The following is a 40596-nucleotide window of genomic DNA, read 5'->3' as shown; positions in this document are numbered from 1 at the left end:
CGGCTACCGCCTCATCCACCTCGCCGGCCGCGTCGCCACCCCCGGCGAGGCCGAACGGCTCCTCGGCACCCCCGCGCGCCATGGTGGTCTTTCAGACCGGGCGGAGGTCGGGCAGGATGGCGCGGCGGGCGGGCTTCGGCCCGGCGGGGCGGCTTCGGAGGGGTTCGGGGGCAGGGGTGGGGGACCAGGAGCTTCGGGACGCGTTCTACCGGGATCCGTACCCGGTCTACGAGCGGGCCCGGCGGGCCGGCGGGCTGACGTACCTGCCCGAGGCCGACGCGTGGCTGGTGGCGCGGGACGAGGACGTGCGGGAGGTGCTGCGGCGGGACGGGGACTTCTCCTCCGCCAACGCCCTGCTGCCCGACGTCGCCGTGTCCGAGGCGGCGCTCGGGGTGCTGGCGGGCGGGTTCGGGCCCCGGCGGACCGTCGTCTCCTCGGACGGGGCCGACCACCGCCGCCACCGCGCCCCGCTGAACCGGGCGCTGTCGACCGCGCGGTCGGCGGCGCTGCTGCCGTACGCGCGGGAGTGCGCGCACGGGCTGGTCGACGGGATCGCCGGCGCCGGTCGTGCCGAGCTGGTGGCGGCGTACGCGCGCAGGCTGCCCGGGCTGGTGGTGGGGCGGCTGGTCGGGCTGGACCCCGCGGACGTGCCGGCCGCGGTGCACGGCGGGTACCGGGCGGAGGAACTGCTGTTCCGCCCGCTGTCCGTGCCGGAGCAGGTGGCCGCCGCCGAGGACGTGGTCGCCCTGCAACGGCTGCTGGACGGCTACGTCCGCGAACGCCGGGCCCGCCCCCGCGAGGACCTCTGCTCCGACCTGGCCTCCGCCGCCGCCCCACCGGGCGGCGCGCTGGGCGAGGAGCAGCGGCACGAGCTGGTGGCGCACCTGCAGAACCTGCTGATCGCCGGTTTCCTGACCAGCAGCGCGCTCATCGCCACCACCCTGCTGCACCTGCTCTCCGACCGGCGCCAGTGGGAGCTGCTGTGCTCCGACCCGGCGCTCGTGCCGGCGGCCGTGGAGGAGGGCCTGCGGTTCGACACGGCCATCCAGGCCTTCCGCCGGGTGACGACCCGGCCGCTGGAACTCGCCGGGACGCGGCTGCCCGCCGGCGCCGCCCTGCTGGTGGCGTACGCGTCCGCCAACCGCGACGGCCGGCGCCACGAGGAGCCCGGCGTCTTCGACATCGGCCGGGGAGGGGACCGCTCGCACGTGGCCTTCGGGTACGGCCCCCACGCCTGCCCGGGCTCCCATCTGGCCCGGGGCCAGCTGCGGATCACCCTGGAACTGTTCACCGGGGCCCTGCCGGGCCTGCGGCTCGACGGCGCCCGGCCCGCGCCCCGGATGTGCCCCACGCTGATCCACCGCTCGCCGGAGGCCCTGCACGTGACCTGGTGAGCCCCGCCGGGTGGGAGGATGCTGCTGACGCATCGGACGAGGCGGGCGGGGACGGGCAGTGGAGGGCGGGCGAGCGGTGGCGGACGGCCGGACGGAGCGGGGGCGGCGGACCCGGGAGAGGATCGCGGACGCCGTCCTCGAACTCCTCGACGAGGGGGTCGTGGAGTTCCCCGCGGAGCGCGTGGCCGAACGTGCCGGGGTCTCGCGCCGGCTGGTGTTCCACCACTTCGCCGACATGTCCGAGCTCGTCGACCTCGCCATCACCCGCCGGCTGGAGCAGCTGGCCGAGCAGATCCGGCCGCTGCCCGTGACGGGGCCGCGCCGGGTCCGGGCGGCGGCCCTGGCCGAGCAGCGGGCCCGCATCCTGGAGTGGATCACCCCGGCCCGGCTGACGCTGATGCGGATCGACCACCCCTCGCCGCGCATCCGGCAGGTCACGGACGAGGCCTTCGCGGACGCCCGCCGGCGGGTCGCGGAGATCTTCGCCGAGGAGCTCGGCCGGCTCGACGGGGAGCGGGCGGCCGCGCTGCTGGACGGGCTGGACGCGGTCACCACCTGGGGGGCCTGGCACCACTGGCGCTCCGGCGGGAAGAGCCCGGAGCAGGCCCGCGCGGCGATGGAGGCCACCGTGCTCAGCCTGCTGGTCTCGGCCGACCACCCGCAGGACCGACACCGCCCGCAGGACTGACGCCGGTTCAGCCGAGGGCCACCTCCCCGGCCCGTGCGGTCACGGTCACCCCGTCCGGGCCGGCCGAGACGCCGGTGGGCCGCAGGCCCAGGGGCAGTTCGGGCAGGGTCCGGGTCTGCCGGGCGAGCGCCTGGCCGATCAGCGGGCTGTCCGGGTCCAGGGGCCGTCCGCCGAGCGAGGCGGACTCCGCGCGCAGCGACAGGACCGAGCCCTCCAGCCGGACCTCGGCGGTCAGGTCGAGCGGGACGCCGAGGACACTGCGCCGGACGAGCAGCCTGCCCCCGCCCGCGTCGGAGAGCCGGGTGGCGGTGTCCGTCCCGTCGCCGAGGGAGGCGTACGGGGCGGTGAACCGCGCCGAGGCCGCGGACGCCCGGTAGCCGCCGCCGCGCGGGGAGACCCCGTCGAGGGTGAGGTCCGCCGTGACCGGCCGGCCGGCGCCGGTCGTCCCGTCGGCGCGCACCCGGACCTCGGGGTAGCGGTCGCGGGCGGCCTGGAGGAGGAAGGGCAGGCCCTCGATGGAGACCTCCGGGCGTGCGGTCAGGCCCGGCTGCCGCCGGGCGATCCGGTCCGCGAGCCGGCCCTCCGTCAGGCCGCGCGCGGCGCAGTCCGCGACGGGCAGGGCGAGCAGCAGGACGGCGGCGGCCGCGGCGAGCGCCGTACGGGGGCGCCGGAGCGAGCGGGCGGAGGGCATGCGGAACCTCGTCGGGGTGTGCGTCGGGGCCGGCTTCGTCATCGGGGGCCTCACCGGGCGGGGAGGGTGCCGGCGGCGGGGTGCGGGGCGGCGGGGCCGTCCGGACGGGCCGCCCCGGTGTACGGGCCCTCACCCGTACCGGCGGGCTGCGGCAGGGCGTGGGCGGTGCCCTCGATGTCCAGCTCGGGCAGGACGCGGTCGAGCCACCCGGGCAGCCACCAGCCCCGGTCCCCGAGCAGGGCCATCGTGGCGGGGACGAGCAGCCCGCGCACCACGGTGACGTCGAGTGCCACGGCGGCGGCCAGCCCGGTCCCGAACATCTTCACCACGGGGTCGTCCGAGAGCAGGTAGGCGAGGAAGACGCTGACCATGATCAGGGCGGCGGAGGTGATGATCCGGCCGGTCGAGGCGAGTCCGAGGACCACGGCCCGGCGGGCGTCGCGGCCGTCGAGGTAGCGCTCGCGGACGGCGGTGAGCAGGAAGACCTCGTAGTCCATGGAGAGGCCGAACAGGACGGCGAACATCAGCAGCGGGACGTATCCGGGCACCGGCACCGGCCCCTCCAGCCCGATGGCCCGCGCGCCCCAGCCCCACTGGAACACGGCGGTGAGGACCCCGTAGGCGGCGGCCACCGACAGGAGGTTGAGCACGGCGGCCTTGAGGGCGAGCAGGGGCGATCGGAAGGCGGCCAGGAGCAGCAGCGCGGCCACGGCCACCACCACGCCGATGACGGCGGGCAGCCGGTCCGCGAGGCGGTCGTTGAGGTCGGCGACGGCCGCGGGCGCCCCGCCGACGTGCGCGGTGCCCGCGCCGTCGGCGGTGGCGGCGGGCAGCACGTCCGTGCGCAGGGTCCGGACGAGCCGCGCGGTGGCCGGGTCCCCGGGGGCGGTGGCGGGCGTGACCTGCCAGCGCACGGTACGGGCGCCGGGGGCGGTCTGCGCGGGGCTCACCGAGGCGACGCCGGGGGTGCGGGCCAGGGCCGTCGAGACCTTGGCGACGCGGGGGTCCTGCGGTCCGGCGGGGGCGGTGGGGAGGGTGTCCGTCACCTGGAGGGGGCCGTTGGCCCCCGGGCCGAACGCTGCCGACAGCCGCTCGTACGCGGTGCGGCTGGCCGAGCCGGCCGGTTTGTCCCCGGCGTCGAGCTGGCCGAAGGCCAGCCCGGTGGCGGGGGCGGCGAGCAGGAGGAGCAGGGCGAGGCCGGCGAGGAGGTGGCGCCAGGGCCGGGCGACGACCCGCTCGGCCACCCGCTCCCAGCCCCGCACGGGCCGTCCCGCGCCGGCGGCGGGGCCGGTGGCGGCCGGGGCGGCGGGGTGGGCGGCCGGGTCGGCACCCACGCCGGAGGCCGGGGCGGTGAGGTGCGCGGCCGGGGCGCCGGCGGCCGGGGCGGTGGCGCCGAGGAAGCGGGTCAGGAGGCTCAGCAGGGCGGGGAGCAGGGTGAGGGTGGCGGCGACGGCGACGAGGACCGCCACCGCCGGGGCCAGTGCGAGGGCGTGCAGCAGGGGCAGTCCGCCGAGGGCGAGCCCGGCCAGCGCGGCGATCACCGCGCCGCCGGCGAAGGCGGCGGCCTTGCCCGCGGTGGCCGTGGCGAAGGCGGCCGCCTCCGGGCCGTCCAGCCCCCGGCCGCGCAGCTCCCGGAAGCGGGTGAGGCTGAACAGGGTGTAGTCGATGCCGACGCCGAGGCCGATCATGGCGGCGATGGTGGTGCCGGACGACGGCATGTCCATGAGGTGTCCGGCCAGGCCTATCGCGGCCAGGGAGACGGCCAGCCCGGCGATGCCTGTGACGAGGGGCAGGCCCGCGGCCGCCGCCTTGCGGAAGCCGAGGAGCAGCACCACCGCCGCGGCGGCCAGGCCGATCAGTTCGCTGTGGCCGGTGTCCGGCCGGTCCACGGCCGCGCCGAGGTCCCCGCCCGGGGTGACCTCGATGCCGGCGGCCCGGGCGGGGGCGGCGGCGTCGGTGATCTCGCCGGTGAGGGCGGGGGTGATGTCCCGGCCGGTGACGTCCAGGCCGAGGGTGAGGTAGGCCGTGTGCCCGTCCCGGCTGACCGCCGGACCGCCCGCGTGCCCGTACGGCGAGGTGACGGCGACGACGTGCGGTACGGCGGCGATGGCCCGGGCGCTGTGCTCCACGGCGGCCCGGGCCGCCCCGTCCGTCAGGACCGGCCCGTCCGGCGCGGTGTGCAGGACGAGCGGCTGGCTGCCCGAGGCGGGTCCCGGGAAGGCCCCGGCGCCGGTGTCGAGGGCGGCCTGGCTGTCGCTGCCGGGGATCCGTACGGCCTCGCTGGTCACCCGGCCGTAGCCGAGGACGGCGCCGCCGAGCGCCAGGAGCAGCAGGAGCCACGCCGCGACCACCCGTTTCGGCCGCCGGGCGCACCAGCGCCCCAGTGCGAGGAACATCCGCCACTTCCCTTCCGCCCGGCGGCGGCGGGCCGCGCCGGAGTCGATCGCCATTCATTGCACTCCGCGTGCAGCTTTACGCTTGCACTGCTGGTGCAATAATGTCAATCGGGGCCGGCGCGGTACGGGCTCCTCAGCGCAGGGTCCAGTGGAACTTGCCGCCGCCGACCCAGCGGACCTCGTCCAGGTCGTCGAGATCGTGGATGGTGATCCCCAGCTCGGCGGCGATCAGCAGGACGTCCGTCATCGACGTCGCCCGGCCGACGACCTCTCCGTCGAGCTCGACGATCCGGAAGGGCGGGTCACCCGGCTGGACGCCGAGGACGGTGATGCGCGCCGGGGAGATGTGGGGTGCCGATCCTTCAGTCATGGGAAAACGGTTCCACGAGGTGGGCGGTGACGGACGCGGCGACACGTTTTCCGGAGGCCGATCCGCCGCTCCCGGCGCCCCGGGCGCCCCTCATCCCGTGCGGACGAGCCCTTCGACGGCGCGCAGGACCCGTCCCGCCCCGTCCTCGGTCCGCATGTGACGGGCGGCCGCCCGCGCGGCCCGAGCGTACGGCTCGTGGCGCACCGCCCGGTCCAGGGCGCCGGCGAGGCCCCCGGCGGTGAGGGAGCCGAAGGGGAGCGGCGCGGGGGCGGCGCCGGCCGCGGCGAGGCGGCGCGCCCAGAACGGCTGGTCCGCCGTCACGGGGACGGTCACCGCCGGGACTCCGGCGCGCAGCGCGGCCGCCGAGGTGCCGGCCCCGGCGTGGTGGACGACCGCGGCGAGCCGGGGGAACAGGAGGGCGTGCGGGACGTCCCCGACGGTGAGGACGTCCGGGCCGGCGTCCGCCGCGAGCCCGGCGGCCCCGCTCTGCAGGATGCCGCGCAGCCCGGCGCGGCGCAGGGCGCGTACGGCGAGTTCGCCGAGCCGCTCCCCCTCGCCGGAGGCCATGCTGCCGAAGCCGATGAGGACGGGCGGGGGGCCGGCGGCGAGGAACTCCTCCAGCCGCGCGGGGAGCCCTTCGGCGGGGTCGACGTACGGCCACCAGTTGCCGACGACCTCCAGGCCGGGCCGCCAGTCGGAGGGGGCCGGCGCCAGGGCCGTGCTGTAGCCGTGCAGGACGGGCCAGTGCGCCCGTTCCGTCCTCCGGCGCATGGCGGAGGCGGCGAGCGGCGGCAGCCCGAGCCGCTCGCGCAGCCCGGCGGCGCCCGGTTCGCTGATCCGGTCGGCCATGCGCAGGGCGAACCGTCCGGCCGCGCGGTTGCCGGCCCGGCCCAGGGAGCGGGCGCCGGTGACGACGGGCGGGAACTCGCCGGTGGGGGCGGTGGGCTGGAGGTAGACGCCGAGGGCGGGTGTTGCGGTGGCCTCGGCGAGGTGCCAGCCGAGGGGGGCGGTGGTGGCGGACAGCAGGAGCAGGTCCGTCCCCTCCTCGACGGCGTCGGCGAATCCCCGGCCCAGTTCGGTGAGGAACGCGGCGGCGGTGCGCATCAGTTCGCGCCGGCCGGTGACGTCGCCGCGCGGCCGGGTGTCGCCCGGGAGGGCGCGGAACTCCAGGCCGGCCGCCCGCACCAGGGGGCCGAAGCCCTCGGTGGCGGCCAGGGCGACCTCGTGGCCGGCGGCGCGCAGCGCGGCGCCCAGGCCCGTGTAGGGGGCGACGTCCCCGCGCGATCCGGCGGCGGCGATCAGAATCCTCACCGGCCCTCCCCCGCCGTCGTGGGGGCGTCGGTGCGGCGGCCGGCGTTGGCGTGGACGGCCTCGCGGAGGTAGCCGGCCAGGCCCGGGCGCTGCTGCGAGGGGGGTACGACGAGGGCGAAGGCGCGCGGGTCGGCGAGGAAGTCGTCGGCTATGCGCCGGTGCACGGCGGGCGTGCAGGTGGTGAACCACCGCGAGACGTGCAGGCGGTGTTCCTCGGCGAGGTCCAGGGCCCGTTCGCCGTCGCTCGGTTCCCCCTCGTCGAAGGCGGTGAGCAGTTCGGCGCGCCAGGCGGTGGCCTCGCGCATCAGCCGGCGCCAGTCCTCCTTGGTGTGGGCGGCGGCGCGCGCCATGGCCTCGCGGCCACCCTCCGAGGCGGTCCACCTGCCTTCCGCCTCCGTGGCGTAGCTGAGGTCGAAGGTGATCTCCCCGAAGACCTCGAAGCGTTCCTCAGGGGTCAGCGCGACCCCGGTCCGCTGGACCTCCACGGCCCGGGCGGCCACCTCGGCCAGCCGCTGGAGCCTGCTGATCTCCTCGGCGAGCCGCCGCTGCCGGGCTTCCAGGTGTTCCAGGGCGTTCGCCTGCGGATCGTCGAGGATGGCGGCCGTCTCCTCGACGGTGAAGCCGAGTTCGCGGTAGAAGAGGATCTGCTGGAGGCGCGCCAGGTCGGCTTCGCCGTAGAGCCGGTAGCCGGCGTGGCTGCGGCTGCCGGGTGAGAGCAGCCCGGTCCTGTCGTAGTGGTGCAGCGTACGCACCGTCACCCCGGCGAAAGCCGCCACCTGTCCCACCGAATAGCTCATGCCACCTGCCCTTTCGTCGGGGTCCAGCCTGGAGCCTGACGTGGGGGGAGGGTCAACTCCGGCCGCTGGTCAGCGCTTCAGCTCCGGGGCCAGGAGGTCCATCAGGAGGCCGTCGTGCCAGGTGCCGTCCGGGCCGCGCTCGTACTGGCGCATGATGCCGACCGGCCGGAAGCCGACCTTCTCGTAGCAGCGGATGGCCGGGGCGTTGTCGGCCGCCGGGTCGATGACGAGGCGGTGGTGGCCCCGGTCGTCGATGAGGTGGCGGGCGAGGGTGCGCACGGCGTCGGTGCCCAGGCCCCTGCCGTGGACGGCGGGGTCGAGGAAGAGGTCGATGCCGGCGTGCCGGTAGTCCGGCTCGTCCTCGGAGTACCACTGGATCATGCCGATGATCCGCTCCCCGTCACGGATGGTGAGGCAGACCGTGCCGGGGTCCTCGAGATCGCCGGCGATCTCCGCCTCGAGGTCGTCCCCGCCCCGCCACCGCGCGCGGACCTCCGGGGCGGCCCGGATGGCGGCCAGGGCGGGGACGTCCTCGGTGAGGGTGGGGCGCAGGACGACGGAGGAACCTCGCAGCACGGTCATGAGCAGGCAGGGTATGCGACCGGGAGCCGTCACCAGCCCAGGAGCGGGGCCACGTCGAAGACCGGGGGGAGGGTGCCCTGGGGATCCAGGTTGACGAACGTGCGGCCGTACAGGGCCGTCCGCCCGCCCATCGGGAGGTCCCGCAGGACCGCCGGTTCGCCCGCCTGGGCGCCGGTGCGGGGGTCCAGCTCCCACAGGTGGGCGTACGCGCCCTCGGAGACCGCGGCGAGGCGGCCCTCCCGGTCGATCCCCAGGGTGCGGACCGACGAGTCGTCGCCGAGGGGGCGGCTCCACAGGAGGCGGCCGTCGGTCAGTGAGAAGGCGGCCAGGACCTCCCGCTCCTCCCGCTCCGGGACCGCCACGACCAGGACGTCCCCGAGGCGGATCCGGCGGTCGTCCTTCGACGGGACGTACGGGGAGTCCCCGTCCCGGCGGGTGCGGCCCTCCGCGTCGAAGGTGAGGAGGCGGTCGCCGGCGATGACGGCGGCCGGGGCGGCCGAGACGAGGCGGGCCGGTTCGATCCCGGTGGGGAGCGGGGTCTGGCGGGTCCGGGCTCCGGTGGCGGCGTCCAGGGTGAGGAGTCCGGCGCCGGAGGCGGAGCGGGTGACGGCCAGGACGCGGTCCGGCCCGGCCAGCAGGTCCGTGGCGGTGGCGCCCTGCGGGAGCGGGGAGCGCCAGCGTTCGGCGCCCGTGCGCAGGTCGTGGGCCACGACGGCGCCGTTCGTGGCGGTGACGGCGAGGGAGCCGCCGGCGGCCACGGTGCCCGACGGGTCCGTAAGGGCCTTCGCCCACAGCTCCCGTCCGCTGTCCAGGTCCACCGCCCTGACCCGGGCGCCGCAGGCGCCGTCCCACGCGTAGAGCAGCAGGCCGGTGCGGGCGGGGGTTTCGGCGCTCATGGCGCAGATCTCCGACCCGTCCGGGGACGGGCCGAGGCGCCAGCCGCGCCGGCCCCCGCCGTCGTACAGGGTCGCCCCGTCGGTACGGACGCGGATCACGGAGGCGGAGACCGGCTCGCCCCAGGAGCCCAGCGGGCCGCCCGCCGACGGACCCTCGGGGGCCTGGTGCCCGAAGAGGGTCAGGTGCGGTCCGCGCAGCCAGGAGAACCCCTGCCAGGCCGGGACCAGTGCCGCGAGGGCGACGAGGACGGCCAGCGCCCAGCCGGCGGCCGACCGGTACGCGCGGACCCGCAGCACCGCCCACCACAGCAGGCCCGCCCCGGCCGCGGCCGCGGCCGCCCACAGGAGCAGCCACCCGAGCCCGCGCGGGCAGCCGCCGGCACCGCACACGGTCGCCGTCATGTCGACGAGGAGGGACTTCCCGCACAGGACGGCGTACAGCAGGGCCACCGCCGTGAACACGCAGGCCCCGGTGAGCCGTACGGCCGCGGACACCCGCCCCGTGCGCGACGAGCTGTCTTCCACACTTCCCCCACCTGCCCGGACGCCGCGTGCGAACGTCCGGCGAACGCTGTTAGTTTCGGACTTCATCCGTCTCCGAAAGTAGTCGACGTGCTCGTTGTCCGTTCGATCGCCCTCTTCGCCGCCGCCGCCCTGTTCGAGATCGGCGGCGCCTGGCTGGTCTGGCAGGGGGTGCGGGAGCACCGGGGGTGGGCGTGGATCGGCGCGGGGGTGATCGCGCTCGGCGTCTACGGGTTCGTCGCGACGCTCCAGGAGGACGCGAACTTCGGCAGGATCCTGGCCGCGTACGGCGGGGTGTTCGTCGCCGGGTCCCTCGCCTGGGGCATGGTCCTCGACGGGTACCGCCCCGACCGGGCGGACGTCATCGGCGCCGTCATCTGCCTGCTCGGGGTCGGGGTGATCATGTACGGGCCGCGCGGATAGCCGCGTACGCCGCGCCCGAGGGTCGCAAACCCTGGGCCGCCGGGCCTCCTTCGGCCGAGACTGGCCCGATGGACATCGGAATAGCCCTGCCCCAGTACGGCGGTCACGCCCGCCCCGAGTGGATCGCGCCGTTCGCCCGTCAGGCCGAGGAGGCCGGCTTCGGCTGGCTGTGGGTCGGCGACCGGGCCCTCGCGCCGGTCTCGCCGAGCGACCTGTACCCCGGTCACACGGCCGACGACCCCTACCCGCCCGGGTTCCGCACCTTCCTCGACCCGCTGACCGTGCTGACCGCCGCCGCCGGGGCGACCACCCGGGTCCGGCTGGCCACGAGCACCCTCAACGCCCCCTGGTACCCGCCGCCGCTGCTGGCCCGCACCCTCACCACCCTCGACGTGCTCAGCGCGGGACGGCTGGTCGCCGGGCTGGGCATCGGCTGGCTGCGCGACGAGTACACCGCCGTCGACGCCGACTTCACCCGGCGCGGCGCCCTGCTGGACGAGGTCCTCGACATCCTGCACGGCTACTGGACCCGGGAGGTGTTCGGCCACGAGGGCCCGCGGTGGACGATCCCCGAGTCGTACGTCGGCCTGCGCCCGGCCCGGCCGGGCGGGCCGCCCGTGCTGCTCGGCGGCGTCTCCGCCGCCGCGATGCGCCGGGTCGGCCGCCGCGCCGACGGCTGGGCCGGGGTGCTCCTGCCGCCGGACATGGCGGCGGGGCTGTGGGACACCGCGCGGCGGGCCGCCGAGGAGGCCGGCCGGGATCCGGGGGCGCTGACCCGGCACATCCGGCACAACGTCCGGCCCGGGACCGGGGCCGACGAGATCGCCGCCGTACTGGACGGGGTCCGCGCCTCGGGCGCGGACAGCGCGTTCATCGACCTCCAGCAGTGCGTGGCCGGCCCCGAGGAGGCCCTGGAACTGGGGGTCGCGGCGCTGCGACGCGTCCAGGCGGGCTGACCCGACGCCCCGCCTTTCAGCCCGGGCGGTGGCCGTGGGCGGCCCAGGCCCTCGCGTGGAGCGGGACCGTTCCGTCCGCCGCCCGGGGCAGCGCGTCCCGCAGCCGTTCGCGCAGCGCGGCGCGGCGGTCCTCGGGGAGGCCGGCCAGGTAGGCGGGGGCCGGTCCCTGCCCGCCGAGGAAGGGGTTCCAGTAGTCCTCGAAGTCCCGGAAGGGGGTCGGTACGCGGATCTCCCCGGTCGTCACGTCCCGCACTCCCGCGCCGGCCAGGAGTGCGCCGAGTGCCGCGCGGGTGCACAGGGGGAACCGGACGGCCTCGTCCAGGGCGCGGACCCCGGGGTCCAGGGCGGTCACGGCGTCCCAGAAGGCGCGGATGGCCTCCATGCCGCCCTCCCCGTAGTCCCAGAGGTAGACCCCCACCAGGCCGCCGGGGCGGACGACGCGCACCATCTCGGCGGCCGCCCGGGCCGGGTCGGGGACGAAGTTGAGGACGAGGCCGCTGACGACCGCCGAGGCGCTGGATCCGGCGAAGGGCAGGTGCTCGGCGTCGGCCCGCAGGAACCGGGCGCGCCGGTCGCCGACGTGCCGGCGGGCATAGGCCAGGTAGCCCTCCGACGGGTCGACGCCGATGACGTCGGCCGGTTCGGCCGCGTCCAGCACCGCCTGGGTGAAAGCCCCCGTTCCGCATCCGACGTCGCGCCAGCTGCCGCCCGGGGCCGCGTCCAGCCGGCGGACGAACCGCGCTGCCACCAGGCGGCTCCACCGTCCGACGTACGGCTCGTACGCCTCACCCGCCGCCCACATGAGCCCCTGCCCTTCCGGCCGCCCGCGCCCGTCCGGGCCATGATGCCGGGCGGGCGGCCCGGGGGGCGGCGGCGCACCGGGGCGGGTGCCTCAGTGGGTCCCGTCGGCGGCGGTGAGGGTGCGGAAGCGGTCCGGGAGGGTGCGGAGCCAGGCCGCGCGGTCGGCGGCGATCTCCCTCAGCCGGGCGTCGTCGTTGCGGGCGACGAGGTGGCCCATGTAGCGCTCGTCGAAGCGGGTGTACTCCCGGTGCAGGACCCGCAGGGCGCGTGCCACCCGCCGTTCGTCGGCCTGCGCGAGGAAGGCGAGGTGGGGGACGTGGGCCTTCCAGCGGCCCTCGACGGCCTGGCGCAGCAGGCCGACGAGTTCCCCGTCGCGGTCCAGGAGGTCCAGCAGGTCCTCCGAGGACAGGCCGAGGGCGTCCGCCAGGAGCAGGTTCTGGCGGTCGGTGCCGGCCCAGTGGTGCTCGGCCTCGGCCCGGGCGTACGCGTACGGGTCCATGCCGATGCGCAGGGCCAGGCGTTCGGCCGTGAACCCGCGGGCCAGGCGGTGTTCGCGCAGGGTGGCGGGCCGTACGGCCATGAGGACCGCGACCGGGCACCACAGGGCGTCGGCCAGGGCGAGGAGCTCGGGTTCGGAGGGGGTGTGCGTCCCCTCCTCCCAGGCGTGGACGGCCTCCGGCGGCCGGTGCAGGCCCAACTGGGCCATGGCGGCGGCGGCCTGGGCGGGTGTCATGCCCAGGCGCAGTCGCGCGGCCCGGGCCTCGGCGGGGGAGAACGGGGGTGCGGACACGGGCGGGTCACCTCGCCGGCCGGGTGTCGGCGAAGGCGTCCCAGTCGATCTCCTCCCGCACCGTGCGGGCGGCCGGGGTGTGGAAGAACAGGTTCAGCAGGACGGCCGTGAGGCTGCCGAGGGTGATGCCGCTGCCGAGGACGGCCCGCAGCTCCGTGGGCATGTGCTCGAAGAACGGGCCCACCGCGGCCGGGAGCATCGCGGCGCCCAGGCTGAGCGCGAGGATCAGGGCGTTGCGCTCCTCGCGCAGGTCGACCTTGGCGAGGATCTGGATGCCGACGGTGGCGACCATGCCGAACATGGCGACGGCCGCGCCGCCGAGGACCGGGTGCGGGACGGAGGCGACCACCGCGCTGGCCTTGGGGACCAGGCCCAGGAGGATCATGAGGAATCCGGCGGCGACCACGACGAACCGGCTGGTGACCCGGGAGATCCGCACCAGGCCGATGTTCTCGGCGAAGGCCACGTACGGGAAGGAGTTGAACACGCCGCCGAGGACGGTGGCGACGCCGTCGGCGCGCAGCGCGCGGCCGACCGTCTCGCCGTCGACCTCGCGGCCGGTGATCTCGCCCATGGCGTACACGTCTCCGGTGGTCTCGACCATGGTGATCACCATGACGACCACCATCGCGAGCATCGGGAAGAGGTGGAACTGCGGTACGCCGTAGTGGAACGGGGTGCTCACGCCGATCCAGTCGGCCTGCTCCACCGCGCCGAGGTCGGCGTCGCCGAGCAGCCAGGCCGCGGCCGTCCCGCCGACGAGGCCGAGCAGGATCGCGACGCTGCGCAGGAACGGTCCGCCGAAGCGGGACAGGAGCAGGATGAGCAGGAGCGTGCCGCCGGCGTACGCGAGGTGGGCCGGGGCGCCGTAGCCGGGCTTGCCGACCAGGTCGGAGCCCCCGCCCACGTCCTGGAGGGCGACGGGTATGAGCACGATGCCGATGACGGTGAGGAGGGTGCCGGTGACGATCGGGGGGAAGTACTTGGCGAGCCGTCCGACGAAGGGCGCCAGCAGGAACGTGGCGATCCCGCCCGTGATCACGGCTCCGTAGACCACCAGCAGTCCGGCGGTGCCGCCGCCCGCGCCCTGGCCGATGGCGATCATCGGGGAGACGGCGGTGAAGGTGGCGCCCTGGACGAGCGGGAGGCGGGCGCCGATCCGCCAGAAGCCCCAGGCCTGGATGATCGTGGCGATCCCGGCCGTGACCAGGTCGGCGTTGATCAGGTAGACGAGTTCGCGGGGGGAGAGTCCCAGGCTGTTGCCCAGGATGATCGGTACGAGGACCGCGCCCGCGTAGAACGCGAGGACGTGCTGGAAGCCGTACAACGACAGCTGGGAGAACGGGGGGACCACGTCCACGGGGTGCTGGGCGGCTGCCGGGGTGCGTCGGCGCGAGGCCAGTGGTGCCATCTCTGCCTTGCCTTCGAGGGTAGGTGAATGAGAGGGGCGCGACACGGGGTCGCGTGAAGGGGGGAGTTGCCTCGGAGGAGGGCGCGTACGGGCGACCGCTCGGATCGGGCGGCTCGCGGGGCGTGGGACGGCACGGGGTTGCCGGTGCTCGTCCGGGCGCGGTGAGGCGGAACGGGGCCGATACTGTCGGAGGCCTCGGGGTTACGCAAGTCGTCGGCCGTGTTTTTATTAGTGAAACCCGCAGGTAACTTGCGAATCCATGGCTACGAAGCTTCTTGGCTTCGGATTCCGTTGCGTCCAGCGCCTTCTCGCAACTGTCTTCCGGGGGGCACGACTTCGCGTCGGCTACGTAACCGGAAGGCGCCGCCGGGCGGCCAGGAGCGTGCTGAGACCGAGGAGGAGCACCGCGGTCAGGCCCGCCTTCCAGGGCGGGCCCTCACCGGCGGGCACCGGGGACAGCCGGCGCCGGGCGTCATAGGCGACCCGGATCTCCGCACCGCGCGACACGGAGGAGGGCGCGTCCCGGAGCTCGTCCGGGTAGCCTCCGGGGCAGTTCAGATCGAGGCGGTACACCGTCCTCTCCGCGCCGCCCTCGCCGAACGAGGCCTCCACCTTCGTGTGCACCTCCCGGACGAGGCAGGTGGCCGTCTCCCCCCGCGCGGCCGTCCCCTCCGCGACCGCAACCGTCGACAGCAGCCCCAGGGCGAGGAACAGCGCGCCGAAGAGGCCCCCGGCCCCGCGGACCGGGACGAAGTACGCCACCGCCGCACCGAGGACCAGCACCGCCCCGCCGGCCAGCGCGAAGGAGGACGGCGGCGGCGCGGAGCCGCCGAAGCACCAGCGGGCCCAGAGGTACACGAGCGCGGCGGCGGCCACGGGCAGCGCCGCCACGGCGGGCCGCCGAGTCCCCGGCTCCTCCTCCGGCATGCGCACCACCCCTCCCCCACCCCCGGACGCACGCCGACGCCCCGGCGGTTGCGCCGGGGCGTCGACGGGCCGGGGCGGCCGGGAGGCGCCGCCCTGCGGGATCAGGACTTCGAGGTCAGGACTTCGAAGTCAGCGCCAGGGAGTGCGGGTTCGCCGGCTGGGCGGCCGGCGGGGCCACCTGCTGGGACACCTGCGGGGTGGCGGGGCGCCGTGCGGCGGAGGGCCTGCGGGCCGCCGGCCGGGCGGCCGGCGCCTCGGGCTCGTTCCACAGGCTGAGGTAGCGCTCGCCGGTGTCGGGCAGCAGCGTGACGATGGACGCGCCGACGTAGTCGGGGTGGGCGGCCAGCCGGGCGGCGGCGTGGGCGACGGCGCCGGAGGAGACCCCGGCGAAGATGCCCTGGCGGCGGGCGAGCTGCCGGGCCGCCGTCAGCGCCTCCTCGTCGGTGACGGTCACCACGCTGTCGATCAGCGAGACGTCGGTGGTGGGGGCCACGAAGCCGCCGTTGAGGCCGGGGATGCGGTGCAGGCCGCCGACGCCCTGGGTGAGGACCGGGGAGTTCTCCGGCTCGACCGCGACGACGCGGATCCCCGGGTTCTGCTCCTTGAGGTACCCGGCCGTGCCGCTGAGGGTGCCACCGGTGCCCACGCCGCAGACCAGGACGTCGACCCGGCCCTCGGTGTCGGTCCAGATCTCCGGGCCGGTGGTCTCGTAGTGGGCCCGTACGTTGTCGGGGTTCTCGTGCTGGCAGGGGAACCAGGAGTTCGGGGTCGCCGCGTGCAGTTCCGCGGCCTTGGCGATCGCGCCGGAGTAGCCCTGCTCGCGCGGGGTCCGCACGATCTCCGCGCCGAGCGCCTTGAGCAGGGCGATCCGCTCGGGGGTGGCGCTGTCGGGGAGCACGATGACGCAGCGGTAGCCGCGGGAGGCGCAGAGCGCGGCCAGGGAGATGCCGGTGTTGCCGGACGTCGCCTCGATCACCGTGCCGCCGCCGGGGGTGAGTTCGCCCCGCTGCTCGGCGGCCCGCAGCATGTAGAGGGCGGCGCGGTCCTTGCTGGTGGACATCGGGTTGGCGGCCTCGAGCTTGGCCAGGACCTGCGTACCCGGGGCGGTGTCCTCGAAGTGGAGGCGGATCAGCGGGGTCGAGCCGATCAGGTCCTCGATGCTGTCGGCTATGGGGCGCGGCTTACGGCTTTCCACGTGTGGTTCCTCACAAGTCGGGTCGTGCGGCTGCCTGTCGGGGGTGGTCGTACGGTCCGCCCGTACGCCGACGCAGTCTTGGTGGGGGGAAGGTGCGAGGCGGGGAGGCGAGCGGCGGGGCGGTCGGCCTACCAGGAGCCGGCCGAGGCCGTCACCGCGTACAGGTCCTCCATGGGCTGCGGCTGCTCGCCCACGGCCTTGATCACGGCGGTGGCGGCGAGCACGCGGGCTCCCGGGGGGACGTCCTTGTTGACGAGGGCCTGGGCGCCGATGACGGCGTGCTCGCCGATGGTGACGGGGCCGAGGACCGTCGCGTTGGTGCCGAGCACGACGTGGTGGCCGACCACGGGGTGGCGGCGCTCGCCGACGGGCCGCTTGTTGTCGCTCCACCAGCCGACCGCGCCCAGGGTCACCTGGTGGTAGATCGTCACGTCGTCCCCGATCACCGCGGTCTCGCCGATCACGACGGCGGCGCCGTGGTCGATGAACACCCGCCGGCCGAGGACGGCGCCGGGGTGGATCTCCACCGAGGTCTTGCGGCGGGCCTGCCAGGCGATGATCCCGGCTGTCATGCGCATGCCACGTCGGTGCAGGCGGTGGGCGACGCGGTGCGCCCACAGCGCGGGCAGGGCCGCGTGCAGCAGGGCCTCGCGGCGGTTGCGCATGGAGGGGTCCTGGGCGACGACGACGTCCAGGTCCTCCTTCATGATCGCGAGCAGGCCGGGTTCCTTGTCACGCGCCATCAGACCAGCACCTCCGCACGCGCCCCGGCGGCGGCGAGCGCCGCGCGGGTCAGGCTCTCCAGCCGGGCCACGAGCTCCGGGTCCGTGAAGCGGCCGCCCTCGACGGATGCCTTGGCGGCACGGGCGACGCCGACGGGCTCGTGCTCGACGACCCGCGCGCCGCAGCGTTCGAGGACGGCGACCAGCCCGGCCTGCGCCTCGACCCCGCCGCGCCCCCCGGGGGAGGCGCTGGCCACGGCGGTCACCCGGCCGGTCAGCGGGCTCGGGGTCTCGCCCTCGGCCCGGGACAGCCAGTCGAGGGCGTTCTTCAGCGCACCGGGCATCTGGCCGTTGTAGGAGGGGGTGCTGATGAACAGCAGGCCGGCTCCGGCGACCAGCTCCTTGGCGGCGCGCACCGCCGCCGAGCCGTCGGCGAGCTCCAGGCCCGCCTCGTAGTACGGCAGTTCCGCGACGGCGAGGTCCACCGTCTCGTGCGCACCGGGAAGGCCCGCCAGGATGTGGCGCACCGTCTCCAGGACGGTGGTGTTCAGCGAGTCCCGTCGGGTACTGCCCGACAGCAGAACGATCTTCACCAGGGGAACTCCTCTGTTTCTCGGCCTCCCGGTCGGCAGGCTTCGTGCACGCACGGGACGGGTGGTCCCGGCAGGACCGCCGCGCCCGGGTCGGAGCGGCGATGGAGTGCGTACGCCGTCCGCCCCGCGTCTCCGTCGTTACGGTGCCAGCGGCGGCCGCAGCCGGGCTCGACCACGACTCGCGCCACCCCGGAGGACCGCTTGAGAACCGGGCCGGGTGCGCTCGGGCCGGCGCCGGGGCGTTGTCAGTGCCGCGTGCGAGGCTTTCGGGAAAGGCGATGACGAGAATGCGGGGGCAGTGCGATGAGCGGCAGCACGAGCGGCACCTTCGACCTGACGTCCTTCGAGCCCGAGGTGGCCGAGAAGGGCGGTCCGGGCGCCGGGCTGGGGCGGGTGCGGATCACCAAGGCGTTCCGGGGCGGGCTCAGCGGCACCAGCACGGTGCACATGCTGTCCGTGGCCGACACGGCGGGCGCTCCCGCCGCCTATGTCGCGGTCGAGCGCTTCGAGGGGGAACTGGACGGGCGCCCCGGCTCCTTCGTCCTCCAGCACAGCGCGCCCGGCAGCCACGGCGAGCGGCTCGCGATCCGGGTGGTCGAGGGGACGGGCTCCGGTGCACTGGAGGGGCTCTCGGGCACCTTCGCGATACACCAGTCCGAGGACGGCACGCACTCCTACGTCCTGGAGTACACCCTGTAGCGGAGAAGGTCGCGGAGGCCTCGATGCGGACCGGTTACGCCGTCGACCGGGAGCTCAGCCTCGAGTACCGCCCCTGCCCCGTGGAGTAGGCGGGCGTACGGGCCTGCGCTCGGCCGGCGTCGCGCGCCTGACCGGCCCGGGGCGGCGGGCGGGGTTACCGTCGCGGCATGGACGGTGATCGCCGAGGGTGGCGCCAGTGTTTGCTCAGCGGAGCGGTGTTCGCCGTGTGCATGACCGGCACTACGCTGCCCACCCCGCTCTACGGCCTGTACCAGGAGAAGTTCTCCTTCTCCGAGCTGACCGTGACCGTCGTCTACGCGGTGTACGCCTTCGCCGTGATCGGGGTCCTGCTGCTGGCCGGGAACGCCTCCGACACGGTCGGCCGCCGTCCGGTGCTGCTGGCCGGGCTGGCCTGCGCGGCGGGCAGCGCCGTCTGCTTCCTGTCGGCCACGGGACTGCCCTGGCTGTACGCGGGGCGGCTGCTGTCGGGGCTGTCCGCCGGGCTGTTCACCGGAGCCGCGACGGCCTACGTCCTCGAACTCGCCCCGGAGGGGGGCGGGCCCCGCGCCACGTTCGTCGCGACCGCCGCCAACATGGGCGGCCTCGGCTGCGGTCCGCTGCTCGCCGGGGTGCTGGCGCAGTACGCCCCCGGGCCGCTGTACCTGCCCTTCGCCGTGCACCTCGCCCTGGTGGCCGGGTCGGCCGCCGTACTGCTGAGGCTGCCGGAGACCGTACGGGAGCGGGGCCCGCTGGGCGCCGTACGGCCGCGCCGGCCGGGCCTGCCCGCCGGTGTCCGCCGGGTGTTCGGGCCGGCGGCGATCGCCTCCTTCGCCGGCTTCGCCCTGTTCGGGGTGTTCACCTCGGTCAGCCCCGCGTTCCTCTCCGAGTCGCTGGACGTGCACGACCGCGCGGTGAGCGGGCTGATCGTCGCCCTCGCCTTCTTCGCCTCCACCGCCGGACAGCTGGCCGTCGGCCGGTTCGGCGTGGGGCGTTCGCTGCCGCTGGGCTGCGCCGGGCTGCTGGTCGGGCTGGCGCTGCTCGCGGGCGCGCTGCGCTGGGAGCTGCTGGTGCTGGTGGTGCTGAGCGCGCTGGCCGGCGGCTGCGGTCAGGGGCTGGCGTTCCGCGGGTCGCTGGCAGCGGTGGCCGCGGCCTCCCCGGAGGACCGGCGCGCCGCGGTGATCTCGACGCTGTTCGTGGTGGCGTACTTCGGCATCTCGGTGCCGGTGATCGGTGTCGGGCTGCTGGTGGGGCCGGTCGGACTGGAGGGCGCGGGGCTGGTGTTCATCGCGTGCATGGCCGTCCTGGTGTCGGCCGCCGGCGCCTACCTGCTCCGGCGGCCGGTGCCGACGGACGGCTGACCGGCCCGGCCCGGCCCGGCCGACCGGCCGGGGGCCGGGGGCCGTCAGTCCCGCTCCCCCTGGCCGCCGCCGGCCTCGGGGCCCGGTGCCGGGGCGGCGGCCGGGTCCAGGACGCGGTTGAGGAAGTCCCGGGTCCGCTCCTGGGCCGGCCGCGTGACCACCTGCTCCGCCGGACCCTGTTCGACGATGACGCCGCCGTCCATGAACACGACCCGGTCGGCGACCTCGCGGGCGAAGCTCATCTCGTGGGTGACGACCATCATCGTCATCCCCTCCGCCGCCAGCACCCGCATGACCGACAGCACCTCGCCCACGAGTTCGGGGTCGAGCGCCGAGGTGGGCTCGTCGAAGAGCATCACCTCCGGCCCCATGGACAGGGCGCGGGCGATCGCCACGCGTTGCTGCTGCCCGCCGGAGAGCTGGGCCGGGTAGGCGTCCGCCTTCGCCGAAAGGCCCACCCGCTCCAGGTTCTCGCGGGCGACGGCGGCGGCCTCGGCCTTGTCGCGGCCCAGGACCCGCCGCTGCGGGAGGGTGAGGTTGGCGGTGACGCTCACGTGCGGGAAGAGGTTGAACTGCTGGAAGACCATGCCGATGCGGCGGCGCGCGGCGTCGATGTCCACGTCGGGGTCGGTGAGCTCGGTACCGCCGACGAAGACCCGGCCGCCGCTCGGCTCCTCCAGCAGGTTCACGCAGCGCAGCAGGGTGGACTTGCCGGAACCCGAGGGCCCGATGACGCACACCACCTCGCCGCGGGCGACGTCCAGGTCGATGCCGCGCAGGACGTGGTTGTCACCGAAGGACTTGTGCAGCCCCCGGATCTCGATCTCCGCGCGGTCCGCGCCCATGGTGTCCGCCGCCGTTCGCGTCGTCCGTGACATCGTCTCCCCTTCTCAGGTGGCCTTGTCCGCGCGGGCCTCCAGGCGGCGGACCACGAAGCTGAGCGGCACGGTCACCAGGAGGTAGCACAGGCCCGCGACCAGGATCGGGGTGGAGTTGGCGGTCTCGCTGGCGAGGTCCCGGCCGAACTTGGTCAGTTCCCGCTCCTCCAGGGTGACGCCCAGGAACAGCACCAGCGAGGAGTCCTTGAACAGCAGGACGAGCTCGTTGGTGAGCGGGGGGATGACGATGCGGAAGGCCTGCGGGATGATCACGGACACCATGGCCCGGGCGTGGGAGAACCCGAGCGAGCGGGCCGCCTCCATCTGCCCCCGGGGCACGGCCTGGATCCCGGCCCGGATCGTTTCCGCCATGTAGGCGGCCGCGACCAGGCCGAGGCCGAGCGCGACCTTGCCGTACGTGCCTCCGGGAATCGCCGTCCCGGGGAACGCCAGGGGCACGGCGACCCCGACGAAGATGAAGATCAGCAGGGCGGGCAGGCCGCGGAACAGCTCGATGTAGACGCTCGCGACCCAGCGGTAGGGGGCCACCGACGACAGTCTCATCATGGCGATGACCAGCCCGAGCACCAGGCCGAAGGCGAATCCGGAGAAGGTGTACACCACCGTGTTGCGCAGGGCGGTGGTGATGATCTGCGGGAAGAGCCGCAGGGCCAGGTCCTTCTGCGCGAACTGGTTCGCCAGCCTGTCCCAGTCGGCGAGGACGCCCACCAGGACCAGCGCCGCCACGAAGACCGCGTACTGGACGCCCTGCCAGACGCGGCGCCGCTGGCGCCGGGTCAGCCGAGAGGTCACGACGACGCCTGGGGCAGCGGGCCGATCCACTGCTCGTAGATCTTCTTGTAGGTGCCGTCGGCCTTGGCGGTGGTGATGGCCTTGTCGATGGCGGCGAGGAGGGCCGCGTTGCCCTTCTTCACGGAGAAGCCGTACTTCTCTCCGGTGTCGATGTTCTGCCCGAGGACGAACGCGGAGGCGTTGGCCTTGTCCTTCAGCCAGCCCTGGACGACCGGGTAGTCGATGACGACCGCGTCGACCTGGCCCGTGCGCAGGCCGTTGAGGACCGCGTCCGAGCTCTCGAAGGCGACCGGGTTGAAGCCCTGGCTCTTGGCGTAGCTCTCGCCGGTGGTCTCGGCCTGGGCGCCGAGCTTGCCCCCCTTGGCCTTGACGTCGGCGAGGGAGGTGAAGCCGCTCTTCTTGGTCGCCAGGAGCGCCTGGGTGGCGTCGAAGTAGGGGACGGAGAAGTCGACGTTCTTCTTGCGCTCGTCGGTGATGGTCATGCCCGCGGCGGCGAGGTCGCACTGGCCCGAGTTCAGGAACGCGCCCGTCTTAAAGTTCTCGAACGGGGTGTCGAGGATCTTCTGTTCGACCTTGAGGTTCTGGGCGACGAGGTCGATCAGCGCGACGTCGAAGCCGACGACCTTGCCGTTCTGCTCGAACTGGAAGGGCGGGTAGGGCAGGTGGGTGCAGGTGGTGAGCTTGCCCTTCTCGACGACGGGCACCCCGCCGGCCGCCTCGCCGGGTCCGCTCTCGCCGGAGGAGGAGCAGCCGGCGGCGAGGAACATGCCCGCCGCGGCGGCGGCGCAGGCCGCGCCCCGGAGGCCGGAGCGGCCGCGGCGGTCGCGGCTGCTGCTGTTGCGCTGACTGCGGTGTCCTTCGGCCGTGCGGAACACGGTTGACCTCCACGGGTGCAGGGCGGGCGGCGGTCGCGGGACGGGACCGTCCGATCGAGATCGTAATCCCCGGCGGTGCGCGGCGGCGGATGATTCGCGATGCGGCGGGTCCGGGGACGGGCGGAGCCCCGTCCCCGGCGGCCGTGTCAGCGTGAGGGCCGGTGGGGCTTCCCCGTGGGCGCCGGGGCGGGCGAGCCGCCGGGCTCCCTGAGGGGCTCGGCCTCGTCCAGGCCCTCCAGACCGGGGAACCGGTAGGGGTCGAGCGCCCAGCGGGGCATGCGGGATGACAGTGCGTACGTCGGTGTGGTGTCCATCGAACCTCCCGAGTGTAGTTACTGGCTGTGATGAGTTATTACTCTGTGCACTCGGTTGCGGGTGGCTGCGACTCCCACCCGAACGCCCCCAATGACATTTCTTCACATCACGTACACATAGGCCCTCAGGCCAGGAGGGCGGAGACCGGGGACACCGGGTCCCAGAGCGGGTCGCGGCCCGTCAGCCGGGCGACGGCCCGGGGCCACGCCCCGGGATCGGCGGCCAGCCGGGCCGCGATAAGGGAGCCGAGGCCGGCCAGGGCCTGCGCCGCCCCCGCCGGGGCGTCCGGGCGGCGGGTGGCCGTGCTCAGGTAGGCGAGGATCCGCGCGGCCGGGGCTGCGGTGTGCAGCAGGTCCTCCCCGGTCAGGTGGCCCGAGGCCAGCAGTCCGTCGAGCTGGACGACGGGCGGGCAGTGGTAGAGGCCGGTCAGGCCGTGGCGGGCCCGGGCCCGGGTGGCCTCGGGGCCGTCGGGCAGCCCCTCCGCGCCGGGCTCGTGCAGCAGGCCCGCGTAGCGGAGGCGCAGCGCGGCCGGGGCGCTGCGGAGGTTGACCAGGAACTTCCAGTTGGGGATCGGGTCCTCCTCGTGCGCCTCGGCGAGCGCCTCCCAGTCGACGGCTCCCGGGGTCGCCATGAGGGTGCCCGTCGTCTGCCAGTGCCCGGTGCTCTTGCGCAGCCTTTTGAGGAGCTTGGCCTGAGCCAGTTCGAGGGCGACCCGGGCCCGGAGCACGGCGGCCGGATCCGGCGAACCCAGCGCCTTGACGCAGAGTTTGGCGGCGGCCTGGCCGAGCCGACCCTCGCCGACGAGGGCGGCGAGCCGGGCGGCGCCGCCGTGTTCGAGCAGGTTGAGGCAGCCCACCGCCTGCTGGGCGAAGCCCAGTTCGTCTCCGTGACGGGCGAACACCGCCTCGATCAGGCCGGGTTCGCGCGCGTGCAGCCAACGGGCGCCCCCGGGCACCCGGGCGGAGGGGTCCTCCGCCAGCCACGCGAGGACGCGCGCGGCGGTGCGGTCGTGGGGGCGGCCGACGATACGGGCGGCCAGGTGGGCGCCGGCGCCGGACCGCAGCAGGGTGAGGTCGGTCTCGGGATCGTCGAGGTCGGCCAGCAGTTCCCCGGCCCCACCGGTGAGCCGTCGCGACTGGGCGGCCAGGAGGCGCAGGGCCTCGGGATCGCGCCCCGCGAGCAGCCGGCCGAGCAGGACGCGCGGGGTGCGGTCGTGGCGCATCAGGTACGCCGCGAGCAGCCAGGGGCCGTCGGGGCCGAGGCGGGGCAGGACCGCGTCGACGACTTCGGCGTCGGCCAGGCACAGCAGGGTGGCGACGGGCCAGGCCCACCGATTGTTGCCCTTCTCCAGCAGCCGCAGCGCCTCGTCCGGTGTGGCCGGCGCCCTTTCCGACGCGCCCCAGGCGGCCCGGCCGGACGGCAGGTGGCCGGCGGTCGGGGCGCCGGCGGCGCGGGAGGCCTCGATGAGCTCCGGCCAGGTGGGGCCGCCCTCGTCCGTGTGCCGGTCGATGCCGGATGCGAGAGCGGCCGTGCGCGCCAGCCGGAGCCAGCCGTCGGGGTCGGTCCCCAGTTCGCCGCGCAGCAGGTCGGCGACGGCCTCCCGCCAGGCGGGGACGAAGGCCAGGCGGCGCCAGTCGTGGGCCAGGAGCAGCATGCCCCGCGCCGGGAGCAGCCGGACGAGCTCCTCGGCGGGCAGGAGGCCCTCGGCGTAGGCGTGTTCGGTGAGCCAGGTGCTGTTGCCCCAGGTCCGGGGGCGCTCCGCGCGGATCTCCTCGGGGGTGGGGGCGGTGTACCAGCCGCCGCGGGGCGGTTCGACCCCGGCCTCCGCGCAGGCGCGGGCGAGCCATGCGGGGGTGGCGAGGCCGGGGGCGTCCGCCTGCCGGTGCTCCGCCAGGAAGCCGAGGACGGCGGGGTCGGCGGGCAGCGGGGTCCCGGCGGGCGCGAGGGAGTGCAGCAGGTCGAGGGCGGCGAGGGCGGCCCGGTGGTGGTGGTTCTCGGGGGCGGCCGGGGGCTGCCGTACGGGGGCGGCCGGCCCGGCCTGCTCCCGCCGGGGCTCCGCCGCCCCGGCCTCGTCCGGCCGCGGCGGGAGCGCCTCGCCCGCGCGGGCGATCAGTTCGGCCAGGGTGCCGCCGTGCCCGGGCAGCCCGGTGTCCAGTGCGGCCCACGCCTCGGGGCGCTCGCCGAGGTGAGCGGCGGTGAGCGCGCGGAGTTCGTCCAGGGCGGCGCCGGTCAGCAGGTTCCGCTCGGTGAGCCGGGCCAGGGCGCCGACCGCGTGGACGGCGGGGCGGGCGGTGCGGATCAGTTCGACGGGGTCCAGGAGGCCCGCCGCGGCCATGCCCTCCGCCCATTTCGCGGCCGAGTCGTCGAGCTCCTCCGCGGCCAGCCGCCGCTCGGGCGGCGCCGAGTTGCCGGCGCGCCGGCCGCCGGTGCGCCAGGGCTCATTGAGGACGCTGAGCCGGAACACCAGGCGCCGGGCGTCATCGGCCGCCTCGTGCCGGGCGAGTTCCTCGCAGGCCTTGGGCATGAACGGGGACTTCGCGTGCGCCTCGGCGAGGGCGTCCATGTCGTGGGCGTAGGGCTCGGACAGCAGGGCGGTGATGCTGCTGGTCCCACGGGTGGCGGCCAGCAGGGCGGGCAGCCGGGCGGGGTCCTCGTAGGGTTCGCCCCCTTCGCGCAGGCGGCGCAGCCCGTTGCCCGAGCCGTCCTCCTCGGCCAGGGCCTTGCGGACGGCCGAGCAGACGGGCACGGTCAGGTGCGGCAGTACGTCCGGGCCGTCGAGCAGCGCCTTGAGCGCGTCCGGTCCGGCGGTCTCCCAGACGCGAACCAGCGCGTACCGCTGGACGGTGCCCCGGGTCTGCTGCGTCCGCAGGGCGCGCAGCGTGAGCTCGGGGTCGCCGGAGGCGAGCAGGGGGGTGAGCCAGGTGCCCGGGGGGAGGCGGGCGGGGTCGGTCAGTTCGGCGCGCAGGCCCTCGTCCATCGGCTCCCGGGCGAGCCGCCCGACGACGGCGCGGCGCAGGGAGGTGGTGGCGCGCGGGTTGCGGTAGACGGCGGCGGCGACCGCGGCGTCCCCGACGGCGAGGAGCCGGGCGAGGATCCGCGCGTCGAGCCGGGGGTGCCCGGCGAGGGCCGCCCGGGCGGCGGCGTCGCCGTGGTCCACGACGGCGGTGACGAGCGCCGGGGCGTGGAGCGGGCCGCGCCCGAGCAGGGCGTCACAGGTGCGGGCGGGCAGGACGGCCAGCGCCGCGGCGGCCCACTCGGGCCGGGCGTGCTCCAGCAGCAGGGCCAGGGTGGTGTGGACGCTGCGGGGCGCGGGCGCGCGGACCTCGCCGGGGGCGGCCGGCGGTGCGGGCGGGGGTATCTCGGCGAGCAGTGCGGGCAGCGTGCCGCGGTGGCCGGCGAGCGCGTCGTGCACGCCGAGCCACCGGTCGGGGCGGTCGCCGATCCGCTCGGCCACCCATCCGCGCAGCCGCAGCGCGGCGTCCGCGTCGACGCCGCCGGCGGCCAGGGCGCCCGCCCCGGCGGTACGCGCGGGGCGGGCCTCCTCGATCGCCCGGAGGGCGGCGCCCGCCACGGCGGGCTCCGCGCCGGGGCGGGGCGAGTCGAGGGCGGCGCGCACCACCCGGGAGACCGGACTGCTCTGCGAGTTGCTCATGGACGCCATGCTAGGGAGCGGGTCTGACAACTCCCCCGGCCCGGCCCGCGCGGGGCCCGCCCCCGGTCCGCACGGGGTGCGGCGGTGTCAGCGCCGCTGGGGGCAGGTCTTCCAGGAGAAGTGGTACTTGGTGTTGATGCTGCCGTCGGTCGAGTCCATGGTGAGGAAGCTGGTCGTGGACGGGTCCGACGTGCCGGCCTGGGTGAGCAGTTCGGTGTTGATGTTGAGGTTCCGCTTCGCCCCGCAGGGGTGGAAGACGAGGGCCTCGACGGGCACCGTGTCGGATACCTGCCAGCCGTCCTGGAAGGGGCCGCGCAGGGTGTGGCTGCGGCTGGCGGTCTGGGACATGCCCTGGAAGTAGTAGCTGGCCTTCTGGGTGCCGGTGGCGCCGTTCTGGAGGCTGGCGAAGCCGCGGTAGTCGGCCTGGGTGATGGCGAAGGTGTAGCCCTGCGGGACGTTCAGGCTGAGGCCCAGCTGGCAGTTCTTGCGGAAGTCGGTGGGGTTGGAGCCGGGGCCGATCTGGGCGAGGTACTCGCTGTAGGTCACCGTGAAGGCCGTGTTGTCCGGCGCGACGGCCACGGCGGCGCTGCCGGGGCGGCAGCCCGAGCCGTTGACCTGGACCACGTCGATGGTGATCTGCTCCGGAGGCGCGTAGGACGGGCCCGCTCCGGTGGCGGCCCCCGCGGTGGGCGTGAGAGCGGCGGCGGCGAGCGCGGCGGCCGCGCCGGCGGTGAACACCGTTCTGAACATGGGGAGTCCTTCCGATCGCTGCTGGGCGTGATCGGCTCGAACCGTTCCACACCGGCCGGGCCGGGCGGCGCAGGCGCGGCAGCGGCGGCCCCGGGGGCCGTGCCGGGGCCACCCGCCCGGGGGAATCGTCCGAACATCGCCCCGATGCGCGTGTATGCGCCACCGGTTCCGGCGTTTTGGCGCACAAGTGGCGGCCCGCAAACCCCCTCGGCGGCAGACTGGGCAGGTCAGCCGCCCCCACCGGGAGGAACCGCCCCGTGCCCGTCCCGATCATCATCGACTGCGACCCCGGACACGACGACGCGCTCGCCATCATGCTGGCGGCGGCCGACCCCGCGGTCGACCTGCTCGCCATCACCACGGTCGCCGGGAACCAGACGGTGGAGAAGACCACCCTCAACGCCCGCCGGGTGTGCACCGTCGCCGGGATCACGGACGTCCCCATCGCCGCCGGCTGCGCGCGGCCGCTCCTCCAGCCCCTCTCCGTCGCCGACGACGTGCACGGCGAATCCGGTCTGGACGGACCGCGGTTCCCGGAGCCCACCGTCGGTGTGGTGCCGGAGCACGCGGTGGAGCTGATCCACCGGATCCTGACGGAGCACCCGGAGCCCGTCACGCTGGTGCCCACGGCTCCGCTGACGAACATCGCCCTGCTGCTGACCCGCTACCCCGAATCCGCCGCCCGGATCCGCGAGATCGTGCTGATGGGGGGTTCCACGGAGCGGGGGAACCGGACTCCGGCGGCCGAGTTCAACGTGTACGCGGACCCGGAGGCGGCCGACGTCGTCTTCCGCAGCGGCGTGCCGGTGACCATGTGCGGGCTCAACGTCACCCACCAGGCCCTGGCCACACCGGAGATCGTGGCCCGCTTCGAGGCGCTGGGTACGGAACTCGGCTCCGTCTGCGCCGGGTTGCTCACCTACTTCGCCTCCGCCTACAACCGGTTGTGGGGTATGCCGCACCCTCCGCTGCACGATCCCGTCGCGGTGGCCCGGGTGATCGATCCGGCGATCGTGGAGTGCGTGGACGCGCACGTCGCGGTGGAGCTGCACGGCACCCATACTCGCGGGGCCACCGTCGTGGACCCGCACGGCTACCTGGGCCTGCCCGCCAACGCCCGCGTCGCCGTCACCCTGGACCGCGAGGCGTTCTGGGACCGCATGGTCGGCGCCGTCGCCGCACTCGGCTCCCGCCCTGCGGACTAACCCGCGACGGGGTACATCAGCCCGCGGCGCCCCTCCGGCGAGGTCAGCCACTCCAGCTTCTCCGCCGTCTCCGTGCCCGGCAGCGGGGTGTGCAGCACGATCGCCAGATCGGGGCGCGCGGGGACGCGCAGCTGGGTCGACTCCACGTGCAGGGTGCCGACGACGGGGTGTTCCATCCGCTTGCGGAGCTGGCCGGCGGGGCGGACGTCCTGGCGCTCCCACAACCGCGTGAAGTGGGGGCTGAGTTCCCGCGCCTGTTCCACGACGGCCTGGAAGCCCTCGTCCTCGGGGTGTTCGGTGCAGGCCGCCCGGAACTGGGCGACGACGTCGACGGCGATCTCCTCCCAGTGCGGGGAACGGGCCATGTAGACGGGGTCGGTGAAGAAGGCGACCAGGCAGTTCTGCACGATCTCCGGGCGCATCCCGAGCACCAGCGAGGCCGCGTCGTTGTACATCACGGTGTTCCAGTAGACGTCCATGATGTGCGCGGGGAAGGGCATCCAGGCGTCGATCAGCCGCTGCAGGCCCTGGCACATGTCCCGGTCGCCGGGCGCCACTTCGAGGGCCGGAGGGTTGAGTCCGGCGAGCACGTACAGGTGGCGGCGCTCGGCGCTGGTCAGTTTGAGCACCCGGCTCACCGCGTCGAGGACGTGCCCGGACACCGTGATGTCGCGGCCCTGTTCCAGCCACTGGTACCAGGACACCCCGACCCCGGCGAGGACGGCGACCTCCTCGCGGCGCAGCCCCGGCGTGCGGCGGCGGGCCCCGCCGTCCGGGAGCCCGGCCTCGGCCGGGGAGATCCTGGCACGCCGGGTCATGAGGAACTCCCGCAGTTCCGTACGGCGGTTGCGGTCGATCGGCGTGGCCACGAATTCCCCCTGTCGGGCAGCCTGGTGGTGGTGCCAACAGGATAAGTTCCCACTCTTCACGATCATTCCCGGGCGGCGAGGGTGGTGGCCATGACGACAGACACCGAGATCCCCGCGGTCACCGGGCCGCGCACGGCGGCCCCCGAGGACACCCGGCTCTCCGGCCGGGCCAGGCTGGTCCTCTTCGTGCTCTGCGCCGCGCAGTTCATGGTGGCGCTCGACTTCTCCGTCCTGAACGTGGCCCTGCCGGTGCTGGGCAGGGACCTGGACCTGAGCCCGTCCGCCCTCCAGTGGGCGGTCACCGCGTTCACCCTGCCGTCCGGCGGGTTCCTGCTGCTCTTCGCCCGGATCGGCGACCTGTACGGCCGCAAGCGGCTGTTCCTGACCGGTCTCGCGGTGTTCGGCGCGGCCTCCGTGCTCGCCACCCTCGCCTGGAATCCGGCGGCCTTCCTGACCGGGCGCGCCCTGCAGGGCCTGGGCGCGGCCGCCATCGTCCCGGCCGGGATGTCGCTGCTGACCACGACCTTCCCCGAGGGGCCGCTGCGCGACCGGGCCCTGGGCATCTCCGGGATGCTGCTGTCGCTGGGATTCACGGTCGGCATGGTGCTCGGCGGGGTCATGACCGACACCCTCGGCTGGCGCTCGACGATGGGCCTGCTCGCGGTCGCCGCGCTGGCCGTACTGGTCCTGGCGCCCGGTCTGCTGGGCGAGTCCCGCACCCCGGAGCGGCCGCGCCTGGACGTGCCGGGCGCCGTCACCGTCACGGCCGGTCTGCTGGCGCTGATCTACTCCCTGTCGACGGCGGCCGAGCGCGGGTTCGGCGGGGCGGACGTCCGGGCCGCCCTGGTGGCCGGGCTGGTGCTGCTGGCCGCGTTCGCGGTGGTGGAGTCGAGGTCGGCGGCCCCGCTGGTCTCCCTGCCGATGCTGCGGCGGCGCACGGTGGCCTGGGGGAACTTCGGCGGCCTGGTGACCTTCTCGATGATGTCGACGGTCATCTTCGTGCTGACCCTGTACCTCCAGGAGACGCTGGGGCTGTCCTCCTTCCTGACGGGCCTGGTCTTCGGGGTCCAGGGGATCGCCTCGGTCCTCGCCGGCTCGCTGGTCCCCCGGTTCGTCGGCCGCTTCGGCGCCCGCCGCACCCTGGTCGGTTCCCTGGCCGGGCAGGGGCTGTTCACGGCGGCGCTGCTGGCGGTCGGCCCGGAGTCCGGCGCGCTGGTCGCGACGGTCGCCGTATCGCTGGGCAGCATGTGCCACCTGGGCGCGATCATCTCGTACGGGCTGACCGTGACGAGCGGGGTGCCCGACGAGGAGCAGGGTCTGGCCACCGGTCTGGTCACCACCACCCAGCAGGTCGGCCTCACCATCGGGATCCCGCTGCTGGGGGTCCTGGCCACGACGCGGGTCCCGCTCTTCGACGGGGTGCGCACCGTTCTGGCGGTGGACGCGGCGCTGGTGGTCGGCGCGGCCCTGCTGGTGGCGGCGGGCCTCCGGCGCCGCAAGGCCTGAGCCGTACGAGCGGGGCCCGGTCCGGGACGTCCGGACCGGGCCCGCTCGGCTTCCCGCCCGCCGTCCGGCGGCGCGGACGGCGGGACGGGGGTGCGGGTCAGACGGTGGTGGAGAGGATGGTGCCGCCGAGCCCGGAGGGCGCGGCCGGTTCGGTCCGCGGCCGGCGTGCGGCGCGGGGGTCGAACGCGGGACGGGCCGGTGCGGGACGGGCGCTGCCCGCGACGATCAGGGCGAGTAAGACCGCGGCGGCCTCGCTCTGCAGGATCCGGGCGGCCTGCCGGAGCCGGGCCGGGTCGGGGACCGGGATGGACAGGGCCACGCATTCGGCGTTGGGGCCCGCCGTGATCGGTACGGCCGCGCACACCGTGCCGACCGCGTACTCCTGGAAGTCGAGCAGCGGGGCGTTGGGCCGGCGGGTGTCGAGCTGGTGGAAGAGGGCCTCCTGGGTGGTGACGGTGTGGGAGGTGAAGCGGGACATCTCGTGCCGGGCGAGGTGGTCCTTGCGGTCGTCGTAGTCGAGCTGGGTCAGCAGGGCCTTGCCGACGGCCGAGGCGTGGGCGGCCGCGCGGAAGTCCACCCATTCGTCGACGGCGGGTGTGCCCGGGCCGTCGGCGTACTGGGTGATGGACACCTCGCCGTCGGCGTAGCGGGCGACGTACACGGCCGCTCCGACGGCGTCCCGCACCCAGGCCAGGGTCTCGCGCAGCTGTCCCCGGCCCTCGCCCCCGGCCGCGTCGGCCAGCAGCAGGGCGTGGCCCGCGACGTAGGCGTCCGGTCCGGAGGGGGTGGCGAGGTTGGCGCGGACGAGCTGTTCCGTGGCCCGGGCCAGGACCAGCTGCGGCAGCTTGGTCTCACGGGCGATCTGGGTGAGGCTGACGCCGCCCGAGTAGCGGTTGACCACCTCCAGGACGCGCAGCGCCTGGTGGACGGAGGCCAGCGCGGCGGGTGCCGTGCGGCCTTCGGGGGTCTTGCGGGCCGCCTGTGTCAGCTGTGGCTGTTTGAGGGCGTCCAGGGCCCACGCGTTCGCCTCCTCCGTCAGGTGCGCGGGGTTGAGGCGGGCGTGCCGGGCGACGGCCACGGCGACGGGCGGGCTGGGGGTGATGATGTCGCCGAGCTCCGGGTGCTCCTTGCGGGGGCGGGAGGCGACGGCCTGGCGCAGCCGCGCCGGCAGCCGGTACGGGGGCCGGACGGCCCGGCCGGGGCCGGTGAGCCCGGTGAGGTCCTGGGTGCTGATCGGCGGGGAGGTCCAGATGACCGAGGCGCCCAGGGTGTCCTCCAGGTTGTCGGGGATCTGGGGCAGCGGCGGCAGGTGTTCCTCGGCGGGCAGCACGCGGGCCTGCTGCTTCCAGTGGCGGGCCGTGCGGACCTCGGCGCGGGCCAGGTGGTGGAGGTAGAGGCACTGGGCGGCGGTGCGGGAGCCCGCGCCGGCGGCGTACTGGAACCAGAACTGCGCGGCCTCCAGCCGGTCCGTGAGGTGCAGCAGGCAGCCGAACAGCAGGGCCGAGTCCACGCCGTGGGGCCAGGACCGGGCCTGCAGGGCGAGTTCCGCGAAGTCCCGGCTCTCGGCCAGGGACCAGGTCAGGTCGTCCAGACAGCGCGCGGCCCGCACGTGGCAGGCGGCGTCCAGCACCAGGTCGTCCCAGGCCGTCGCCGCTGTCCGGGCGGTGTCCGTCCCGGCGGCGGTGCCGATCGCGGAGCGGGCCCGGTCGGCGGCGATGCGGCGGGCCACCCGGCGCCGGGCGGCCCCTTCGTCGTAGCCGGCGTACTCCTCGGCGAGCACCGCCGCGTTCTCCAGGGCCGCGTCCAGTTCGCGCAGCGGCATGTCACGGTCAGCGGGCATGTCGCTCACTGGTCCTTCTCCTCTCCGGGGATCCAGTCCACCCCGAGCTTGCGGGACAGGGTTCGGCGTGCGCCGCGGACGTGCGACCGGACGGTCGCGGGGGAGATCCCCATCATCCGGGCGACCGTGTCGGAGTCGTTGCCCAGCAGGAAGGCCAGCAGCACCACGTCGTACTGCCGCTCGGACAGTTCGGCGATCGCCGCGTAGAGGCCGAGCTTCGACTCCAGCAGTTCGAGCCGCTCCCTGGAGGAGCGGCGCAGTGCCGAGAACCATGCCGTTTCCACCATGGCGACCTGGCGGCCGAGGGCCGCGAGCCGCCGTTCCACGTGTTCGCGCAGGACCGCCCACGCGAAGCCGTGGAGGCTCGCCTCCTTCAGCGCCTGGCGCCACACCTTCAGCAGGAAGGTGAACACGTCGTCGACGACTTCCTCCGCGTCCTTCGCGTTGCCCAGCTGGAGGTGGGCGTAGCGCAGGTACGCGCGGTGCTGCTGGGAGTGGAACGCGGTGAAGTCCACCGGGAGCACGCCCGCCAGTTCACTGGAGACCGTCTGGTCCCCGGATGGGTCGAACTCGCCCTCGCTCATGCGTTCCCCCACCGTTGCTCGTCGCCGCCCGGGTGGGCGGTGGGTCGCCTCGGGTGCGCGGGCACCCTGGTCACGTCGGTCGAAAGGACCTCTCTTGGGCCGTGGCGGACCGGGGTGGCGTCTATCAGCACGAGGGTGACGGTGTCGGCAGCGTTCACGTCGGGTTGGAACCTTCCAAGTGGCTTGTGAGTAGCGGGCCGCCTCCCCCGTGTCCGGCGGCCGTGGAGCGACAAGCTCTCCCCACTTCCCACCCCATCGGAAAACGTGCCTGATCGTGCAGGCCGTCTTCGGAAATCTTCCGGAAGAGTCGCATCCGCCCTTGCGCACGCCCCCCGCACAGCAGCGCGCGCCCCACCTTCGGGTGAAGGCGGGGCGCGCGTTGACGAAAGGGCGGGCGGCGGGCGGCCGTTCAGTCCTGGGCTCGGGCGGTGAGCGGCGCGTCGGTCCGGTCGCCGAGGAACTCGTACCAGCGGCGCTGCAGGCACAGGTAGCGGGTGTCGGCCTCGGCGAGGTCGAGGAAGGAGCCGACGGTCGACGCCAGGCGCTCGCCGAGGTCCCGGTCGGCGAGGGCGCCGTCGTCGGTGAACTCCTGGTGGGCCGCCGCGAGGCTGAACATGTCGGGGTAGACCCGTGCCCCGAGGTGTTCCAGCGGGACGCGCAGCGCCCACAGGCCCCGGTTGCCGCCCACCATCGACGGGGAGGCCGACACCAGCAGCACCTGCTTGTCCTTGAAGGGCTGCGGCCGGATCCGGGAGACCCAGTCGACGGCGTTCTTCACCGGCCCGGGGACGGAGGCGTTGTACTCGGGCGAGGCGATGACCACGGCCTGCGCCGCCTCGATGCGTTCGCGCAGCGCCAGCGCGCCCTCGGGCACGCCCCCTTCGGCCTCCACGTCCCCGTCGTACAGCGGCATCGGGAAGTCCCCGAGCAGCGCGGGCTCGGCGGTGGCGCCGGTGCGCACGACCAGTCCGGCGACGAGCGCCGCCAGCCGCGCGTTGACCGAGCCGGTGCGGGAGGACCCGGAGAGCACGAACACGTGCATCGAGGCGCGGGCGGTGGGGTGTCCGTCGTGCGGGCGGGCCGGATCCGCCGGGAAGTGGTCCTGGTCGTTCGAGGTCACGGCTGTCTCCCTTGCCGGTGCGCGCCCCCGGCGCCGGAGGCGGAGGTTCCCAGCGGACTGTACGGGCGCCCCCGCCGCACCGGCCGGGGCCGCGCGCGGGGCGCGGCCGTACGTCACCCGGCTGCGCGGGGCGGGCGCGGGGCGCCGCCCGCTCCCGGGTGCCCGTGGGACCCGGGAGCGGGCGGTTCAGTCGGCTACCACCAGATGACGACGTAGCCGTTGCCGCCGCCGCTGCCCGGGCTGCCGGGGCCCTGGCCGGCGCTCCCGCCGCCTCCCGTGCCGCCCTCGCCGCCGGTCGCGGTCCGCGCGGGGAGGCCGACGATGCCGTCGGGGACGTCGGTGGCGCCCGTGGCGCCGGGGCCCCCGCTGCCGCCGGTCAGGTTCACCCCGCCCGTGGAGCAGTTGCCGGTGCCTCCGCTGCCCGGGCCGCCGGGGCTGCCGTGTGCGGAGGGGGTGGCTCCGCCACCGCCGCCGCCCCCTCCCCCGCCGCCGGCCGTGAGCAGGGTGGTGTTGGTCGCGGAGGCCGTGAGGGTGCTGGCGGAGCCGCCGGTACCCGAGGTTCCGGTGACGCCCGTGACGCCCGCCGCGCCGCCGGGGCCTCCTGTGCCCGCGCTGCCGACGTCGACGCCGTAGTCGGTCAGCGGGACGACCTTCAGGGCGCACCAGGTGAATCCGCCGGCGCCCCCGCCGCCTCCGGCGCCGCCGGGGCCGCCCTCGTTGTTGGAGCCGCCCCCGCCGCCACCGCCGCCGCCACCGCCCCAGGCCTGGACGAAGACTGAGGTGACCCCCGCCGGCGGGGTGAAGGTGTTGTCGGAGGTGAACTGCCGCAGTCCGTGCGCGACCGGGGCCGGCTTCCGCTTCTGCGGGTGCTCGCCCTTGTCCTCGTCCCTCCCCCGGTCGTCCTCACGGTCGTCGCCCCGGCCCGGGCCGGGGTCGCGGACCTGGCTCTTGGCCGGGGGCTGCTGCTTGGCCGCGGGCTGCTGCCTGGCCGGGGGCCGGTGCTTGGCGGGGGTCCGCTGCTTGCCCGGGGCCGTGGGCGCGGGGTTCTGGTCCGAGGGCTTGGGGCCGGCGGCGGTCGCGGCGGGTGCCGTCGCGACCAGCTGTCCGGTCAGGGCCGCCGCAGCGGCGAGGGAGGCGAGCAGGACCCGGGTGCGTGCCCGGGACCGGCGGGTCTCCTTGTGCGCGTGGAGGTTCATGACTGCACATCCCACCGGTCCGCGCGCGGGCGGGCGGTCCGGCGGGGCCGGGGCTGTGGGCCGGGCAGGTGAGGAGTTCGCCGGGCCGGAGCAACTGCGGCCCCGCTGCGGGGTGCGCCGGGGCATGCGGCAGGATGACAGTCCGTTCGGAATGCGTACGTCCGCTCGAACGCGACCCCGCACAACGCAACCTGACAGGTGACATGGTGACGACACGACACATACGGCGGCCGGCCCTCGTGCGAGCGGAGGCCGTGCGTTGACCCGGGACCTCGTGCTGCACGACTGGGTCGTGGCCGCGATCGCGCTGGCCTCGGGCGGCGCGGCCGGGCTGCTGCTGCGGGCGCTGCTGAAGTGGCTGGCCAAGCACGCGGAGCGGACCAAGTGGACCGGCGACGACATCATCGTCGACGCCCTGCGGACCCTGGCCCCCTGGGCCGCCGTCATCGCGGGCGCGGCGGTGGCGGGTACCGCCCTGCCGCTCACGACGCGGGTCGGGAACATCCTCAACCAGTCCCTGACCGCCCTGCTCATCCTCTTCGCCACCTTCACGGCGGCCCGGGTGATCGCGGGGCTGGTCCAGTCGGTGGCGCAGTCCCGGACCGGGGTCGCCGCCTCCGCCACCATCTTCGTCAACATCACCCGGATCGTGGTCCTCACGATGGGCGTGCTGGTCGCCCTGGAGACCGTCGGGGTGTCCATCGCCCCGCTGGTCACCGCCCTGGGCGTCGGCGGTCTGGCGGTCGCGCTGGCGCTCCAGGACACCCTGGCCAACCTGTTCGCCGGGGTGCACATCCTCGCGTCGAAGACGGTGCAGCCGGGCGACTACATCCGGCTCAGCAGCGGCGAGGAGGGCTACGTGGTCGACATCAACTGGCGCAACAGCGTCGTGCGCAACCTGTCGAACAACCTGGTCATCATCCCCAACGGGCGCCTCGCCCGGACGAACATGACCAACTTCACCCAGCCCGAGGCGAAGCTGTCGCTCCTGGTCCAGGCGGGGGTCGGCTACGAGAGCGACCTGGAGCACGTGGAGCGGGTGGCCCTCGACGTGGTGGACGGCGTGATGGCCGACATCGAGGGCGGGGTCCCCGACCACGAGGCGAAGGTCCGCTTCCACACCTTCGCGGACTCCCGGATCAACTTCACGGTGATCCTGGGCGTCGGCGAGTTCAGCGACCAGTACCGGATCAAGCACGAGTTCATCAAGCGGCTGCACCGGCGCTTCCGGGAGGAGGGCATCTCCATCCCCGCCCCGACCCGGACCGTCTCGTTCCGCCCGGAGGAGGACCCGCGCGCGATCGCCCCGGTCCCGCACCAGCGCGACGGCTCCTCGGACGCCCTGCTGGCGGACCGCTAGCGGTCCGCCGGCCGGGGCCGGGTGCCGGTTCGCCCGGACGGCGTAATCTGGTGGAAAGGTGACGTACGGCGCGCTTCGGGCGCGCCGTACCGCGCCTCTCACCTCTCGCACCCGGGCCAGGGAGGCGGCGCGTGACCGATCCGTTCGGCTTCCTCAGGATCCCCCGCAGGGCCGTTCCGGCGCGGCCCGTGGAAGAGCGGCTCGGTGACTGGCACGAGGTGTACGCGGGGCAGGCCCTGCTGCCGCTGGTCCGCGAACAGGCCGACCGCTGCATGGACTGCGGCGTCCCCTTCTGCCACACCGGCTGTCCACTGGGCAACCTGATACCCGAGTGGAACGCCTACGCCGCCCGCTCCGACTGGCGGGCCGCCTACGAGCGGCTGCACGCGACGAACAACTTCCCCGAGTTCACCGGCCGGCTCTGCCCGGCGCCCTGCGAGGACGCCTGCGTCCTCGCGATCAACGCCGACCCGGTGACCATCAAGAACGTCGAGCAGACGATCGCGGACGAGGGCCGGCGGCGCGGCTGGATGACCCCGCGCCCTCCGGAGCGCCGGGGCGCGAGGTCCGTGGGGGTGATCGGCTCCGGCCCGGCGGGCCTGGCCGCGGCCCAGCAGCTGACCCGGGCCGGGCACCGGGTCGTGGTCCACGAGCGGGCCGACCGGCTCGGGGGGCTGCTCCGCTACGGCATCCCCGAGTTCAAGATGGAGAAGGAGCACCTCGACCGCCGGATCGAGCAGATGCGGGACGAGGGCACCTCCTTCGTGACGGACTCGGACGTGGGCGGGGCGGAGCCGGCCGACGCGCTGCGCGGCCGCTACGACGCCCTGGTCGTCGCGGTCGGCGCCGGGGAGCCCCGGGAGCTGCCCGTCGAGGGGCGCCGCCTGGGCGGCATCCACCAGGCGATGGAGTACCTGACCTGCGCCAACCGGGTGTGCGCCGGGGACCTCCCGGCGTCCCCGGTGACGGCCGACGGGACGCACGTGGTGGTCGTCGGCGGCGGCGACACCGGCTCGGACTGCCTGGGCACGGCCCTGCGGCAGGGCGCGCTGTCGGTGGTCCAGCTCGACATCAACCCCGAGCCGGGGCCGGACCGGGCCGACGGCGAGCCCTGGCCGGTGCACCCGAGGGTGTACCGGATCTCCCACGCCCACGAGGAGGCCCGCGGGCGGGCGGGCCGCGACCCTAGGCTGTTCTCCAGTGCCACCCTGCGCTTCGACGGGGACGCCGGCGGCCGGGTGCGGGCGCTGCGGCTGACCGCCGTCGAGGCCGGGGAGCGGCGGCCCCTGGCGGGTACCGAACGGATGATCGAGGCCGGACTGGTCCTGCTGGCGCTGGGCTTCTCCGGGCCCGAACGGTCCGGCGGGCTGCGCGAGCAACTGGGGCTGGAGTACGACGGGCGCGGCAACTTCGCCCGGGACGCGGACTTCGCCGCCGCCGGCGGGCGGGCGCCGGGGGTGTTCGTGGCCGGGGACGCGGGCCGGGGCCAGTCGCTGGTGGTGTGGGCCATCGCCGAGGGCCGGTCGGCGGCCTCGGCGGTGGACCGCTACCTGACCGGCTCCACGGTCCTGCCGGCCCCGGTGGCGGCCCACGACCGGCCGATGACGGCACTGGGGCGCCTGCGGTACGGGTGCGACCCGGACGGGACCTGAGGCCGGGCGGGGTTCAGGGCCGTTCCTCGTACCGGATGTGGTGGCGGGCGGCGACGGGGTTGATCTTCGCGGGATCCAGCTCCCCGCCGGTGAGCACGGCGGGCCCGGCCTCGACCAGGTCCTCGACGTAGCGCTCCCAGCCTCCGGGGGCGGAGACCTGCAGGACGCGCGGGGGCGGGTCGGAGGCCCGGCGCAGCGCGTGCGGGACGCCCCGGGGCAGCAGCGCGAAGGTTCCGGCCGGGGCGGAGTGGGTCCGGTCGTCGAACTCGATGCCGAGGACCCCGTCCAGCACGTAGACGCACTCGTCGGCCAGGTGGTGGGTGTGCCGGGGGATGTCCTTGGCGAGGGTCACCTCCATCAGGGACAGCCTCCCCCCGGTGTCGGCCGCCCCGGCCTTGACGGCGAAGGCGGGCGGCAGCGGGACGCGGCCGGGCCGGGCGGCGCCGGGCTCCAGCAGGATGAAGCGGTCCTCTCGGTGGTCCTCTCGGTGGTCCTCTCGGCGGTCCTCTTCGGTCATGGCGCGGCGCCTCCCTCGCATGGCAGAATAGGAACCGGAATCCGATTCCGGTTCCCTTTCGGTTCAATGTACGCGGAGGAGCGGTCGTCTTGTCAACGCCCCATGCACCGGGCGGCGGCCGCCGTCCGCGCGCCGACGCGGAGCGCAACCGGGCCCTCGTCCTGGCCGCGGCACGCGCCCTGTTCGAAGAGCGCGGCGAGGAGGTGCAGATGCCGGAGGTGGCCCGGGCGGCCGGGGTCGGCATCGGCACCCTGTACCGGCACTTCCCGTCCAAGCAGGCCCTCGTGGAGGCGGCCGCGGAGCAGCGGTTCGCCGGGATCCTGGAGCTGGCGCTGACGGACTGCCTGCGCGAACCGGCGGCCGGCCGGGGGCTGGAGCGGTACCTGCACCACGTCGGCGGGGCCCTCGCGCGGAGCCCGGGCCTGACGGCCGCCGCCCTGTCCGCCGCCGGCTCCTCCGCCCCCGCCGGAGCGACGCTGGGGCGCCTGGAGGAGGCCGTCGCGGCCCTGATCGCACAGGGACGGGCCGCCGGCACCCTCCGGGAGGACCTCGGGGTCCCGGACGTGTACATGATCGTCGGCGGGCTGTCCGCGATCATCCGGACGGGCAGCGGCGACTGGCGCCGCTTCCTCTCGCTGACCCTGGACGGCCTGCGCCCGCGCGGCGCCGGGGAGGCCGGCCCCGGCTGAGCGCGCGGCGGGCGAGGGCTCCGGCGGGTCCGGGACACGCGGCGGCGGGAGCGGCCCGTGCGGCGGCCGGGGCGTGTACAACCGAGCCATGACAGCGGTGAGTGAGCACAGGGCCGTGGGCGTGGGACCGTCGGGCATCGAGATCGCCTACGAGCGCCTCGGCGATCCGCAGGCGCCGCCCGTCCTGCTGGTGATGGGCCTGGCGCTGCAGATGCACGGCTGGCCCGACGGGTTCTGCGCCGAGCTGACCGGGCGCGGGATGCAGGTGATCCGGTTCGACAACCGGGACTGCGGCCTGTCCACGCACTTCCACGACGCGCCGGTGCCCGACCTGGCGGCGGCCCGGCGCGGAGACCTGTCGTCGGTCTCGTACGACGTGTCCGACATGGCGGCCGACACGGTGGGCCTGCTGGACGCGCTGGGGCTGGCGAGCGCGCACGTCGTCGGCCTGTCGCTGGGCGGGGCCATCGGGCAGACGATGGCGATCGAGCATCCGGGCCGGGTGCGCTCGCTGACCTCCCTGATGTCCACGACCGGAGCCCCCGGCGTCGGCCGCCCGGACCCCGCGGTCCTGGGGGTGCTGGCGGGGCCGCCCCCGGCGAACCGCGCGGAGGCCGTCGAGCGGACGGTCCGGGCGGTACGGGTCATGGGCTCGCCGGGCTTCCCCCACGACGAGGCCGCCGTGCGCGAGCGTGCCGCCCGCGCCTTCGACCGCGACTACGACCCGCTCGGCGTCGCCCGCCAGGCCGTGGCCTCCGTGGCCTCCGGGGACCGGACGGCCCTGCTGGGCGCGGTACGGGTGCCCACGCTGGTGATCCACGGCGCGGACGACCCGGTCTGCGACGTCAGCGGCGGGCGGGCCACGGCGGCGGCCGTCCCGGGCGCCGGGCTGACCGTCTTCGAGGGCATGGGCCACGACCTGCCGCGGGCACTGTGGCCGGAGTTCGCCTCGCTGATCGCCGCCCACGTGGAGCGCGCCGAGCGGGCTCCGGTCGGCGGCTGACCCCGGCCCGCCTAGGGCCTGTCGTCAAACTCCCGTCTGCCCCGCGACGCCCGGCACGCGCTCTCGCCGCACCGGACGAAAGCCAAGTACGTCCAGTACGCGGGCTTCCGCCCGGCACACCGAGAGCACGCACCAGACGCCGCGGGGCCGCCCTCCGGGCGACGACGGGAGTCTGACGACAGGCCCTAGGCCGTGTCCGCAAAGTCGGTTGGTCGTTACTCCGTTCGTGGTGCGACGTCATGAACTGACT

37 protein-coding genes and 1 pseudogene are annotated in these 40596 nt (G+C 75.3%); 12 read left to right on the top strand and 26 right to left on the bottom strand.

Going from position 1 to position 40596, the window contains the following annotated elements; genetic code table 11:
• The first annotated feature begins 176 nt into the window (after positions 1 to 176).
• Together AB0O29_RS19225 and AB0O29_RS19220 are read left to right on the top strand one after the other, a co-directional pair.
• Positions 177 to 1394 (top strand): cytochrome P450, encoded by a 1218-nt coding sequence (locus AB0O29_RS19225; protein WP_365153131.1) that lies wholly within the window; start codon positions 177 to 179, stop codon positions 1392 to 1394.
• A 76-nt stretch (positions 1395 to 1470) separates the two neighbouring features.
• Positions 1471 to 2082 carry a TetR/AcrR family transcriptional regulator gene (locus AB0O29_RS19220; RefSeq protein WP_365153130.1) on the top strand — a complete coding sequence of 204 codons (612 nt, stop codon included), beginning with the start codon at positions 1471 to 1473 and terminating at the stop codon, positions 2080 to 2082.
• A gap of 7 nt (positions 2083 to 2089) precedes the next feature.
• On the opposite strand, the gene AB0O29_RS19215 is transcribed toward AB0O29_RS19220, so the two are convergent.
• The 7 genes from AB0O29_RS19215 to AB0O29_RS19185 form a co-directional block, all read right to left on the bottom strand.
• Entirely contained in the window at positions 2090 to 2815 is a 726-nt protein-coding gene (locus AB0O29_RS19215) for a DUF2993 domain-containing protein (protein ID WP_365153129.1), read from the bottom strand.
• Between the two features lie 8 nt (positions 2816 to 2823).
• Complete coding sequence (locus tag AB0O29_RS19210) at positions 2824 to 5223, bottom strand: MMPL family transporter (RefSeq protein ID WP_365153128.1); 2400 nt, start codon at positions 5221 to 5223, stop codon at positions 2824 to 2826.
• Positions 5224 to 5302: 79 nt separating this feature from the next.
• Positions 5303 to 5539 carry a hypothetical protein gene (locus AB0O29_RS19205; protein WP_365153127.1) on the bottom strand — a complete coding sequence of 79 codons (237 nt, stop codon included), beginning with the start codon at positions 5537 to 5539 and terminating at the stop codon, positions 5303 to 5305.
• A 90-nt stretch (positions 5540 to 5629) separates the two neighbouring features.
• Complete coding sequence (locus tag AB0O29_RS19200) at positions 5630 to 6850, bottom strand: glycosyltransferase (protein ID WP_365153126.1); 1221 nt, start codon at positions 6848 to 6850, stop codon at positions 5630 to 5632.
• Positions 6847 to 7647 carry a MerR family transcriptional regulator gene (locus AB0O29_RS19195; RefSeq protein ID WP_365153125.1) on the bottom strand — a complete coding sequence of 267 codons (801 nt, stop codon included), beginning with the start codon at positions 7645 to 7647 and terminating at the stop codon, positions 6847 to 6849. Before AB0O29_RS19195 ends, AB0O29_RS19200 begins: the two co-directional genes overlap by 4 nt.
• A 69-nt stretch (positions 7648 to 7716) precedes the next feature.
• The gene (locus AB0O29_RS19190; protein ID WP_365153124.1) at positions 7717 to 8229 is read right to left on the bottom strand and encodes a GNAT family protein; all 513 of its coding nucleotides are present in this window, start codon (positions 8227 to 8229) and stop codon (positions 7717 to 7719) included.
• Positions 8230 to 8258: 29 nt separating this feature from the next.
• Positions 8259 to 9650 (bottom strand): PQQ-binding-like beta-propeller repeat protein, encoded by a 1392-nt coding sequence (locus AB0O29_RS19185; RefSeq protein WP_365153123.1) that lies wholly within the window; start codon positions 9648 to 9650, stop codon positions 8259 to 8261.
• A gap of 87 nt (positions 9651 to 9737) precedes the next feature.
• On the opposite strand from AB0O29_RS19185, the gene AB0O29_RS19180 reads away from it, so the two are divergent.
• Both AB0O29_RS19180 and AB0O29_RS19175 read left to right on the top strand, forming a co-directional pair.
• The gene (locus AB0O29_RS19180; RefSeq protein ID WP_365153122.1) at positions 9738 to 10070 is read left to right on the top strand and encodes a YnfA family protein; all 333 of its coding nucleotides are present in this window, start codon (positions 9738 to 9740) and stop codon (positions 10068 to 10070) included.
• A 68-nt stretch (positions 10071 to 10138) separates the two neighbouring features.
• On the top strand, positions 10139 to 11026 hold the full coding sequence (locus tag AB0O29_RS19175) for a TIGR03619 family F420-dependent LLM class oxidoreductase (protein ID WP_365153121.1): 888 nt from the start codon (positions 10139 to 10141) through the stop codon (positions 11024 to 11026).
• Positions 11027 to 11042: 16 nt separating this feature from the next.
• On the opposite strand, the gene AB0O29_RS19170 is transcribed toward AB0O29_RS19175, so the two are convergent.
• The 7 genes from AB0O29_RS19170 to AB0O29_RS19140 all read right to left on the bottom strand — a co-directional run bounded on the left by AB0O29_RS19170 (position 11043) and on the right by AB0O29_RS19140 (position 17465).
• On the bottom strand, positions 11043 to 11774 hold the full coding sequence (locus AB0O29_RS19170) for a class I SAM-dependent methyltransferase (protein ID WP_365153120.1): 732 nt from the start codon (positions 11772 to 11774) through the stop codon (positions 11043 to 11045).
• A gap of 144 nt (positions 11775 to 11918) precedes the next feature.
• On the bottom strand, positions 11919 to 12617 hold the full coding sequence (locus tag AB0O29_RS19165) for a transcriptional regulator (RefSeq protein ID WP_365153119.1): 699 nt from the start codon (positions 12615 to 12617) through the stop codon (positions 11919 to 11921).
• Between the two features lie 7 nt (positions 12618 to 12624).
• Positions 12625 to 14028 carry a nucleobase:cation symporter-2 family protein gene (locus tag AB0O29_RS19160; protein ID WP_365153118.1) on the bottom strand — a complete coding sequence of 468 codons (1404 nt, stop codon included), beginning with the start codon at positions 14026 to 14028 and terminating at the stop codon, positions 12625 to 12627.
• A gap of 345 nt (positions 14029 to 14373) precedes the next feature.
• Positions 14374 to 14961: a hypothetical protein gene (locus tag AB0O29_RS19155; protein WP_365153117.1), complete on the bottom strand. Its 588-nt coding sequence runs from the start codon at positions 14959 to 14961 to the stop codon at positions 14374 to 14376.
• Between the two features lie 109 nt (positions 14962 to 15070).
• Positions 15071 to 16150, bottom strand: a complete 1080-nt coding sequence (locus AB0O29_RS19150; RefSeq protein ID WP_365153116.1) for a cysteine synthase family protein — start codon at positions 16148 to 16150, stop codon at positions 15071 to 15073.
• A gap of 128 nt (positions 16151 to 16278) precedes the next feature.
• The gene (gene epsC, locus AB0O29_RS19145; RefSeq protein ID WP_365153115.1) at positions 16279 to 16893 is read right to left on the bottom strand and encodes a serine O-acetyltransferase EpsC; all 615 of its coding nucleotides are present in this window, start codon (positions 16891 to 16893) and stop codon (positions 16279 to 16281) included.
• Positions 16893 to 17465, bottom strand: a complete 573-nt coding sequence (locus AB0O29_RS19140; RefSeq protein ID WP_365153114.1) for an NADPH-dependent FMN reductase — start codon at positions 17463 to 17465, stop codon at positions 16893 to 16895. Before AB0O29_RS19140 ends, epsC begins: the two co-directional genes overlap by 1 nt.
• Before the next feature lie 303 nt (positions 17466 to 17768).
• On the opposite strand from AB0O29_RS19140, the gene AB0O29_RS19135 reads away from it, so the two are divergent.
• Positions 17769 to 18164, top strand: a complete 396-nt coding sequence (locus AB0O29_RS19135; RefSeq protein ID WP_365153113.1) for a DUF3224 domain-containing protein — start codon at positions 17769 to 17771, stop codon at positions 18162 to 18164.
• 167 nt (positions 18165 to 18331) lie between these two features.
• Positions 18332 to 19522 carry an MFS transporter gene (locus AB0O29_RS19130; RefSeq protein ID WP_365153112.1) on the top strand — a complete coding sequence of 397 codons (1191 nt, stop codon included), beginning with the start codon at positions 18332 to 18334 and terminating at the stop codon, positions 19520 to 19522.
• A 44-nt stretch (positions 19523 to 19566) separates the two neighbouring features.
• On the opposite strand, the gene AB0O29_RS19125 is transcribed toward AB0O29_RS19130, so the two are convergent.
• The 6 genes from AB0O29_RS19125 to AB0O29_RS19100 all read right to left on the bottom strand — a co-directional run bounded on the left by AB0O29_RS19125 (position 19567) and on the right by AB0O29_RS19100 (position 26805).
• Positions 19567 to 20367, bottom strand: coding sequence for an amino acid ABC transporter ATP-binding protein (locus tag AB0O29_RS19125; RefSeq protein ID WP_365153135.1), 801 nt, complete (start codon positions 20365 to 20367; stop codon positions 19567 to 19569).
• A 45-nt stretch (positions 20368 to 20412) separates the two neighbouring features.
• Positions 20413 to 21213: an amino acid ABC transporter permease gene (locus AB0O29_RS19120; RefSeq protein ID WP_365153111.1), complete on the bottom strand. Its 801-nt coding sequence runs from the start codon at positions 21211 to 21213 to the stop codon at positions 20413 to 20415.
• Positions 21210 to 21980: an ABC transporter substrate-binding protein gene (locus AB0O29_RS19115; RefSeq protein WP_365153134.1), complete on the bottom strand. Its 771-nt coding sequence runs from the start codon at positions 21978 to 21980 to the stop codon at positions 21210 to 21212. The genes AB0O29_RS19120 and AB0O29_RS19115 overlap by 4 nt, the downstream gene beginning before the upstream one ends.
• 254 nt (positions 21981 to 22234) lie before the next feature.
• Positions 22235 to 22402, bottom strand: coding sequence for a hypothetical protein (locus AB0O29_RS19110; RefSeq protein WP_365153110.1), 168 nt, complete (start codon positions 22400 to 22402; stop codon positions 22235 to 22237).
• Positions 22403 to 22527: 125 nt separating this feature from the next.
• The gene (locus AB0O29_RS19105) at positions 22528 to 26055 is read right to left on the bottom strand and encodes a hypothetical protein (RefSeq protein ID WP_365153109.1); all 3528 of its coding nucleotides are present in this window, start codon (positions 26053 to 26055) and stop codon (positions 22528 to 22530) included.
• Positions 26056 to 26142: 87 nt separating this feature from the next.
• Positions 26143 to 26805, bottom strand: coding sequence for a DUF4360 domain-containing protein (locus AB0O29_RS19100; RefSeq protein ID WP_365153108.1), 663 nt, complete (start codon positions 26803 to 26805; stop codon positions 26143 to 26145).
• A 257-nt stretch (positions 26806 to 27062) separates the two neighbouring features.
• On the opposite strand from AB0O29_RS19100, the gene AB0O29_RS19095 reads away from it, so the two are divergent.
• On the top strand, positions 27063 to 28010 hold the full coding sequence (locus AB0O29_RS19095; protein WP_365153107.1) for a nucleoside hydrolase: 948 nt from the start codon (positions 27063 to 27065) through the stop codon (positions 28008 to 28010).
• Here AB0O29_RS19095 and AB0O29_RS19090 read toward each other — a convergent pair.
• Positions 28007 to 28828, bottom strand: a complete 822-nt coding sequence (locus AB0O29_RS19090) for a helix-turn-helix transcriptional regulator (protein ID WP_365153133.1) — start codon at positions 28826 to 28828, stop codon at positions 28007 to 28009. The genes AB0O29_RS19095 and AB0O29_RS19090 overlap by 4 nt on opposite strands.
• 141 nt (positions 28829 to 28969) lie before the next feature.
• On the opposite strand from AB0O29_RS19090, the gene AB0O29_RS19085 reads away from it, so the two are divergent.
• A complete protein-coding gene (locus tag AB0O29_RS19085) occupies positions 28970 to 30385 on the top strand; it encodes an MFS transporter (protein ID WP_365153106.1) in 1416 nt (471 codons plus the stop codon).
• Between the two features lie 220 nt (positions 30386 to 30605).
• Here AB0O29_RS19085 and AB0O29_RS19080 read toward each other — a convergent pair.
• The 4 genes and pseudogenes from AB0O29_RS19080 to AB0O29_RS19065 form a co-directional block, all read right to left on the bottom strand.
• Positions 30606 to 31322: pseudogene (locus AB0O29_RS19080) on the bottom strand (IclR family transcriptional regulator C-terminal domain-containing protein); the annotation flags it as partial.
• Positions 31323 to 32230: 908 nt separating this feature from the next.
• Positions 32231 to 32809, bottom strand: coding sequence for a sigma-70 family RNA polymerase sigma factor (locus AB0O29_RS19075; protein ID WP_344158226.1), 579 nt, complete (start codon positions 32807 to 32809; stop codon positions 32231 to 32233).
• A gap of 409 nt (positions 32810 to 33218) precedes the next feature.
• On the bottom strand, positions 33219 to 33851 hold the full coding sequence (locus AB0O29_RS19070) for an NAD(P)H-dependent oxidoreductase (protein ID WP_365153132.1): 633 nt from the start codon (positions 33849 to 33851) through the stop codon (positions 33219 to 33221).
• Between the two features lie 272 nt (positions 33852 to 34123).
• Positions 34124 to 35125: a hypothetical protein gene (locus AB0O29_RS19065; protein ID WP_365153105.1), complete on the bottom strand. Its 1002-nt coding sequence runs from the start codon at positions 35123 to 35125 to the stop codon at positions 34124 to 34126.
• A gap of 259 nt (positions 35126 to 35384) precedes the next feature.
• Between AB0O29_RS19065 and AB0O29_RS19060 the strand changes: the two genes are divergently transcribed.
• Together AB0O29_RS19060 and AB0O29_RS19055 are read left to right on the top strand one after the other, a co-directional pair.
• On the top strand, positions 35385 to 36485 hold the full coding sequence (locus AB0O29_RS19060; protein ID WP_365153104.1) for a mechanosensitive ion channel family protein: 1101 nt from the start codon (positions 35385 to 35387) through the stop codon (positions 36483 to 36485).
• A 131-nt stretch (positions 36486 to 36616) separates the two neighbouring features.
• The gene (locus AB0O29_RS19055) at positions 36617 to 38137 is read left to right on the top strand and encodes a glutamate synthase subunit beta (protein WP_365153103.1); all 1521 of its coding nucleotides are present in this window, start codon (positions 36617 to 36619) and stop codon (positions 38135 to 38137) included.
• A gap of 13 nt (positions 38138 to 38150) precedes the next feature.
• Here AB0O29_RS19055 and AB0O29_RS19050 read toward each other — a convergent pair whose 3' ends face one another.
• A complete protein-coding gene (locus AB0O29_RS19050) occupies positions 38151 to 38654 on the bottom strand; it encodes a cupin domain-containing protein (protein WP_365153102.1) in 504 nt (167 codons plus the stop codon).
• A gap of 89 nt (positions 38655 to 38743) precedes the next feature.
• Here AB0O29_RS19050 and AB0O29_RS19045 point away from each other — a divergent pair, with 89 nt between their 5' ends.
• Positions 38744 to 39343, top strand: coding sequence for a helix-turn-helix domain-containing protein (locus tag AB0O29_RS19045; protein ID WP_365153101.1), 600 nt, complete (start codon positions 38744 to 38746; stop codon positions 39341 to 39343).
• 88 nt (positions 39344 to 39431) lie between these two features.
• Complete coding sequence (locus AB0O29_RS19040; RefSeq protein WP_365153100.1) at positions 39432 to 40346, top strand: alpha/beta fold hydrolase; 915 nt, start codon at positions 39432 to 39434, stop codon at positions 40344 to 40346.
• The last annotated feature ends 250 nt before the right edge of the window (positions 40347 to 40596 follow it).

It is taken from the genome of Streptomyces sp. NPDC089915 (assembly GCF_040684675.1).
GTDB lineage: Bacteria > Actinomycetota > Actinomycetes > Streptomycetales > Streptomycetaceae > Streptomyces.
This window is presented reverse-complemented; position numbering and strand designations above follow the sequence as displayed.

What these genes read in the sequence shown, in the direction of transcription:
- AB0O29_RS19215 (WP_365153129.1), bottom strand. Translation starts at nt 2,815, where the DNA reads ATGACGAAGCCGGCCCCGACGCACACCCCGACGAGGTTCCGCATGCCC.
- AB0O29_RS19210 (WP_365153128.1), bottom strand. Translation starts at nt 5,223, where the DNA reads ATGGCGATCGACTCCGGCGCGGCCCGCCGCCGCCGGGCGGAAGGGAAG.
- AB0O29_RS19205 (WP_365153127.1), bottom strand. Translation starts at nt 5,539, where the DNA reads ATGACTGAAGGATCGGCACCCCACATCTCCCCGGCGCGCATCACCGTC.
- AB0O29_RS19195 (WP_365153125.1), bottom strand. Translation starts at nt 7,647, where the DNA reads ATGAGCTATTCGGTGGGACAGGTGGCGGCTTTCGCCGGGGTGACGGTG.
- AB0O29_RS19190 (WP_365153124.1), bottom strand. Translation starts at nt 8,229, where the DNA reads ATGACCGTGCTGCGAGGTTCCTCCGTCGTCCTGCGCCCCACCCTCACC.
- AB0O29_RS19175 (WP_365153121.1), top strand. Translation starts at nt 10,139, where the DNA reads ATGGACATCGGAATAGCCCTGCCCCAGTACGGCGGTCACGCCCGCCCC.
- AB0O29_RS19160 (WP_365153118.1), bottom strand. Translation starts at nt 14,028, where the DNA reads ATGGCACCACTGGCCTCGCGCCGACGCACCCCGGCAGCCGCCCAGCAC.
- epsC (WP_365153115.1), bottom strand. Translation starts at nt 16,893, where the DNA reads ATGGCGCGTGACAAGGAACCCGGCCTGCTCGCGATCATGAAGGAGGAC.
- AB0O29_RS19135 (WP_365153113.1), top strand. Translation starts at nt 17,769, where the DNA reads ATGAGCGGCAGCACGAGCGGCACCTTCGACCTGACGTCCTTCGAGCCC.
- AB0O29_RS19130 (WP_365153112.1), top strand. Translation starts at nt 18,332, where the DNA reads ATGGACGGTGATCGCCGAGGGTGGCGCCAGTGTTTGCTCAGCGGAGCG.
- AB0O29_RS19125 (WP_365153135.1), bottom strand. Translation starts at nt 20,367, where the DNA reads ATGGGCGCGGACCGCGCGGAGATCGAGATCCGGGGGCTGCACAAGTCC.
- AB0O29_RS19115 (WP_365153134.1), bottom strand. Translation starts at nt 21,980, where the DNA reads ATGTTCCTCGCCGCCGGCTGCTCCTCCTCCGGCGAGAGCGGACCCGGC.
- AB0O29_RS19110 (WP_365153110.1), bottom strand. Translation starts at nt 22,402, where the DNA reads ATGGACACCACACCGACGTACGCACTGTCATCCCGCATGCCCCGCTGG.
- AB0O29_RS19105 (WP_365153109.1), bottom strand. Translation starts at nt 26,055, where the DNA reads ATGAGCAACTCGCAGAGCAGTCCGGTCTCCCGGGTGGTGCGCGCCGCC.
- AB0O29_RS19100 (WP_365153108.1), bottom strand. Translation starts at nt 26,805, where the DNA reads ATGTTCAGAACGGTGTTCACCGCCGGCGCGGCCGCCGCGCTCGCCGCC.
- AB0O29_RS19090 (WP_365153133.1), bottom strand. Translation starts at nt 28,828, where the DNA reads ATGACCCGGCGTGCCAGGATCTCCCCGGCCGAGGCCGGGCTCCCGGAC.
- AB0O29_RS19085 (WP_365153106.1), top strand. Translation starts at nt 28,970, where the DNA reads ATGACGACAGACACCGAGATCCCCGCGGTCACCGGGCCGCGCACGGCG.
- AB0O29_RS19075 (WP_344158226.1), bottom strand. Translation starts at nt 32,809, where the DNA reads ATGAGCGAGGGCGAGTTCGACCCATCCGGGGACCAGACGGTCTCCAGT.
- AB0O29_RS19070 (WP_365153132.1), bottom strand. Translation starts at nt 33,851, where the DNA reads ATGCACGTGTTCGTGCTCTCCGGGTCCTCCCGCACCGGCTCGGTCAAC.
- AB0O29_RS19065 (WP_365153105.1), bottom strand. Translation starts at nt 35,125, where the DNA reads ATGAACCTCCACGCGCACAAGGAGACCCGCCGGTCCCGGGCACGCACC.
- AB0O29_RS19050 (WP_365153102.1), bottom strand. Translation starts at nt 38,654, where the DNA reads ATGACCGAAGAGGACCGCCGAGAGGACCACCGAGAGGACCACCGAGAG.
- AB0O29_RS19040 (WP_365153100.1), top strand. Translation starts at nt 39,432, where the DNA reads ATGACAGCGGTGAGTGAGCACAGGGCCGTGGGCGTGGGACCGTCGGGC.